We start from the raw sequence: 57671 nt of genomic DNA on the forward strand, positions 1-57671 counted from the left end.
TATTTCCCCCTGACACGTTCACCGTTCGCGGCAGTGACAGAGATAATCCGCTGTGCGGGTGAACGGAACATAGCCGGGCTTGTAGAGGTTATCTCTTCGGGTTACAGTCGTTTATGCCAATCTTGAGGGAGTTCCGTTCACGCACTATCCCGCAGCTTATGTAGCTCCCGGACCCGTGAACGTCTCAGGGGAGTCACCGTCACTCCCCTGAGAACCCGGACTCCCGGCGAGATAAATCGCCGCAAGCGGTAAACCTCCGTTTTATCTCCCAGCCCTGGGTCGGCTGCGATGAGTTCCCTACGCTCACAGCCTCCGCCCGCTCCCGGCGTCCGGACCCTGGTCAGTCGGAGAGAAAAAGGAGGCGATTTAAGCCGGAACAAGTGCCACGCTTTTGTCTCCGGCTCTCATTATCCCCCTCACCCCGTCCCTCTCCCCAAAGGGGCGAGGGGGCAAAAAATAGCGTTGTATCACCAGTGCCAGATCGCATTAGATTCCGCAGCCACGCCCTTGTCCCCGGCTCTCATCGTCCCCGGCTTTGACCCAACCCAGGCGGGGTGGAGCTGCCGGGAGCAGCCACCGAACCGGTGAACACCCCACAGGCGTCGCCGTCAGAACCCGGTATCCACCTCTCGCATATCCGGCAGCTTGTGGGCAATCCCTTTGTGGCAGTCAATGCAGGTTTTACCGTCCTTGACCGCCTGGTCATGCATTTTTGCCGCTACCGTTTTCTGAGCGGTGAAGTCCATATAATCGAAGTTGTGGCAGTTGCGGCACTCCTGCGAATTATTGTTCTTCATGCGCCGCCACTCATTTTGCGCCATCGCCAGACGATGGTCGTCAAACTTCTGCGGCGTGTCTATCAGGCCAAAAGCTTTAGCGTACAGCTCTTTGCTGGCCTGAATTTTACGCACCATTTTCGGCACCCACTCGTGGGGAACGTGGCAGTCCGGGCAGGTCGCACGCACGCCGCTGCGGTTGTTGTAATGCACGGTTCCCATGTACTCCTCGTACACGTTATTGCGCATTTCGTGGCAGCTGATGCAAAACTCCTCGCGGTTAGACATTTCCATACCGGTGTTAAAACCGCCCCAGAATATAATGCCTGCGCCAAAGCCAATAAGCAGCAGCGTCCCCAGCGCCAGGCGGCTCGGCCTACGCCACCAGTGCCAGAGACGTTTTAGTAGCCCAGGTGTACGGGTTGAGTTATCCATCGCTTATTCCCCAAACCCTTTAGACGGCGTGAAAGTATTTTCGACGATTGGCGCGGCATCGGTCTGCGGAACGTGACATTGCAGGCAGAAGTAGCGCCGGGGAGCTACGTTAGAAAGCACTTTCCCCTCAGCGTCCATAAAGTGGGTCGGGCTGACGCGCGGCGCGCCGGTGGTGCGGTAATGCTCAACGCCGTGACACTGCATGCAGCGGTTGTAGTTACTGTTAACCTGGTAGCCGTCCACGCTGTGCGGGATAAGCGGCGGCTGATTGACGTAGTTCAGCGCCATCTTTCCCTGCTGCTTCGGCATATGGACCGATCCCTTTTCCGTCGCCGACACTTCCGGGGATGAACTTAAATCCGCCCCGTTAGCCGCCCAGGTCACGCCGCTCACGGCCAGCAGCAGCCCGACAATCCACGGCATCACGCCGTTTTTCAGGAATTGTTTTTTCATGAATTTGCTCCCGGATTTGCTCAAATTATTCATCAGACCTTCGCCAGCTTGACGGCACACTTCTTGAAGTCCGCCTCTTTGGATAGCGGGTCGGTGGCATCCAGCGTCAGGTTATTTACCAGCTGCGCGGCGTCGAAGAACGGCATATAAACCAGCCCTCGCGGCGGCTTATTGCGGCCACGGGTTTCGACGATGGAAATGACTTCCCCGCGGCGAGAGATAAGCTTCACTTTGTCGCCACGGCGCAGCCCGCGCGCCTGAGCGTCCAGCGGATGAATAAACACGACCGCCTCCGGGAAGGCACGGTGCAGCTCGGGAACACGGCGCGTCATGGTGCCCGTGTGCCAGTGCTCAAGCACGCGGCCGGTAGAGAGCCACAGGTCATATTCTTCATCCGGCTCCTCGGCTGCCGGTTCGAACGGCAGAGCAAAAATCACCGCCTTTCCGTCCGGCTTACCGTAAAACCGGAACGCATCACCCGCTTTGACGTAAGGGTCGTGCTGCTCGCTGTAGCGCCACTGCGTCTCTTTCCCGTCAACCACCGGCCAGCGCAGACCGCGAGCTTTGTGGTAATCATCGAACGGGGCGAGATCGTGCCCGTGCCCGCGTCCGAAGGCCGCATACTCTTCGAACAGCCCTTTTTGCAGGTAGAACCCAAGCTCGTGGGATTCGTCATTAAGCTGCCCTTCCGCCAGCTCGCTCAGCGGGAATTTGCTGACGTTTGAGTTGGCAAACAGCACGTCGAACAACGTTTTGCCGCGATACTCCGGCTTAGCGTTGACAAGTTCAGCGGGCCAGACCTCTTCAACCTTGAAGCGTTTAGCGAACGCCACCAGCTGCCAGAGGTCAGATTTCGCTTCACCCGGAGCGCTCACCTGCTGCCGCCAGAACTGGGTACGGCGTTCGGCGTTACCGTAGGCACCCTCTTTTTCAACCCACATGGCCGTTGGCAGGATAAGATCTGCCGAAAGCGCGCTGATGGTCGGATACGGGTCAGAAACGATGATGAAATTGCGCGGGTCACGCCAGCCGGGCATACGCTCTTCGGTGATATTCGGCCCCGCCTGCATGTTGTTATTGCACATCACCCAGTAAACATTCAGCTTGCCGTCTTTCAGCGCCCTGTCCTGCGCCACCGCGTGCAAACCGACTTTGGCAGGCAGCGTACCCGCCGGGAGTTGCCACATTTTTTCGGTGATATCGCGGTGCTTATCATTCGTGACGACCATATCGGCAGGCAGGCGGTGCGAAAAGGTTCCCACTTCACGAGCCGTACCGCAGGCGGAAGGCTGGCCGGTAAGCGAGAACGGCCCGCAGCCGGGCTTAGAAATTTTGCCCGTCAGCAAGTGCAGGTTATAAACCAGGTTATTGGCCCATACGCCACGGGTATGCTGGTTAAAGCCCATCGTCCAGTAAGAGACCACTTTTTTGTTCGGATCGGCATACAGCTGCGCCAGCACTTCCAGCTGATCCTTCGGCACGCCGCTCATTTCTGAGGTCTTCTCAAGTGTGTATTCGGCCACGAACGCTTTGTACTCTTCAAAGCTCATCGGCTCTGAGGCATCTGACCCCGGGTTTTTAGCGGCTTTTTCCAGCGGATGAGTGGGGCGCAGCCCGTAACCAATATCCGTCGCGCCCCGCCGCAGGTTGACATGCTGCTTAAAGAAGCTCTCATTAATCGCATTATTTTCAATGATGTAGTTGGCGATGTAGTTGAGGATAGCCAGGTCACTTTGCGGCGTGAAAACCATTCCGTTATCCGCCAGCTCGAAGCTGCGGTGCTGATAGGTGGAAAGCACCGAAACGTTAACGTTTTCATCGGACAGGCGGCGATTGGTGATGCGCGTCCACAAAATCGGGTGCATCTCCGCCATGTTGGAGCCCCAAAGCACAAAAGCATCCGCCTGCTCGATATCGTCGTAGCAGCCCATCGGCTCGTCCATGCCGAAGGTACGCATAAAGCCGACAACCGCCGACGCCATGCAGTGGCGGGCATTCGGGTCGATGTTATTGGTACGGAACCCCGCTTTGAACAGCTTTGATGCGGCGTAGCCTTCCCATACCGTCCACTGCCCGGAGCCGAACATGCCGACGGAGTCCGGCCCCTTCTCCCTGAGGCTGGTTTTGAATTTCTCTTCCATCACGTCGAAGGCCTGCTCCCAGCTGACCGGCTGGAATTCACCTTCTTTGTGGTACTGCCCGTCCTTCATGCGAAGCAGAGGCTGAGTAAGCCTGTCTTTGCCGTACATGATTTTTGGCAGGAAGTAGCCTTTAATGCACAGCAGCCCGCGGTTAACCGCTGCTTCAGGGTCGCCCTGGCTTGCCACAACGCGGCCATTTTGCGTCCCAACCAGTACGCTACAGCCGGTGCCGCAGAAGCGACACGGCGCTTTATCCCATTTAATGGCATCTGACTTGCCCACTACCGCGCGCGCAACGCCCGGCACGCTGAGGCCCGCCGCCGCCGCGGCAGCGGCTACGGCGTTCGCTTTCATAAAGCTACGACGACTGAGTTTCATGGTGCTTCCTCACCTTGTTCATTCTGCTGGTGATAAACCAGCGACACCGCCAGCACGCCGGAGATATTGCGGGCCAGCTCTATTTGTTCGAGCAGCGTTTTGCCGTCAGTTGCCTCCATCACGACCGCCAGCTTGCCGGTTCCGGCGTCATCACCGGTCACTTCGCTTCCCGCAAGCTGATTAAGGGCGCTGCGCACGGCAGCAATATGTTCAGGTTTGGCCTGAACCACCAGGCCGCAAACGTGCCAGTCAGTGTGCATCTTGTGGCCTCAGGGTTATGGCTGACGCCGGGCAGCCCGCAACGCAGGCGCCGCAGCCATTACAGTCAGAAAGGGAGAGTTTTGGGCGAGAAACGCCCTGCATCGAAGGTAAAAAACGGATGGCCTGAGGCTCGCAGGCGTCTTCGCAGCTACGGCATTCCACCTGGTGCCAGGCAAGGCAAGTGTCGGCCAGCCGCAAAGAGAGTGACCAGGGCTGCGTCTCACGAGCAGCAAAAAGCTTCTGCGGGCAGGCTTCAGCGCAGGCGTAGCAAAAAGTACACTCGCCGCGCGTAAAGTCGATTTCGGGGTAGCCGCTCTGCCCGCGTCTCAGCACGCGTTCGCCGCAGGAGGTAATACAGAGATCGCAGCGGGTGCAGTCCAGCAAAAAATGAGATTCATCCCCGCTCCAGGGCGGGCGAATAGCAGGAGTGGCGTTGCGCCAGCCGCCGGTCAATAAGCCGCGGCGGGTCAGTTTAGCCATTGGCAGATCCTTGCTCAAAGTTCCCGACAGGCACGCTACCGGGCAGTCAATTTTTTGTTTTTATCCCCGTAATATTTACGGGCTTTTACCGAACCCTAAGGTATGTGACGAGGGATTACAAAAGCATCCCCCTAAAGGGGTAAATGCCGTTGTCGGATCAAAGAGCAGGCGTTAAATAAGGCCGCATTTTTCGCACTGCGGTGAAAAAGTCGTATCCAGGCGTTTGCGAGCCGGCCAGATTCTGGTACGTTTCGCCCACCATACGCTTTCAGGGGTTATTGCGTCGTGATTGTAAAACGCCCGGTCTCGAGTAGCCTCGCGCGCGCCTTCTTTTCGATTGTTTTGCTGTCGCTGCTCTCAACGGGCATTGCGATGCTGACGCTGGCAAGCAGCCTGAAAGATGCCGAAGCGGTGAATATCGCAGGCTCCCTGAGAATGCAGAGCTACCGCCTGGGCTATGATTTACAGGGCGATCGGGCGTCTCTCCCGGACCATCTGCGGCTCTACCAGCGGTCGCTCAACTCCCCCACGCTGCGGCAGCTCAATCGGTTTTGGGTGCCAGAAGAGGTGAAATCTCGCTATCTCTCTTTACAGCAGGACTGGCAGCAAATGCAGCAGCAAATACGCAGCGGCGATCTTGACTGGTATCGCCACAATATTGCGGCCTATGTCGGGCAAATAGACTTGTTTGTGCTGGCGCTCCAGCATTATGCCGAGCGAAAAATGATGCAGGTGGTTGCGGCCTCGGTGGTCGGTTTTATGGCGATTTTCACCCTGGTGTTCTTCACTCTGCGGCGTATTCGCCAGCAGGTTGTTGCCCCGTTAAACACCATGGTTGAGGCAAGCCGGGCGATTGAGCGCGGGGAATTTACCCTGCCGGATCTCAACCCTTCGCTGCCCAACGAACTGGGGCAACTGGCAAAAGCCTTTATCCGCATGACGGATGAATTGCAAAAGCTTTACCGTTCTCTGGAACAGCAGGTAGAGCAGAAAACCCTGCGCCTGCAGGAAGCCAACCGCATGCTCGAAGTGCTGTATAGCTGCTCGCAGGCGCTAAACGTCAGCACCATCGACAAACGCTGTTTTATGCAAATCCTGAAGATTATCCACCAGCATGAGTCCGTTAATGCCCTTGAAATGCGGGTGGGCGAAAACTGGCGTCTGGCAGAAGGCACGCCTCAGCCGGAAGGCGAATGGCAGTCCCTGCCGCTGGTTCAGCAGGACAGCGCCTACGGCTCGCTGCGCTGGCAGCCTGCGGGCGAAGCGCCTTCTCAGCAGTTGATGGCAAGTGTCGCCACCATGCTCGGGCGCGGGGTGTACTTTAACCAGGCACAAAAGCACTACCAGCAGCTACTGCTTATGGAAGAACGGGCCACCATTGCCAGGGAGCTGCACGACTCGCTGGCACAGGTACTCTCCTACCTGCGCATTCAGTTAACGTTGCTAAAGCGTGCCGTACCTGATGAAAACCAGGCCGCTCAGCGGATTGTGGGCGACTTCTCTCAGGCGCTAAACGACGCTTACCGCCAGCTACGTGAATTATTAACAACTTTTCGCCTGACGCTTCAGCAGGCGGACTTAACGGCCGCTTTACAGGAAATGCTCGGGCCACTGCGCGAGCAGACGCAGGCTGAAATCAGCCTGCAATGCAGTATGCCAAGCCAGGCGCTGGATGCCTCTCAGCAAATTCACCTGCTGCAAATCATCCGCGAGGCGGTGCTCAACGCCATTAAGCATTCGGCGGCCGGGCGTATTGAAGTTGTTTGCCGCTCGCAGGAGAACGGTGAACATTATGCATCGGTATTCGATAACGGCAGCGGGATTGCCAGCTTTGATGAGCCGGAAGGCCATTACGGACTGAATATTATGCATGAACGAGCCGGTCGCCTCGGCGGCGAGCTTACTATTTCCCGCCCTTTGGGGGGCGGAACGCGGGTCGAAGTGGTGTTTACCTCTCCGCTCCCGGCAAAACTATAATGATAAATAGCCTGATTCAGGAGTCAGCAATGTCCGAGAAAGCAGTTTGCCAGGTGTTAATCGTCGACGATCATCCGCTGATGAGGCGTGGAGTCCGCCAGCTTCTCGAGCTGGATAGCGCGTTTGAAGTTATTGGGGAAGCCAGCAGCGGTGCAGAAGCGGTTAGCCTGGCTAACCGCCTTGCGCCTGACCTTATCCTGCTCGACCTCAATATGAAGGGCCTTAGCGGGCTGGACACGTTAAACGCCCTGCGCCGGGACGGCGTAAGTGCCAGAGTAGTTATCCTTACCGTTTCCGACGCGCGCAGCGACATTTTCACGCTCATAGATGCCGGAGCCGACGGCTATCTGCTGAAAGACAGCGATCCTGAAGTGCTGTTGCAGGAGATCCATCAGTGTCTGGCGGGTGGAAAAGCCTTTAGCGAGCAGGTTCGTGAGTATTTACATAACCGGGGCAGCGAGCGGCAAAACAGCAATCCATTTGCTATTCTCACCGAGCGAGAGCTGGACGTCCTGTCGGAAGTGGCGCGCGGGCTTTCTAATAAACAAATCGCCAGCGGGCTGCATATTTCCGAAGAGACGGTAAAGGTGCATATTCGTAATCTGCTGCGCAAGCTGCAGGTGAGATCGCGCGTGGCTGCGACGGTGCTATTTCTGGAAAGTCGGGGTTAAAACGACCCAATAAAAGGTATGGTTACAAATCCTGCCAATTACCAAGCTAATTTACACGATCTCCTAAATTTCTCCACGTTTGATTAAGCGGTTAAAGCTACAGTGGTGCGGTTATTGATAACAATTAGAAGCTTTTAAGGGGTCCTGACCGCATGGCGAATTTTTTCATTTCTCGCCCCATTTTTGCCTGGGTGCTGGCAATATTGCTTTGCCTTACCGGCGCGCTGGCTATTTTTTCGCTCCCCGTCGAGCAATATCCTGACCTCGCGCCGCCAAACGTAAGAATCACCGCTAACTATCCCGGGGCTTCGGCGCAAACGCTGGAGAACACCGTTACCCAGGTTATCGAGCAAAGCATGACCGGGCTGGACAATATGATGTACATGTCCTCCCAGAGCAGCAGCGCCGGTCAGGCCACCATTACCCTGAGTTTTAAGGCCGGAACCGATCCTGACTCCGCGGTTCAGCAGGTACAAAACCAGCTGCAGTCGGCGGTGCGCAAGCTGCCGCAGGATGTGCAAACCCAGGGCGTGACGGTCAATAAAACCGGGGATACCAATATCCTGATGGTGGCCTTCGTCTCCACCGACGGCAGCATGGATAAGCAGGACATCGCCGACTACGTTGCCAGTAATGTGCAGGACCCGATGAGCCGCGTGAACGGCGTCGGCGGCGTGGATGCCTACGGCTCGCAATACTCCATGCGTATCTGGCTCGACCCAAACAAGCTCATCAACTACCAGATGACCACAGGGGATGTGCTCACCGCCATCAAATCCCAGAATGCGCAAATTGCAGTCGGCCAGCTTGGCGGCACGCCAGCGCTCGACAAGCAGGCGCTGAACGCCACCATCAACGCCCAGTCGCTGCTGCAAACTCCCCAGCAGTTTAAGGACATCACCCTGCGGGTGAATCAGGACGGTTCGCTGGTGACGCTGGGCGACGTCGCTCAGGTGGAGATGGGCGCGGAAAAATATGATTTCCTCAGCACCTATAACGGTCAGCCCGCCTCCGGGCTTGGCATCAAGCTGGCTTCCGGCGCTAACGAGATGGAAACCGACAAGCTGGCCCGCGCCAAAATAGAAGAGCTGTCGCAGTTTTTCCCGCACGGCCTCGAAGCGAAAATCGCCTATGAAACCTCGCCTTTCGTCAAGGCCTCTATAACCGACGTCGTGAAGACGCTGCTGGAAGCGATCCTGCTGGTCTTCCTGGTCATGTACCTGTTCTTGCAAAACTTCCGCGCAACGCTGATCCCGACGATTGCGGTGCCGGTGGTTCTGCTCGGCACCTTTGCCGTGCTTTACGTCTTCGGCTACAGCATTAACACCCTGACGATGTTCGCCACCGTTCTCGCCATCGGCCTGCTGGTGGATGACGCTATCGTGGTGGTGGAAAACGTCGAACGTATTATGAGCGAGGAAGGGCTCTCCCCAAGAGAGGCCACCCGCAAATCGATGGGGCAAATTCAGGGCGCGCTGGTGGGCATCGCGATGGTGCTCTCGGCGGTATTCGTGCCAATGGCGTTTTTTGGCGGCACCACCGGGGCTATTTATCGCCAGTTCTCCATCACTATTGTTGCCGCGATGGTGCTCTCGGTGCTGGTGGCGATGATCCTGACTCCGGCGCTGTGCGCCACCATTCTTAAGCCGCTGCACAAGGGCGAGCATCACGGCCAGAAAGGATTCTTCGGCTGGTTTAACCGCACCTTCAACCGCGGCGCTGAACGCTATGAAAACGGCGTTGCCCGGATCCTCGCCCGCAGCGCACGCTGGATGCTGATTTACGCTCTGCTGCTCGGCGGCATGGTGTTCCTGTTTATGAAGCTGCCAACCTCGTTCCTGCCGCAGGAAGACCGCGGTGTGTTTACCACCTCCGTGCAGCTCCCAAGCGGTGCCACGCAGCAGCAAACCACCAAAGTGGTTCAGCAGGTTGAGCAGTATTACCTGAGCAAAGAGAAAGACAACGTAGTCTCGGTCTTTTCAACCATCGGCGCGGGGCCCGGCGGTAACGGGCAAAACGTGGCGCGTATGTTTATCCGCCTGAAAGACTGGGAAGAGCGCAGCGCGGACGGAAGCTCGTTTGCAATCATCGAGCGGGCAACCAAAGCGTTTAACAAGATTAAAGAGGCGCGGGTTATCGCCAGCAGTCCTCCGGCGATTAACGGCCTCGGCAACGCCGCGGGCTTCGATATGGAGCTACAGGATCATGCCGGTGCCGGGCACGATGCGCTGATGCAGGCTCGTGACCAGCTTCTGGAAATGGCCGGAAGCAACCCGCAGCTGACGCGTGTACGCCACAACGGCCTCGACGACAGCCCGCAGCTGCAAATCGATATCGACCAGCGCAAGGCGCAGGCGCTTGGCGTCTCCATCGACGATATCAATAACACGCTGCAAACCGCCTGGGGCTCAAGCTATGTGAACGACTTTATAGATCGCGGGCGCGTGAAGAAGGTCTATGTTCAGGCCGCGGCTAAATACCGCATGTTGCCGGACGATATCAACAGCTGGTACGTGCGTAATAAAACCGGCAGCATGGTGCCGTTCTCCGCGTTTGCGACTTCGCGCTGGGAAACCGGCTCGCCGCGCCTTGAGCGCTATAACGGCTACTCCGCGCTGGAAATCGTTGGCGAGGCTGCACCCGGCCTAAGTACCGGTACGGCGATGGATATCATGGAGCAGCTGGTCAGCAAGCTGCCGAACGGATTCGGCCTGGAGTGGACGGGCATGTCCTACCAGGAACGCCTTTCCGGGGCGCAGGCTCCGGCGCTCTACGCTATTTCTCTGCTGGTGGTGTTCCTGTGCCTGGCGGCGCTGTATGAAAGCTGGTCTGTACCGTTCTCGGTGATGCTGGTGGTGCCGCTCGGGGTGATTGGTGCCCTGCTCGCCACCTGGATGCGTGGCCTGGAAAACGACGTGTACTTCCAGGTCGGCCTGCTGACGGTTATCGGCCTTTCGGCGAAAAACGCCATTTTGATCGTCGAGTTCGCTAACGATCTTAATGCCAAAGGCCAGGATCTGGTTTCCGCCACGCTCGAGGCCAGCCGCCAGCGCCTGCGCCCTATTCTGATGACTTCTCTGGCGTTTATCTTCGGGGTTCTGCCGATGGCGACCAGCACCGGGGCAGGCTCGGGCAGCCAGCACGCGGTAGGCACCGGCGTAATGGGCGGGATGATTTCAGCCACCGTGCTGGCTATCTTCTTTGTGCCGCTGTTCTTCGTCCTGGTGCGCAGGCGGTTCCCGCTGAAAGAGCACCCTGAACACTAAGCAACAAAAAGGCGGCCTTCACAGGTCGCCTTTTTAGTGATGTTCGCAGAGTATTCAGAACCAGAATATCGCGCCGTTGCTTTTTATGCCGGAACGCTTATTTGCGCAACATATCTTCGATGAAGTCTTTCCACTGCCCTAACTCGTGCTCAATCATAACCGCCTCTCTTGATGTTGGCGCAATTATACGCGGATATATTCTCCCGTTGAACCTTTTTTGAGCGGGCAACTGTTGAGCAAACTCACAAATATATTGTTAGCAGAATAACGATTTAGCGGGCAATCGCGGCTCGATAATTGCCCTCAGCTGCGGCAAAATGACCGACCAGACCATCTAAACAAGAGTGACCGCCCCATGATTACCCTGTACGGCATTAAAAACTGCGACACCATTAAAAAGGCCCGCCGCTTTCTGGAAGCCAACGGCGTGGATTATCAGTTCCACGATTACCGTGTTGACGGGCTGGACGCGCCGCTGCTGGAGAGTTTTATTGCCGAACTGGGATGGGAGCCGCTGCTGAATACCCGCGGCACCACCTGGCGTAAGCTGGATGAAGCCCGCCGCGCCTCCATTAACGATGCTAAAAGCGCGGCGGTATTAATGCTGGAGATGCCGGCAATCATCAAACGCCCATTGCTCTGCGCGCCGGGTAAGCCTATGCTGCTGGGTTTCACCGAAACCAATTATCAGCAGTTTATCAACGAGGTATAGTCTTATGTCCTGCCCGGTTATTGAGCTGACGCAACAGCTTATTCGTCGTCCTTCCCTGAGCCCCGATGATGCCGGTTGCCAGGCGCTGCTGATTGAGCGCCTGCGTGCGATTGGTTTTACCGTCGAACATATGGATTTTGGCGATACCCAGAACTTCTGGGCCTGGCGTGGACAGGGTGAAACGCTGGCGTTTGCCGGGCACACCGACGTAGTGCCAACGGGCGATGCTGACCGCTGGATCAATCCGCCTTTCGAACCGACCATTCGTGACGGCATGCTGTTTGGCCGCGGCGCGGCGGATATGAAAGGTTCGCTGGCGGCAATGGTGGTCGCTGCGGAACGTTTTGTCGCTCAGCATCCCAACCATAAAGGCCGCCTGGCGTTTCTGATAACTTCCGATGAAGAAGCCAGCGCGAAAAACGGCACCGTGAAAGTCGTCGAAGCGCTGATGGAGCGCCGCGAACGCCTGGATTATTGCCTGGTGGGCGAGCCTTCAAGCACCGAAGTCGTCGGCGACGTGGTGAAAAACGGCCGCCGTGGCTCTCTGACCTGCAACCTGACCATTCACGGCGTGCAGGGCCACGTTGCCTATCCACACCTTGCGGATAACCCGGTACACCGTGCCGCGCCGATGCTGAACGAGCTGGTGGGTATTGAGTGGGACCGGGGTAACGAATTCTTCCCCGCCACCAGCATGCAGGTAGCCAACGTACAGGCGGGGACCGGCAGCAACAACGTGATCCCCGGTGATATGTTCGTGCAGTTTAACTTCCGCTTCAGCACCGAGCTGACCGACGAAGATATTAAACAGCGCGTGATAGCCCTGCTGGAGAAGCACCAGCTGCGCTACACCGTTGAATGGTGGCTCTCCGGCCAGCCGTTCCTGACCGCGCGCGGTAAGCTGGTGGATGCGGTAGTGAACGCCATTGAGCACTATAATGAGATTAAACCGCAGCTGTTAACCACAGGCGGTACATCCGATGGGCGCTTTATTGCCCGTATGGGCGCTCAGGTTGTGGAACTGGGGCCGGTGAACGCCACCATTCATAAAATCAATGAATGCGTCAACGCCGCCGACCTGCAGATGCTGGCCCGGATGTATCAACGCATTATGGAACAGCTTGTCGCCTGACGGGCAGTCAACTGAACGAGGTATCAGCATGGAATGGCTATCGCATTACTGGTGGATTATCGTCCTGGTGTTATTGCTGGGGATGTTTATTAACGTGATTAAAGACCTGAGCCGCATCGACCCCAAGAAGTATATGGCCAACAAGCCGGAGCTTCCGCCGCATCGTGATTTTAACGATAAATGGGATAAAGACGACGACTGGCCAGAGAAGAAGAAGTAATGCTGTACTCCTCCCTTCCAGCCGGAGGGAGGAGTGAAGTCCTGCCTGGTTACAGCAGCTCAATCAAATCGTCATTCTTCGGCGCTCCGCCGCCTAAAGCCTCGTCAAAATAGTGCTTCGGCACGGTATAACGCAGATGATCCAGCGCCGCCTTCATGCTGCGGTCGTCGATGGCGTGCCCCAAATCATCAATTAAATCCAATGTCACGTCGCCGCCAAGCTCCAGCAATTTTTCGGCCGCATCCACCGCGTGCGTAGCGTGGATAACCTTGTCGTTATCGCCGTGGATCAGGTGGATAGTGGTGCTGGTTGATGCCTGCTGCGGTAGACCGGCATAACGGCCGCTAAATGCAATCACGCGCCCCACAAGGCCCGGCTCGGCTTTAAGACTTTCCAGCGCCATTATCGCCCCCTGAGAGAAACCAATCAGCGCCGTCGCCGCCGCGCTCACGCCGCTTTGTTGCTGCCAGTAGCGCACGGTTTCAATAAAGCCCGGCATCGCGGTATCAACCCGCTGCTGGCGGTTTTCTTCGGTTACGCCAGCAACGGAGAACCATTCACGCCCGCCGCCGAAGCCGCTCTGCGCAGGGCCGCCAATGCTGACGATCAGGGCATCCGGAAACTCAGGAGCAAACCAGCTGCCAATCTCGCCCATCGCTTTTGCGGTGTCGCCGACGCCGTGGAACAGCAGCAGCAATTGGCTTGCGGGAGCCGACGGACTCTGGACAACAAAATGGTCGTGTTTCATGGTTTTCTCCTCGGTTAATAGCGCTAACTATACGCCGCTGCCCGGGGATGACCATGCCGTTTCATTGAACGACTTAGCGAAATTTTTGCAATTGCAAAACGCCCGTTCGCAGGGAATCGCTGCGGCTGCGATTGAGATTTTCCAGCGCCAGTACGGCCTCCTGCCGCATCGCTGCCAACAGCCCTTTTTTCCCGGAAAGACCAAGTTGCTGGCTAAGTACCGCAGCGCTTTCGTACCGCTGGAGGCGGCCTCGCAGCGCGGGCAGCGGCAAATCACAGGCCAGCAGCAGGCGATTTAGCGACCCGATGCAGGCTTCCAGCGGACGATGGGCGAAGGCAAAACCGGACAAATCCAGCCAGTCCTCGTCCAGCAATTGTGCTGGCCGCGTGGAAGCCAGCGGCAGGTTTAATTCAATCCATTCCCTGAACCACGGCCAGTCTCTTGCCAGCCTTTGTCGCTCTTCGCGAACGAGCGTCTGCCCTTGCACCGTTAGCGGCAGCAGCGCCATCGCGCTATAACAGCCGCTGCTGGCCTCTTTGTGGCTTCCGACACGCACCAGCTCAAACCCGCAGCGCTGCCAGAAACGCCACAGCTCATCGGTGTAACCGAAGCTGACCGAAAGATAGTCATATTGCCCCCCGGCCAGCCCACGCGCACGTTCAACCATGCTGGCGCCAATATGTTCCCGCTGCCGCCTGGGGTGTACGGCGATCCTGCTGACGCGCAGCCCTTTCAGCGTAGCGGCCAGCGGGCTGCCGCCGTGAGCGGCCAGTGATTGCGCAACAAGATTCCCGCGCGGACGGCGGAACCCGGCCCACACGCAGCGGCTTAAGGTTTCGTCCAGCCCGCCCTCTTCCACCAGCCATAAAGCCCCGACACATTCATCTCCTGCGTTTGCAGCGATAAAATGCTGGCCTGGCGCATCCAGCATGCGCCGCAAGTCGAGGGGAGATGTCCGGTAATGCGCGCCCGACAGCAGGCGGTACATCTGCTTTAACTGCCCGGCATTGTGCTGCCAGTCTGCCTGCCCGACGGCCGCAAGTACCGGTTCCCCCTGTACAGGCCGCTCCATTTCCGGCTCGTCAAACAGCATGATCTCGTCGATCGCCTGCTCCAGCGGATCGTTCTGTGCCCAGCGGATCGGCGCGCTAAGCGTGAACCGCCGCAAAGACGGAAGAGAGGCACAGAATTTCAGCAAAAATCCCCGCCCCGTGCCTTCGTAACCCTGAACCGTGGTGGTAAGCAACACGCGGGGGAAACAAGCAATTACCTGTCGCAGCAGCGGAGCCGGAATAGCGGCAGCTTCATCAACAATCAACCAGCTAAATCCCGCAGGCATGTTTTCTGCCGCCAGCGCATCCGGGGGCATAAACTGAAAACGCTCACCCGCATAGCTCGCCAGAACGTCGGTTGCGGCTTTAGTCGGGGCGGTAACCAGGCTCATTCCAGGACTGATGTTGACCAGCATTCCCGCCAGGGCCGACTTACCTCTGCCCCTGGCGGCGGTAACCACGGCAACGCCGGAGTCCATTTTTGAAAGCCCGGCCAGAATTTCCGCCTGCTCTTTCTCCGGCGCGCCGCTGGCGGGGAGCCAGTCTGGCCGGGGAGCAAAATCAGGCAGGATTAACCCAGGCTGCTGGCGCCACAGCACCGAACCGGCATTGTGGCTCAGGCAGGTTTGCAGATGGGAGATAAAATTCGGCGTGGCAATGGGCTGCGGAGCGTCGCTCCAGCGGGCGGAGTCTTCATCCGGTTGTTCGGGCCAGCTTTCCCAGTCAGGCACCAGCAGAAGCAGCCAGCTTCCCGCCCTGAGCGTCCCGGAAAGGGCGGCCAGCGCCGCGGCGTCCAGCCCGCTTCGTGCGTCGAAAACCGCGTGCTGAAATTCTCGCCCCAGCAAAGTTCGCAGCGCCGTCGGGGCGCAGCTAAGCGGCAGTTCAGGCGAGCCGCCGACCCAAAGCCAGTCCCCCGGCAAATGGGCCGCCAGGGCTTGCACCTGCTGGCTGCTCCAGCCGCTCTCTCCGGCCAGCACCATCAGGCGTCGAATACCCTGGCACCGCATACTCTCCGTGACCTGGCGGAGCCGCGCTATCATCCCTGCCTTCATAGGTTAACGAAGCGAGTTGCCGAAGGTGTTGCACTGCGCCGGGTCGCCGCTGTCAAAGCCGCGCTTAAGCCAGGTGTAACGCTGCTCGGAAGTGCCGTGGGTAAAGCTGTCCGGCACCACGCGCCCCTGCCCTTTTTGCTGAAGCCTGTCGTCGCCGATGGCCTCGGCGGCGTTAAGCGCCTCCTGCAAATCTCCCGCATCCAGCACCTGCTGCTTCTCCATGTTGTGGCCCCAGACGCCTGCAAAACAGTCCGCCTGTAGCTCCATTTTCACCGACAGGCGGTTGGCTTCTGCCGGTGAAGCATTTTGCTGTAGCTGGCGAACTTTAGGCTCAATGCCCAGCAGTTTCTGCACATGGTGGCCAACTTCATGAGCAATGACGTAGCCCTGGGCAAAATCACCGCCCGCGCCAAGCTTGCTTTGCATGTCATCGTAGAAGGAGAGATCGATATACACCGTGCTGTCAGCCGGGCAATAGAATGGCCCCATAACCGACTGGCCGGTGCCGCACCCGGTGCGGGTCGCGCCGCGATACATCACCAGTTTCGGCTGCTGATAGCTGCGGCCCATTTTCTGGAAGATTTCACCCCAGGTATCTTCGGTGGTCGCCAGAATAACCGAGGTAAACTTTGCCGCCTCGTCGTCTTTCGGGCTAATGGAACGCTGCTGAGAGGATTGCTGGGGCACCGGCTGGCCGCCGGACAGGAAGGAAGTCAAATCGACGCCGTAGTAGCTGGCAACAATCACCACTACCAGCAGCACCAGCCCGCCCTTACCGCGTGGAATACGGAACCCGCCGCCGCCCATGCTCATGCCGGGGCCGGAGGAATCACTGCGCCTGTCCTCTACATTGTCGCTTTCGCGACGTCCTTGCCAACGCATACTTTCTACCTCATTCACAACTTGTAATGGTTAGATCGTAGGTGGTTAACGGCAGGATTACCATAAGAACAGACGGCGAAAAAACAGGGTGCGCAAAAACGCACCCCATTGCGCAACGTAAACGATTGCGTGGTTAGTCTAATTTTACGCCAAGACGGTGGGCAACTTCCTCATACGCTTCAATCAGGCCACCCAGGCTCTGGCGGAAACGATCTTTATCCATCTTATCAAGCGTCTGTTTGTCCCACAGGCGGCTGCCGTCCGGGGAGAATTCGTCACCCAGCACCACTTCGCCTTTGAACAGGCCGAACTCCAGCTTGAAGTCGACGAGGATAAGCCCGGCGTCATCAAACAGCTTGCTCAGCACGTCGTTTGCCTTGTAGCTCAGCTCACGCATGCGGGCCAGATTCTCTTTGCTCACCCAGCCAAAGGTTTCGCAGTAAGATTCGTTGACCATAGGGTCATGCATGGCGTCGTTTTTCAGGAACAGGTCAAACAGCGGTGGATTCAGCTCAATGCCTTCTTCGATGCCGAGGCGTTTTACCAGAGATCCTGCGGCACGGTTACGAATGACGCATTCAACCGGCACCATATCGAGCTTTTTAACCAGCACTTCGTTGTCGGACAGAAGCGCTTCCATCTGGGTCGGGATACCCGCTTCTTCCAGTTTGGCCATAATGAAATGGTTAAACTTGTTGTTTACCATCCCTTTGCGGTCGAACTGCTCAATGCGCGCACCGTCACCTGCTGACGTATCATTGCGGAACTCGAGTACCAACAGGTCCGGGTTCTCCGTACTGTAGACGGTCTTCGCTTTGCCACGATACAACTCAGCTTGCTTTTGCATCTTTCTTACTCCAGGTATAGCGATCGCTTGCGCAATCGGAGGGGTTTACCCGTCATACTTCAAGCTGCATGTGCGTTGGTTGCGCCTGCTCACTCCGGCCACATAGTTCGCTATGCTCCCGGAGATTTCCAGTCTTACCGCCTTCCTGCAGCTCGAATTATTCAGGGTATCTACATAGGCTTAAATAACAAGGGCCGGAATTATCCGGCCCCTGAGTATTACTTGCTGAATGCTGCCTGGAAGACGGCTACCAGAGCATCATTCTGAGACTGCGTTAGCGTGTGCCCTTTCGGGTCGATGAACTGCAGGCTACTGCGGTTATCGAGGTCGCCGACCTGCAGCTTATAGTCGCCGCTCACGAGGCCCGGGTCTTTTGCACCCAGCTCGCTCCACGCACTGTCGGAAAGCGGTTTGTAGGTCACCGCGATATTGCCCTGAGAACGGGTAGTATCGGTGGCTTTCATGCCCACTTTTTCCAACGCGGCCGGCAGACGGTTCCACACGACGTTAAACGGCGCACGAACCACCAGCATTGGCAGGCCGGTATCATCCGCGGCGCTCTGCACGTCGAGCTGTGCGGAGCTGCGATTGTCCTGCGTGTTCTGGCGAGCCGTTTCCGACTTGTCGAGGCCCGCGCTGATGACGTTCAGCATCTGCGCGCTGTAGCGCTGCATGGATGCGGCATCGGCAATTGGCTTATCGCCCTGCTCCAGATTCAGCAGCTTAACCACAACCGCCTGCTGGTAGTTCTGAGGCTGCACGGTAATCTGGTAGCGGCCACGATACTGCACGTCTTCGTCAGCACGGTTCCACTGTACCCAGTCGGTAGTCAGGGTCTGGCCAGCGTCGTCGCGCTTCGCAATCGTGTAGTTCTGAGACTGAATAATGCTGACAACCTGGTTCCACAGGCCGCTGGCTTTATTCCCTTCAACCAGCAGAGACGCGGTATCGCCGGTAAACTGAGTACGCGCCCCGTTGACCAGAGCCAGAGCCTGAGCCGGTGGGCGAATATCCAGCTGCTTACCTACAGCACCGCTGCCGTTAGTGACCGGAATGTTGTAGTCGCCATTCTGTATCGGCAGGATCATCCCGGCCGGAGAGTGGATTTCCGCAAGTGGGGTTGCATCCAGGTAGGACTCATCGCCGCTAACCTGACGCTTGTAACGCTGATCGGAACTGCACGCCGCTAACAACATGGCGAGCGAAACAACAGCAACTTTTGCCACCGTCGACTTCTGTACTGAGTAAGCCATCAAATCTCCCTAAGCTTTACAGCAAACCGGCATGCTTAAGCGCGCTGATAATCACCGGGCGACTTTCGTCGGTCAGCGGCGTCATCGGCAGACGTAAGGTATCGGTTGCCACAAGACCCAACTCCCTGGCGGCCCATTTCACCGGGATAGGGTTGGGTTCTACAAATAATTTATGGTGCAGCGGCATCAGACGCTGGTTAATTTCGCGAGCCTGTGCAAATTGCCCTGAGGTAGCCAGTTTACACATTTCCGCCATCTCACGCGCGGCTACGTTTGCGGTAACCGAAATTACCCCGTGGCCGCCGAGCTGAATGAAGTCCAGCGCGCTGGCGTCATCGCCGCTCACCAGGATGAAGTCATCTTCAACCAGCTCTTTGATCTGGTTTACGCGACTTAAGTTCCCGGTGGCTTCTTTGATACCGATAATATTTTTAATTTTCGCCAGGCGGCCAACGGTTTCCGGCAGCATGTCGCAGCCGGTGCGCGACGGCACGTTGTAAAGCATCTGCGGCAGGTCGGTGCTTTCAGCAATCGCTTTGAAGTGCTGGTACAGGCCTTCCTGGGTAGGACGATTGTAATAAGGGGTGACCGTCAGGCAGCCAACAATTCCACTGTTGTGGAGGTGTTTGGTCAGGGAAATAGCTTCAGAGGTGGCGTTCGCTCCGGTGCCGGCAATAATCGGGATACGCCCGTCAGCCAGTTCCACCGTGAGCTTCACTACGTCGACGTGCTCGTCGTGGCTTAAGGTAGCCGATTCACCGGTAGTTCCTACCGATACAATCGCCGACGTTCCGCTGGCGACATGGTAATCAATCAGTTTTTTCAGGCTGGACCGGCAGACACTACCTTTCTCATCCATCGGCGTAATTAGCGCGACAACACTTCCCGTAAACATTAGCCACCCTCTTTGCAAACATGTTCTCCAATGTTACGTTTGGTGCCATAGCAAAAGCAAGCCGCCAGAAGGTGCTAAGCGGTTGGCAGCATACTTTTTTTATGCTTTCCTAATGTCAATCTCACCGATTCACAGGAAGAACGCGCTTGGCACCCTCATCACGTCATTATTTGGTTATCACAGCCCTGGGGGCGGACCGCCCTGGTATCGTCAATACCATTACCCGCCACGTCAGCAGCTGCGGCTGTAATATCGAAGACAGCCGCCTCGCGATGCTGGGTGAAGAGTTCACCTTCATTATGCTGCTCTCCGGCAGTTGGAACGCGATAACCCTGATTGAGTCCACCCTGCCGCTTAAGGGCGCGGAGCTTGATCTGTTAATTGTGATGAAGCGCACAACGGCTCAGGAAAGACCGGCGATGCCCGCCACCGTCTGGGTGCAGGTTGAAGTCGCCGACTCTCCACATCTGATTGAGCGTTTTACCCACCTGTTCGATACCCATCAGATGAACATTGCAGAGCTGGTTTCCCGCACGAAACCCGCAGAAAATGACGTTGGGCCGCGGCTGTATATTCAAATAACCGCCCACAGCCCAGGCTCCCAGGATGCAACAATTATTGAGCAAGCTTTTAAAGCCCTATGTACAGAATTGAAAGCAGAAGGCACTATTAGCGTGGTTAACCCACAGCAAGACGATTAAAGACGGAGAGTAGCGATGAGCCCACTGAAAGCCGGTGATATTGCACCGAAATTTAGCTTGCCCGATCAGGACGGCGAACAAGTAAATTTAACCGACTTCCAGGGACAGCGAGTTCTGGTTTATTTCTATCCTAAAGCGATGACACCAGGCTGCACCGTGCAGGCATGTGGTTTGCGCGACAACATGGATGAGTTGAAAAAGCGCGGCGTGGAAGTGCTGGGAATCAGCACCGACAAGCCGGAAAAACTTTCCCGTTTTGCCGAGAAAGAGCTGCTTAACTTCACCCTGCTTTCTGATGAAGACCACCAGGTCTGCGACCAGTTTGGCGTGTGGGGCGAGAAATCCTTTATGGGCAAAACCTATGACGGCATTCACCGCATTAGCTTCCTGCTGGACGGCGAAGGCAAGGTTGAGAAGGTGTTTGACGATTTCAAAACCAGCAACCACCACGACATCGTGCTGGGCTGGGTGAACGAAAACGCCTGACCCGAGAATAAATAAAAAAGCCGACTTAACCGTCGGCTTTTTTGTGGCTGTTATTTATCTCCGACGCCGTCGTCGATAAGCGTCGCATCCGGCCAGGCATGTACCACAGCCTTAATCAGCGTTGCCAGCGGGATGGCGAAAAACACGCCCCAGAACCCCCACAGCCCGCCGAAGATAACCACCGAGAGAATAATCACCAGCGGGTGAAGGTTCACCGCCTCGGAGAACAACACCGGCACCAGCAGGTTACCGTCCAGCGCCTGAATAATCAGGTACACGCCGAACAGCGTCCAAAATTCGGTGCCGAGGCCAAACTGGAACAGCGCCACACAAACCACCGGGATAGTGACCACAAATGCGCCGATATACGGAATAAGCACCGAAAGGCCGACAAGCACCGCCAGCAGCAGCGAATAGTTAAGTCCGAAGACGATAAATCCGATATAGGTCGCCACGCCAACCACGATCATTTCCAGCACTTTGCCGCGAATATAGTTGGTGATTTGCTGGTTCATTTCCAGCCAGACCTGCCCGGCGAGGCCACGATTACGCGGCAAAATGCGGCGCACGGCATTCAGCATTTGCTCTTTGTCCTTCACCAGGAAGAACACCATCAGCGGCACCAGGATTAAATAAATGGCGAGGGTCAGCAGCCCAACCAGCGACGCCAGCGAGAATTTCACCACCTGGTCGCCCATGCCGGACAGACGCCCACGCATGTTCTCCGCCATGGCATCAATAATGCCCGCATCCACCAGCGCCGGGTAACGCTTAGGAAGCGTGGCGGCAAAGTCGGACAGCTTATTGAGCATGCCCGGCATGTCGCGAATCAGGTAGATGCCCTGCTGCCAGGCTACGGGAGCAACCACCAGCACCATCAGCAGCAGAATGCCGACAAATAGCACCAGCACGATAGTTGTTGCCCAGGTGCGAGAGCAGCCCACCCGCTCAAGGCGAACGGTCGGCCACTCCAGCAGGTAGGCCAGCACGATGGCGACCAGCAGAGGCGCCAGCAGGCCGTGAAGGAAGAACAGGATGCAAAAACCCGCCACCAGAATAACCAGCAGGGCAATAGCCTCCGGATCGCTGAAACGACGGCGATACCACTGCAACAACATGTCGAGCATACATCCCTTCCGTGAAACTTTTGTACGAGGCCGAATTGTATCTAAATGTCACCGCAAAGACTTCGCTTTTTACGGCGCATTACAAACTGCTTATTCACTAAATAAAATGTTCGCAGCTTCAACGCCCTACAGTACACTTCTTTATGCGAACAAACTGGTATTCATCGTGTCAAAATCTGGACGACGACTAAACGGGACAGTAGTTATGGTTAGGCAGTTGAAAAAGACCCTGATTGCAACACTTATGGCGGCGCTGCTGGCAGGCGGCTCGCTTCCGGCACGGGCGGATGTTACCGATCAACTGCCCGATATGGGGACGTCGGCAGGCAGCACGCTGTCCATCGGCCAGGAGATGCAGATGGGCGATTTCTACGTCCGTCAGCTGCGCGGCAGCGCACCGTTAATTAACGATCCCTTGCTGACCCAATATATTAATTCCCTCGGCATGCGGCTGGTTAGCCATGCCGACTCGGTAAAAACTCCGTTCCACTTCTTTTTAATCAATAACGACGAGATTAACGCCTTCGCCTTCTTCGGCGGAAACGTGGTCCTGCACTCGGCGCTGTTCCGCTATGCCGATACCGAAAGCCAGCTGGCTTCAGTTATGGCGCACGAAATTTCCCACGTTACCCAGCGCCACCTCGCGCGCGCGATGGAAGACCAGAAGAAAAACGCTCCGCTGACCTGGGTTGGCGCTCTGGGCTCTATTCTGCTGGCGATGGCCAGCCCGCAGGCCGGGATGGCGGCGCTTTCCGGCACGCTGGCTGGCTCGCAGCAGGGGATGATCAGTTTCACCCAGCAAAACGAGCAGGAAGCAGACCGCATCGGGATCCAGGTGCTTCAACGTTCTGGTTTTGATCCACAGGCGATGCCCGGCTTCCTGGAAAAATTACTCGACCAGGCTCGTTATTCTTCTCGCCCGCCGGAAATTCTGCTGACCCACCCGCTGCCGGAAAGCCGCCTTGCGGACGCCCGCAACCGCGCCAACCAAATGCGCCCGGTTGTTGTGCAGTCCTCAGAAAATTTCTACATGGCAAAAGCCCGCGCGCTGGGGATGTATAACTCCGGGCGCAACCAGCTCTCCACCGATATGCTGGATACCTGGTCAAAAGGCAACGTGCGTGAGCAAAGCGCAGCCCAGTACGGTCGAGCGCTGCTGGCCCTACAGGCCAGTAAGTACGATGAGGCGAGGAAGGCTCTACAGCCGCTGCTTAGCGCCCAGCCGACTAATCCGTGGTATCTCGATCTCGCTACCGATATCGACCTCGGCCAGCACAAGGCCAACGATGCCATTAACCGCCTGAAAAACGCGCCGGATCTGAAAAATAACCCGGTGCTACAGCTCAACCTGTCCAACGCTTACCTTGAAGGCGGCCAGCCTGCCGCCGCGGTAACCCTGCTCAACCGCTATACCTTCGCTCATGCCGACGATACCAACGGCTGGGATCTGCTGGCTCAGGCTCAGGGAGCGCTGGGTAATCGCGACCAGGAGCTGGCCGCCAGGGCGGAAGTCATGGCATTAAACGGGCGGCTCGATCAGGCTATTTCCCTGCTCAGCAGCGCCAGTTCGCAGGTCAAGCTGGGCAGCCTGCAACAGGCGCGTTATGACGCCCGCATCGATCAGCTGCGCCAGCTACAGCAGCGTTTTAAACCTTATATGAAGATGTAAACAGGAGTCTCTATGTCCACGAAGGTCGAAATCTACCACAACCCGCGCTGTTCCAAGAGCCGCGAAACGCTGAACCTGCTGAAGGAAAATGGCGTTGAGCCGGAAATGGTGCTTTACCTGGAAACCCCGCCGGATGCAGCAACCGTCAAGTCGCTGCTGGCAAAATTAGGCTTCACCAGCGCGCGTGAACTAATGCGCCGCAAAGAAGATCTCTACAAAGAACTGAAGCTTGATGACCAGAGCCTCGGGGAAGATGCGCTAATAAACGCCATGATTGAGCACCCGAAGCTTATCGAACGCCCTATCGTGCTGGCCAACGGAAAAGCTCGCATTGGCCGCCCGCCCGAGCAGGTTCTGGAAATCCTCTGACCTGCCCGCCCGTTCTCTTCCCGGGGAGCGGGATTATTCACTTATCGGCACAATCTTCAATTCAGCCAGCCCCACCCCGAGCTTGCGCGGCTCATGGCCAAGAATATTTCCCTCGTTCGACAACTGCGGCTTCGGCGGCTCAATCGTTAGCACGTTGCTGCCTTCGGGGTTTTCAAAACGCAGCGTGACGGTAGAAAGCTGATCCCCAAATGTGATCGTCTGTTCCTGTTCTCCGACTTTGATCGATACCGGCTCACCCACGTTCGGGCCAAAAGCTTTGGCGATCAGCACCAGATCAAACTTCTCTGGCAGCGGTTCAAGGTAGTCAATTTTCACCTGCGGTGCGGTATTGGCGTTCGACCAGCGCCCCCAGGCCTCCGGGCGGGAAACTCCGCTGAACTGCTTCACGGTTTGCGGCGCTCCGGCCACGTTGAAAATAAAGCTATCGGCCTGGTAACGGATGTCTTTTTCATCGGCTTTCAGCTGTGAGACGTTGCGTTTAAACCGCGCGTTATCGAGCTTTTGTTCGGCAAACTGCACGTTATATTCATCAAGCGGATTTCCCGCCAGCCGCACCGTCGGCTCGCCGCCGAGCTGCCCCTGCGCCACGCAAAGCTCATTTGAAAGCGCAAGCTCCGGCGCCCACAGGCGAGCCATTTTGTAGCAGCGGTCGGCCCAGATAAACCGGTCATCGCTTTTAAAATCAGCCAGCTGGTAGCGCAGAGGCGCAGAATATTCACTCTCCGGCAGCGGCTCGATTTTGCCCTTACCAATTTTCAGCAGCAGCGGCAGCTTAAAGTGCGCCCCGGAATAGCTGAAGGTATTTTTCTTCTGGTCTATGCCGTAGCGGCTGATGGTTTTGGGGAAATTCCACAGGTCGATAACGTCCGGCTTCCACTCAACAACCTTCTCTTTAAGGTTAGTGAAAACCATCGACAGCGACTCACCAGACAGGCTGCTGCGGCCCAGCCCGATATAGTTTCCGCCACCGAGGATATCCAGCACGGTCGCGCCGTTATCCATGGTGTTGCGTTTCACCGCCTTAAGCCCGGCCTGCGGCCGATCGCCGCGGATCACAAAGAACAGGTTCTGCCTGTCCTGCTTTGTCAGGTATTTATAAGCGGTGTTGTTCATCGCAAGGTGGTCAGAAGAAACCACAATCACCGTATTGCGGAAATAAGGCGAGGCTTTGATTTTTTCAATCAGCGCGGCAATGTGCTGCTGGCTACACGCCACCGCGCCAAATGAGCGATTGTCTTTGCCTTCGTAGATATAGTCGCGCCGGGTACAGGTTTTCGATATAAATCCGTCCGGGTGATGGGTGTCTACCGTCAGGGTAAACAGGGAGAAACGCTTGCCGGCCTTCGACAGCTCGATGAACTTTTCATAAGCCTCTTCCAGCACGGTATCATCGTAAAAGCCCCAGTTATTACGATAGTTCGGGTCGGCCACCATTCCCTTCAGTTCCTGAGCGCCATACATATGCTCAAAGCCGTGAGATTGCAGGAAGATGTCTTTACCGGCAAAGCGCAGGTCAGCCCCCTGAATAAAGTAGTTTTGGTAGCCGGAGGCTTTCAGGATATCGCCAAGACAGATGTTCTTCGGGAAGAAGCTCGACATTGAAGCCGACGAGTTACCTTCAAACGGGGCAAACAGCGGGATCCCGCACTGCGAAGCGACAATCCCGGCGATGGTGTAATCCATGCCCGGCATCTGGCCGGTATGGCTGAAATCCAGTGAATCGCTTTTCAGAGCATTTAGCTCCGGCGCAAGCCCCGGAAACTGCTGCTCGTCAAAATAAGTACGCTCAAGGCTTTCGCCGTAGATATAAACCAGGTTCAGCTTCGGATTTTTGATGTTGCCTTCCGGCACTTTGTACCACGCGGCAAAATCGGAATCCCCGCTGCGGGTCTGGGATTTAATCAGCGAAACTACCTGCTGGTAAGCCGGTGTGGTTTTAATCGAGAGTAGAGCCAGTACGAGCGCCAGCACGCTATAGCCGAGATGATGAGGCCGATTTTTACGCCGCAGAACCCACGTCAGGCCACCAAACATCGCCACCAGCGCGGCGGCAATGCCAAGCCCGGGCAGAACATATTTGCCAACGCCTGCCCCGGTCATGCTGCTGGTCAGGGTATAGAGCACCGCATCGTTAATGCCTTCGCCGGTAAAATAGTTACTCGCCAGCAGCGTAACGTTAAGCACGATAAACAGACCGAGCATCACCAGAATGGCCGTCAGCCACCAGATGTTTCGCCCAGCCTTCGCCGCGTACACGGCAATCGCCGCTATAAATAGCCCAACAGAAAGCAATTCCGACAACGCCAGTACCTCAAAAACCCCGCCGTGCGGCGCGGTTTCATGACTCAGGAAGATAAGAACCCGCCAATTTAGCGTCGTTGCAACGCCGCTGCAATTCCCCCGTAATCAAATTGTGCATCGCTTTGGATTTCTCGCCACTTATGTGCATTTTAAGACAAAAACCCTTTAATAGTTTCCAGCTATTACAATCATCGCCACTACAACGGAGCGGGGAATTGACCTGTTTAGCCGTTAGATGCTGTAATTTCACCGCTGTTATAATTTTTTAAAGTGGAATTGTAACGCGCAACGTCGGCCCCCTTCCCGCAACGAAGGGGGCCAATAAAAAACCATCTCGCCCTATCAATTACAACATCCAGAAGTTATTGCTCAATAATCACCAAAAATAACAATTCATTGAAATCATTTTCTTCTTCAACTCTTCGCTAGTTATCATTAAGCGTTTCCTGCAAGAAAGACTCGTCCCATACAAATAATCTGCTGACCTCTGAAATAAAAAATAAATTTATCTTCAGGGCAACTCATTCATTATTTTCGGGAATATAGTCATGCCAAATATATCAATCCCTTATCAACAGCATCGCCGGGCTACGGGAAGCCACACCATGCAACAAGATAAATACCAGCCTACTCAACAGTCTCAGGATGAAAGAATCAAAAAACAGGCGTACCGGCCAGGTTTACATTCGGGTAATCACAACAGACAAAATACTGCTCATGCGATGGTTAATCTTCTTGCGGTACTGAGTACGGTGCGAAATCATCATATTGGGCCAGCCGTAACACCTGCGAGGGCGGAAGATATTTCGAGAGAAAACCGTACGCGCCAAGCCAATTCTCCCCAAACCCGACCAGAAGTGAACAAGGTGTTTTTGGTGCCAGAAAATAAGGTTAACCCGCCAGCCTCCATAAACTACTCCCCCCCACAAAAACCACCCCTGGACATCCCTTCCCGGCCTCCGGGAATATGGAATAAAATGACCAATGGAATACAACAGATAACCGATTATATTGCCCCCTACGATATTTTAAAATTCCCGATGGCTAACGCAGACTCTGTTACCCCATCAGCTGCCCAGCAAAGTCTACCTGATCTATTTGACAATATAACCGAAAACATTATCAACATTCATGACGATTTCATCAGCAGTGGGGATAAAAAAATATCTCAATACTATGAAGATACATCATCGACAAAAAACAGAATCAAAAATCTTGTTTCAAAACACATAAAAAAAACAATCCCTAAATTTAAAAACATAAATATAGATCCAACGACAACTTACCTGCTGTGCCTCAACGGGGACTATATACTTGTAGAGGATAAATTATTTCCGCGAAGGTCTTTCCTGGATAAGATAGCGGATCAACATATCGTTAAATTATCTCCTGCCAAAATAAATACAACCCTTACCAACTGGCTACTTAACTCAAAAGACAACCCATTTGACTGGAAAGAATCTCGTATAGATATAGATTGTGGAATTTATAATATTAGTAAAATAAACCAGAAACATTTCATTAAGAAAGACGAATTAAATATCCTGGCATCCGATGTCGTCACTATTTTTTCTGACTTTGATATCTCATCTTTTGCCCAGGATCAGCTGCTCCCTTCATTAGAAAACAAAGAGGCATTTATCAAAAGACGTTTCATTGACTTTGTTGTTGGTCTGGAAAATAGCATGATCGATAACAATTTTGTTAAAGATGCATTACAGGGAATAGGCAAGCTACCGGGAAAAGATGTGACCCTATCACCATTCGCCATCAACAGTTATGAAGCTTCAAATGCTTTTATATTCAAGAATCATAAAAATGGCCGTATAACACTTTACTTCCCTAACAATATCGTTAAATTTATCGGTCTACCGAACGACTCGGCAATGAAGCGCTGGGTAATGAATTTTTGCAAAACAAGAAACGGAAGGGAGCAATTAGCATCACATTTCAGCTTAATCATCCGCCAGGATGGTAAATTTTATTATGGCATTGACAGCTGGCTTATATATTTTGGAAAAAACAATGATTACGGCAATGCAATTGCAAGAGGAAAACCAATTAACAAGAATAAATTCTTCCATGAATATCACAATAGAATATTAAAGAAAATAAAATCAGATCTTCATATAATAGATTTATCACCAAGTGTGTATAAGACAGGATTATGGGAAAATTTACTCTATGATTTAAATTTGATCCCCAACCCTGTCACACCATTTATTTCATTTTCTTTTAACCTTGTACGCGCTCTGAATGCCGACAGTTACCAGGAGAAAATATCCGAATACAAAAAACTGCGTGATAATGCTATTAACATATTATGCATGAGTTTGCTCAGCGAAATGCTGGAGGCAGAAGAACTCCTGGGTTACGCATTCATTAACCGGGTACGACTTTTTCTGGCTGATGACGATGAACTCTTAGCAACAGTCAGCCTGAAAGAATCAGAAAAAACTTTATTCCGGGAGACGAACGCTCTTTCTTCTCCTCTTTCCGATCCATTGACCAGTAAAAATATTAACTTCTATAGTTTTCATAAAACCAGAATACCTAACTTTAATGAGAATTATTTTATTGAGGATGAAGCATATCAATATCTGATCAAAAATGGAAAACCCAGCCAATCCCACCCCAAAATTAATGTAGGGCAAGGAGTTTTCATTGATAATAACTTTAATATGATATTCTCTACAGGTGATAATAATTTCAACATCCTACACATTGATAGTGAGGGAACGGTTGAAATAGAGAATCTTAAAAAGAGTGAAAAGTCCGTAACAAAACTCTACCCTCACAATGACAAATACCTGCTAATTAGAGAAAAGAATAACGATGAATTCCTCACCACTATTCCGCTAACTGTATGTGCCGAGAAAAAATCACCAACACAAAAATCAAGATGCAGTCAATTAAAGATAACGTCATCTCTTGACCAGCTATTAAAAAAAGAAATCAAAAACAGAAATACCAGCAGCAAAACCATATTAACTAAAGACATGCATCCTCTTCCTGATGAGAAGTACCCAAACATCTATCGCAACCAGAAAAATGGAAAATATTACTTCCTTCATGAAGGGCATTTCTTTAATGCTGAATGGATAGCTGCCGCAAATAAAAAAAACCCAACAAATAAAGAAGCCCTTAAACTTTATAAAAGTCCATTACTTTCTGGAAAAAAAGATAAACTAGCCATCGTGACATTGATAGAGAAAAAAAATGACAAAGATACCGAGATCATCCTTAGCCTTCCTGAGGAGTATCTGGCAAGCACCGTAAATGTTCCTCGGGCATCGATAGACAACTATTTCGAAAATGAAGATCTTGTTTCACTCGGCCATGCAAATAAAATTCATACTGCTGTCGAAGCTGTTTTAAAATCTGGCGTATATAACATCCCCGATATAGAACTCCGTATTACACCCAAGATAAGTCTTTCACCGGATATTATCAGAGCAGAGCTATATCCAAAAAGATATTCAAAAGCAACGGAAAATATTATCCAATCAATTTCGCTCTCAGAAATAAATGAGGATTCTTTTTCATATCTTTACGCTGCAAAATGGAAAGTATCAAGTATCATTAACCATATTAAAAACAACGTGTTTGAACTCGTTATAAACAGGCTTGAGACGTCTGACAAGAAAGTAACCGATTATATCTCCAGCACATTCAAAACAGACAGCACATTGTTTATTCATAGCTTCTCCGCAGCCCTCGCCCAGCGCATTGAATTTATCAGAGAGAATTTAAAATCAGACAAAATAATTTTATCCTATATCAATAAAACCCCATCAAAAACCTTTAAACAGCTCTCACTCAAAGAGGATCCATATGGGCCGCCGATATTAGATTATACAGATTGTTTAACCGGTACGGTTGCATTCACGCCTACCGATGGCAGCAGAAACTTTGTCATAAACTCCGACAAACTGCATTATATGAACGGGGACCATGGAATTTATCATTATGTTGAAGAGGGCAAGCACGCTCCTGATTTGGTTAACATCCTTGTGCATGAAGCTTCGCACTTTGGCGGAATGGCACTTGATATAGCCTACAACCCGTTGCATCAAGGGCAGTATTTAGAAGCATCGAAATCAATCAGCCACATGATAGATAAAATAAAAAATGGAGAGATAAAGAGAGACGAAAGGCTTAATTTTGAGAAATTAAATCTTAACTACTTTAAAAGTATCGCAGTTTATAAGCCTTTAATGCAGGAACTGGCCGACAACCAGGCGCTGGATTATCTTCTCAGAAACGATCCGGGTTATTTAGCTACAGTTATGCTCAATAACGCTGATAGCATTGCTCTTTTAGTGCGTGACATTTACGCGCTGTTCACCAAAAAAACCTCCGCCGCGGGCTAATACCGCACACTTGATATCACACTCTCCTGTACCAGCCGGTACAGGAGAGTGGTTCGGGAATTCCTCGTCAATTCACCTGCACAATATCATCTTGTTAGGTAATGCCTCTTGATTCGATAAAACCTACCCATTAGAGCCTGAACCAAAACTTCGTTACCTTAGCCCCATCGCAAAACGGAGGAAGTTCAGATGTCTTTAATCAATACTAAAATTAAACCTTTCAAAAACCAGGCTTTTAAAAACGGCGAATTCGTAGAAGTCACGGAAAAAGACACCGAAGGACGCTGGAGCGTGTTCTTCTTCTACCCGGCTGATTTTACCTTTGTATGCCCTACCGAACTGGGCGACGTGGCTGACCATTACGAAGAACTGCAGAAACTGGGCGTGGACGTTTATTCCGTCTCTACCGACACCCATTTCACCCACAAAGCGTGGCACGGCAGCTCTGAAACCATCGCTAAAATCAAATACGCGATGATCGGCGACCCAACCGGCGCGCTGACCCGTAACTTCGAAAACATGCGTGAAGACGAAGGTCTGGCAGACCGCGCAACCTTCGTTGTTGACCCACAGGGCATCATCCAGGCTATCGAAGTGACCGCAGAAGGCATCGGCCGTGACGCTTCTGACCTGCTGCGTAAAGTGAAAGCCGCTCAGTATGTTGCTTCTCACCCAGGTGAAGTTTGCCCGGCTAAATGGAAAGAAGGCGAAGCGACTCTGGCTCCATCTCTGGACCTGGTCGGCAAAATCTAAGTTTTACCCGCGTTACCCTCTTTTATTTTACGGCTACTCCTTTTGGTAGCCGTTTTTTCTCGCCACCAGGGAGACTTATCATGCTCGACACAAATATGAAAACCCAACTCAAAGCCTACCTTGAGAAACTAACTAAGCCTGTTGAGTTGATTGCCACGCTGGACGACGGCGCAAAATCTTCAGAAATAAAAGAGCTGCTGGCAGAGATAGCTGACTTATCTGACAAAGTTACTTTCACCATTAATAACGACCTGCCGGTGCGCAAACCGTCATTTTTGATTACCAACCCAGGCTCGAATCAGGGTCCGCGCTTTGCCGGTTCCCCACTGGGTCACGAATTTACCTCTCTGGTGCTGGCGCTGCTCCAGACCGGCGGTCACCCGTCCAAAGAGTCTCAGGATCTGCTGGCGCAAATCCGCGAGATAGACGGTGACTTCCACTTTGAAACCTATTATTCCCTCTCCTGCCACAACTGCCCGGACGTTGTGCAGGCGCTGAACCTGATGAGCGTGCTCAACCCGCGCATCAGCCATACTGCGATTGACGGCGGCGTTTACCAGAATGAGATTCAGGAACGCAACGTGATGGGCGTTCCGGCGGTATTCCTTAACGGCAAAGAGTTCGGCCAGGGCCGCATGACGCTTGCCGAAATCGTCGGCAAAATTGACACCGGCGCGGAAAAACGCGCGGCAGAAGCGCTAAATAAACGTGATGCTTACGACGTGCTGATTGTCGGCAGCGGCCCTGCGGGTGCGGCGGCGGCGGTGTATGCGGCACGTAAAGGCATTCGTACCGGCCTGATGGGCGAACGTTTCGGCGGCCAGGTACTGGATACCGTTGATATCGAAAACTACATTTCGGTGCCGAAAACCGAAGGCCAGAAGCTGGCCGGGGCGCTCAAAGTCCACGTCGATGATTACGACGTGGACGTTATTGATACCCAAAGCGCCAGCAAGCTTATCCCGGCAAAAGCGGAAGGCGGACTGCACCAGATTGAAACGGCTTCCGGCGCAACCCTGAAGGCCCGCAGCATTATCATCGCGACCGGCGCGAAGTGGCGCAATATGAACGTGCCTGGCGAAGATCAGTACCGCACCAGGGGCGTGACCTACTGCCCGCACTGCGACGGCCCGCTGTTTAAAGGCAAGCGCGTAGCGGTTATCGGCGGCGGTAACTCCGGCGTGGAAGCGGCTATCGACCTGGCAGGCATCGTCGAACACGTCACCCTGCTGGAATTTGCCCCGGAAATGAAAGCTGACCAGGTTCTGCAAAATAAAGTTCGCAGCCTCAAGAACGTAGATATCATTCTGAATGCGCAAACCCTGGAAGTGAAAGGCGACGGCAGCAAAGTGACAGGTCTGCAATATAAAGACCGCGTAACCGAAAGCGTCCACGACGTTGTCCTGTCCGGCATTTTCGTGCAAATCGGCCTGCTGCCGAACACTACCTGGCTGGAAGGCAGCGTGGAGCGCAACCGCATGGGTGAAATTATCATCGACGCGAAATGCGAAACCACCGTGAAGGGCGTATTCGCCGCGGGCGACTGCACCACCGTGCCTTATAAGCAAATAATCATCGCCACCGGCGAAGGCGCTAAAGCCTCCCTGAGCGCGTTTGATTACCTGATTCGCACCTCAGCGCCAGAATAAAGCACCTGCAAATAAGGCCGCGCCACAGCGGCCAGGCATAAAAAAAGCGGCTCATTGAGCCGCTTTTTCACATTTGAAAACTTACTTACGACGCCACGTTGTCCCACCCGCGCCGTCTTCCAGCACGATGCCCATCTCATTCAGACGGTCACGCGCCTGGTCCGCCAGCGCCCAGTCCTTAGACTTACGTGCATCATTACGCTGTTTGATAAGCGCTTCGATTTCCGCCACTTCGCCATCGTCCGCCTGAGCGCCACCTTGCAGGAACTGCTCCGGATCCTGCTCCAGCAGTCCCAGAATGGCAGACAGCTTGCGCAGCGCCGCTGCCAGGCCGTTAGCCGCATGAATGTCTTCGGTTTTCAGGCGGTTCACTTCACGCGCCATATCAAACAGCACGGAATAGGCTTCCGGGGTGTTGAAGTCATCATTCATCGCCTCACGGAAGCGGGCTTCAAAGGCTTCCCCCCCTGCCGGCGCAACGCTGCTGTCGGTGCCGCGCAGCGAGGTATACAGGCGCTCCAGGGCGCTGCGAGCCTGTTTCAGGTTCTCTTCGCTGTAGTTAAGCTGGCTGCGGTAGTGGCCGGACATCAGGAAATAACGCACGGTTTCGGCGTCATAATATTTCAGCACGTCGCGCACAGTGAAGAAGTTGCCCAACGATTTGGACATTTTCTCGCGGTCGACCATCACCATCCCGGAGTGCATCCAGGTGTTGACGTACTCGCCGTCATGGGCACAGGTAGACTGCGCGATTTCGTTTTCGTGATGCGGGAACATCAGGTCGGAACCGCCGCCGTGGATATCAAAATGGTTGCCCAGCTCTTTGCAGTTCATTGCCGAACATTCGATATGCCAGCCCGGGCGACCTTCGCCCCACGGAGAAGTCCAGCTCGGCTCGCCCGGCTTGGACATTTTCCACAGCACGAAGTCCATCGGGTTGCGCTTCACGTCAACCACGTCAACGCGCGCGCCGGCCTGGAGCTGATCCAGGTCCTGGCGAGACAGCAAACCGTAATTCGGGTCAGTCACCACAGAGAACATCACGTCGCCGTTCTCAGCCACATAGGCGTGATCGCGCGCCAGAAGCTGTTCAACAATTTCGATGATTTCCGGAATATGCTGGGTGGCTCGCGGCTCGCTGTTCGGGCGGGATATGTTCAATGCATCAAAGTCTTTGTGCATTTCAACCACCATGCGGTCAACCAGGGCGACAAAATCTTCGCCGTTTTCCTGCGCGCGCTTGATGATTTTATCGTCGATGTCGGTGATGTTACGCACGTAGTTCAGCTCATAGCCGAGAGAACGCAGGTAGCGGGCAACCACGTCAAACGCGACAAAAGTACGGCCATGGCCGATATGACACAAATCGTAAACGGTGATACCACACACGTACATGCCTACCTTTCCGGCATGAATAGGTTTGAATTCCTCTTTTTGGCGAGTCAGGGTATTAAATATTTTTAACATCAGGGGATTCCATGTAAGCGTGTGGAAGAATACTCCGGTTATCTTACCCGATAATTTTCCCCGGCGGCAGTCTGCTTTGCATTACTGACTATGATGTAGCGTTATGCTATAACAGCGTGCTGGTACGGCAGCACCGTTTGCCGTCGTACTCTCTGACACTCATAGGATGCAAGCATGGTTACTTTTCACACTAATCACGGCGATATCGTCATCAAAACTTTTGATGATAAAGCGCCGATTACCGTTAAAAACTTCCTGGATTACTGCCGCGAAGGCTTCTACAACAACACCATTTTCCACCGTGTGATCAACGGCTTTATGATCCAGGGCGGCGGTTTCGAACCGGGTATGAAGCAGAAAGCGACCAAAGACACTATTCAGAACGAAGCGAATAACGGCCTGAAAAACACCCGCGGTACGCTGGCGATGGCTCGTACCCAGGCTCCGCACTCTGCAACCGCACAGTTCTTCATTAACGTTGCCGACAACGACTTCCTGAACTTCAGCGGCGAAAGCATGCAGGGTTGGGGCTACTGCGTATTCGCAGAAGTGGTTGAAGGAATGGACGTTGTTGAGAAAATCAAAGGCGTTTCCACCGGCCGCAGCGGTATGCACCAGGATGTACCGAAAGAAGACGTTATTATCGAAAGCGTAACCGTAGCCGAATAATGTCGACGCTGTTTATTGCAGATTTACACCTCTGCTCAGAAGAACCGGCGATTACCGCCGGTTTTCTGCGTTTTTTAGCCGGTGAAGCGCGTAAAGCCGACTCGCTCTACATCCTGGGCGACCTGTTCGAAGCCTGGATTGGCGATGACGACCCGGAACCGCTGCACGGGCAAATCGCCGCCGCCATTAAAGCGCTGGTTGATTCAGGCGTGCCCTGCTACTTCATTCACGGCAATCGTGACTTCCTGGTCGGCAAGCGCTTTGCCAAAGCCAGCGCCATGACCCTGCTGCCGGAAGAAAAGCTGCTCGATCTTTATGGCCGTAAAGTGCTAATCATGCACGGCGACACGCTCTGTACCGACGATGAAGGCTACCAGGCATTTCGTCGTAAAGTGCATCAACCCTGGCTGCAAACGCTGTTTCTGGCGCTGCCGTTGTTTATCCGCAAACGCATTGCCTCACGCATGCGCGCGGGCAGCAAAGCGGCCAACAGCAGCAAGTCGATGGATATCATGGACGTTAATCCGCAGGCGGTTATCGATACCCTCACCCGGCAACAGGTGCAGTGGCTGATTCACGGCCATACCCACCGCCCCGCCATTCACGAGCTGAGCGCCAACGGGAAACCCGCGTTTCGCTGCGTATTAGGCGCGTGGCACGAGGAAGGTTCGATGGTGAAAGTCACGCCGGAAAACGTCGAGCTGATTCGCTTCCCGTTCTGATCCTGAAACCGTTTTTTTGCCGCATTGTTAACCACGCAACCGTTTTCCTTGCCTCAGGATCGTGCTATTCTCTCAGCCCTTCTGACCGAGCGCACGACGCTCGACGATGTCTGCACACCCACAGGAGTTTTGAGACGCATGTCTTCTGAGCACACCCCGGCGCGTATCGCCATTGTTATGGGTTCCAAAAGTGACTGGGCCACCATGCAGTTCGCCGCTGAAATCCTTACCGCCCTGAATGTCCCTCACCATGTCGAAGTCGTCTCCGCACACCGCACGCCGGATAAACTGTTCAGCTTTGCCGAGCAGGCCGAAGCCAATGGCTACCAGGTGATCATTGCCGGGGCCGGTGGTGCAGCGCATCTGCCGGGCATGCTGGCCGCGAAAACTCTGGTGCCAGTACTGGGTGTGCCGGTACAAAGCGCCGCATTGAGCGGCGTGGACAGCCTTTACTCTATCGTCCAGATGCCGCGCGGTATTCCGGTTGGCACTCTGGCGATTGGCAAAGCGGGAGCCGCTAACGCCGCCCTGCTGGCCGCCCAGATCCTTGCCTTACACGATGCCGAACTGAGCCAGCGCCTGGCCATATGGCGCCAGAGCCAGACCGACGAAGTGCTGGATAACCCGGACCCACGGGGTGAGGCATGAAGCAGGTTTGCGTATTAGGCAACGGCCAGCTGGGCCGTATGCTACGCCAGGCAGGTGAACCGCTGGGCATCGCCGTTTACCCCGTAGGGCTGGACGCCGAACCGGAAGCCGTTCCCTTTGCTCAGAGCGTTATTACCGCAGAAATTGAACGCTGGCCGGAGACCGCGCTAACCCGCGAACTCGCTCGCCATAATGCCTTCGTGAACCGCGATGTCTTCCCGATAATCGCCGACCGCCTGACGCAGAAACAGCTGTTCGACAAGCTCGGGCTGGCAACAGCGCCGTGGCAGCTACTTTCAGGTAGCGACGAGTGGAACGACGTATTCGGTAAGCTTGGTTCACTCGCCATTGTAAAACGCCGCGTCGGCGGTTATGACGGCCGCGGCCAGTGGCGCTTACGTGCCGATGAAACCGACCAGTTGCCGGAAGAGTGCTACGGGGAATGCATCGTCGAGCAGGGCATCAACTTCTCCGGCGAAGTTTCTCTGGTTGGCGCGCGCGGGCACGACGGCAACACGGTGTTCTATCCGCTGACCCATAACCTGCACCAGGACGGCATTCTGCGCACCAGCGTTGCTTTCCCTCATGCTAACGCGGAGCAGCAGCGCCAGGCAGAAACCATGCTTAGCGCCATCATGCACGAGCTGAAATACGTTGGCGTGATGGCGATGGAATGCTTTATTACTCCGTCCGGCCTGCTGATTAACGAACTTGCCCCGCGCGTACATAACAGCGGCCACTGGACGCAAAACGGCGCATCCATCAGCCAGTTTGAGTTGCATCTGCGCGCCATTGTTGATTTGCCGCTGCCGCAGCCGGTGGTCAATGCGCCTTCGGTGATGGTTAACCTGATTGGCACCGACCTGAATTATGACTGGCTGAAGCTGCCGCTGGTGCACCTGCACTGGTACGACAAAGAAGTGCGCCCCGGCCGTAAAGTGGGCCACCTCAACCTGAACGACAGCGACACCGACCGCCTGAGCGCCTCGCTCGAAGCGATAGTGCCGCTTCTGCCGCCTGAGTACGCCAGCGGAATTGCCTGGGCTCAGAGCAAGCTGGTGAAGTAAAACCGCACCTCTTCTGACCCTCTAATTTCTGTGGAGGGTCAGACCAATTTCCGACCCTGCCCTTTCCTTTGCCCGACCAGAAGCGCACAATCCCCAACGTTTCGCCGCTTCAGACTAAGGTTATGCCATGGAAAAACGCCCCAACGCGCAGGACTACGACCGCCTGCTGCTCAACGACATCCCGCTTATCGACGTGCGCGCCCCGGTAGAATTCGCTCAGGGAGCCATGCCCGCTGCGCATAATTTACCGCTGATGCTGGACGATGAACGTGCCCAGGTCGGGACATGCTATAAGCAGCAGGGCCAGCAGGCCGCTGTCGAACTGGGGCACCGGCTGGTCAGCGGGGAGTTAAAAGCCAGCCGAATCGCACGCTGGCTGGAAAGCTGCCGCCAGCAACCGGAAGGTTATTTGTGCTGCGCCCGTGGCGGAATGCGCAGCCATATCGTGCAGCAGTGGCTGCGGGAAAATGGCCTGGAGTATCCGCTGGTCACCGGTGGCTACAAAGCCCTGCGCCAGCATGCTATGCAAGTAACAGAAACCCGTTCTCAATGGCCGATGATTATCGTCAGCGGCAACACCGGCTGCGGCAAAACCATCCTTATCCGCTCGCAGCCAACGGGCGTTGACCTTGAAGGCCTGGCGCACCATCGCGGCTCGTCGTTTGGCCGCACGATTGTGGCGCAGCCTTCTCAGGCCAGCTTCGAAAACAACCTCGCCGTCACCCTGCTCAAAATCAGCCCTGTCGAGCCCACAACGCTGGTTGTGGAAGATGAAGGCCGGATGATTGGTTCCCGTCATATCCCCGAAGCCTTCAGAGATCAGATGCTGCGCTCGTCGATTGTGGCCATCGACGATCCGTTTGAACTGCGGCTGGAGCGCCTCAAAAACGAATACTTCCGGCAGATGATCGAGGCGTTTTTATCCGTCAGCGATGAAGAAAGCGCGTGGCGCAATTACGCCGAGTACCTGCACCACGGCTTGTTTGCCATCCGCCGCCGTCTGGGCATGGAGCGCTTCCAGCAGTTCACCGCCAGGCTAGACGAAGCGCTGCTCACCCAGCGGAAAACGGGTTCCTGCGAAGGCCACCTCGCCTGGCTGTCGCCGCTGCTGAAAGAGTATTACGACCCGATGTACCGCTATCAGCTCAGCCAGAAAGCCGACCAGATCGTCTTCCGTGGGGATTACCAGCAGGTTGAATCCTGGCTGCGCAGCATTAACGATTAGCCGGTTTATCCCCTGCCGTGAGCGCAAGCCCTAACCCGGTCACCGCCAGCCCGACCAGAGGAATGCCAACCGCCCACGGCAGCGTAAACGAAAGCGCGAACAGTGCCGTGCCGGTAGCTGGCCCCACCGATCCCTGTAGATCGCTGACTACCGAAAGCGCCGCCATGTAGGTCGCTCGTAACCGCGCCGGGGCTAACTTATTCACCGCCGTCGGGATCAGCGGGCCGGTCATCATCTGGGACAGCGAATAGAGGCAGACCGCCATCACCAGCGTCACGACGTGAGGATAAGCCAGCAGCAAAACAAAGGCGGTGATAAGCGAGGAGCCTGCGCTGAGGGTGATAAATAACGGCGAGCGTCGGGCAAACAGCTTCGTTAAGGCGAGTTGGCCAAGCGTGTTAATCCCCGCGCCAAACGCGAACAGATAGCCGATACTGGCGGCACTCATTCCCATCTGATTGCTGGCATACAGCGGCATGACGGCCTCCACCCAGCTCCCGGCCACGCCCAGCAGCAGCACCCACATTAGCAGCACGGCCAGGCGGCTATCCCGGAACGCGGGCAGCAGCGCGCTAAACCCTTCTTCATCATCATCCTCATCGCCCTCATCAGCGGCTAACGAACGTGTTTCCGACAGGCAAATCGCCAGCATCAGACCGCCCGCAACCATCACCGAACCTCCGGCCAGAAAAACGTAACCCAGCCCCTCTTGCACCAGCACCGTACCCAGCAGCGGCCCGGCTATAGCGCCCGCGCCTGAGCACACTCGCATCACGCTAAACTGGCGGCGATGCTCCGCAGCTGGCGTGGCGTCCGCCACAACGGTGTAAATGGTCGGATGCAGCACCGACTCAAACAGGCCGATGACGATTAACACTGCTGCGGCGGCAAAGACGCCGTGGGCAAAGAACAGCGCGATAAAGCCCGCCCCGACGCCGGTCGCCGAAATAATCAAAACGGGCCTTCTGCCCACGCGATCGGCAATGCCGCCGATAAACGGCGCGGCCAGCAGCTCACCCCCGGCATAACAGCCGAAAAGCAGGCCAATAAACTCCACCGGAATAGCGGCAGACTGCTGCGCCCACAGCGGGAAAAAGGGAACAATCGCCCCGTCGACCAGGCCGACAATGAAATAGAGGATAAAGCCCAGAACGTGGGGCTTGCGGTACGAAATAAGGGGGGATGTAAAAAGTGCCATGATATTACCCAAGTACAATTACCCCGAATGCTGGGGAGAATATGTACGTTGGATAACGTTAACGTTTACGACTTACTGGAAGCTGCAAGGATATTAGCTAATCGTTGGGGAAAGGGCAACTGTGAGATTTGGGGGCTGGTGGCGGATGGGTGATTGGGGGTAGTTTTTTCTGTCTGCTTAGTGCCAGTAGCGGAAGTAACTCAAACATATGTTTCTGCAAGTGGCTATCTGTTAACATAATTTTGTATGATATTATCTATACAATGAACCTGTCGAATAAAACCTATTGCATAAAAATTACACTAACACACTGATTGTAAATGAATATATGGAAAAAACACATTTAATCTTGAGCGCTATTAAGGAAATGTTAATTCGAGTGTGGCATTGGAAACGACGCGACAATGTTTCGTTGCCTAAAATAAATGAACACATCTCAAATAAACTTAATATAAACAAACTTGACTCTAATGAGATAGAGTTATCACAGATTGATTTTCCTGATACAATCACAAACGAAAAAGAACGAAGGGTCAAGAATATAACTTTCAATAAATGCATCTTTTCTCAATCAAGAATTAATGGCTATACATTTATAGGATGCTCTTTTATAAGTTGTTCATTTAATGGGAGTGAAGTTTCTGACTGTGAATTCCATAAATGCTCCTTCTCAGAGTGTAGCTTTTATAAAACAAAATTCATAACAACTTATATCGATCCGATTTCTTTCAAATTTTCATGGATGTGGCACTGGCATTGGGCAAATGTTAATGCTTGGCTTTTCCAATCTCTTTATAAAAACTCAAAGGATATGCATCAAGAAAAATTTGCAATGCAAGCTGATAGAAAATTTCAATTTTATAGGCGATATGAATTTTTACGCGGGCAAAAACGACAATTAAAGAAGTTTTTTACAAGTCTTTTGTATGACTACATACTAGGTTATGGTTACGGAATTAAAAATGCATTAATTATAACTTTAATGATGATCAGTAGCTTTGCATACATCATCGATGGACATCTTAAAACACATGAGAAAAGTTTCTTTAAGGCCCTGTATTTTTCGGTTGTTTCATTTACAACTGTTGGATATGGTGATGTTGGGCCTGAATTCGAAACCATACCTATGGTAATTACAATAATTTTCCTCCTTATCTCAATGATATGGTTTGCTGTTGTTACGGCAATAATTGTCAAAAGGATTGTAAGATAATGTCTTATTTAATCCTTGAGTGTGGCTCTGCTGCCCGTGGTGATACAAATATTCATAGTGACAGGGATTTGGTATGCATTTGGTCAGGAAGCCCACCAGATTATTCGATTTTAAAGGAAGTGCATGGTGAGATAATGTACTACTCTTTAGATACCATAAAAAAGATGAGTAAGAAAGGCTCACTTTTTCTAACACATCTGGATATTGATTCAAAATATTTAGATGGCGACCAAAAAATTTTTAGTTCTTTTAGAGGATATCGTCCAAAAAAAGAAAAAATTGAAGAGTCCCTCATAAATACCGCTAATGTCATTAAGGAGATAGTTTGGTACCCGGATACATTAGTTGGTAAATTGTGGTTGTATGATGTTCTTTATGTTTCTCTTAGAAACTTCATTTACTGTAAAAATGCGTTAAGTGATATTTATTCATTTGGTTACGAGGATGCCATTGAAAAATTACACATAACACAAAATGATAGTGATAAAATGTTATTGCTCCGTGAGGGTAAATATTCGTATAGGCGTAATGATATAAAAAACATAGAGAATATAAGCATCAAGGACATTGAAAATGTATGCCAGTCAATACTAGGCAAAACAGTAAAATTCCTCAATGGAGGAAATACAAACTGGGAACAAATGTACAGAAAAGACTATTGGGCTGAGAGGTTTATTGAAAGAGCTATACTTAATGGTGAATACAACGATAGCAGCTTTCTAGATAAAATTAGATTTCATAACTATAATAAACACTGCATCAAATCTGATGTGGCCAGAATAATAGACGTTAAAACCAATAGACATGTAATAAAGGTAAATGCATAGTGATATCTTTTCAAAAAAAGAATCATTAGAAGAGTTGGTGAGTCTTCGTTGCTACTAATGGAAAATCTTTACAGGGCAGTTCAGAGAAAACGTCTGCTCCTTGCTCACAGCGGACCATCAATTCAGTTAGCTTGTCAGCTGTGTGCCAAAAGTAGACATTGCAAACGTTATAACATGCTGGTAGTTCTTTATGAAAGTTTTAATGATATAGTTCAAATCATCAGTAGTTAAAGTAATAATAGATTGCAGCAATCAAATATTGATTTTTAATCTTTTTTTGTCATCAGCAAAAATGATTCATAGCGTAATAATATAGTATGGGAATCAAATGAAAATAAATGGAAAGTTTAAGTTTCATATTTTGTGTGGGGTTTTGTTGGTTTCTTACCCTGTATATATTTACCATGGTGTTATTTGGAAGTTCATGGATAAAATCGGAGCGCTGGCTACAGGGCTTGCTCTTTTCGCAGCTATGTATCAAGGTTATGTTGCCTGGAAAGCCGCAAACCTTACAAGAGAAGCAAACTCACAAAACTTGTTTCAACAGAAATTTAATCTCGTTTTAGAGCAACATAATGATTCTTTGGCTAGGGTCAGAGATTGGTTGAAATCTAATAATTATTCAGACAAAATAATTACTACAGAGTGGCTTATCAGTGAGATAAGAGGTCATGAGCAACTAAGTCCATACATGCGAATTCTGTATCACACGCTTAAAAGTATTAAAGAAGAATTACCGGTAACTGATGAATTCGACGAAAAAGAAGTGATTAAAACTCAAAAAAGATATACATCTCTCGTTAGATCTTTTATCCCAAACGATATTTTATTTCTTGTGGCCTGCAATGCATCTGTTATTGATAGAAAAATATTTGAAATAAATGATAGTGAAAGTTACTCGTATTATAACTTAATGCTCAAGAATTTTGATTTTTTTGAACATTTGAAAACCCAAGCTGATAAAAAAATTAGTTTAGAAGATTTAACTAAAGAGGTTGCTTACAATACATACGAAAGCTGTTATCTTTATTATTTTAGGCGTGATTTCATGGAGGGTGTAGATAGCGAGAATAACCCTCATATAATTAAGCTAAAAGAATTTTTATTGAACCCCGATTTTTTCATATGTTTAGAATACAATTTAAAGAACAAGGCGATTGATACAAGTAGTTTCCCAGATGAATCATTGAGCGTAAATGAAATGCTTATCCTTTCTCTAAATGAACACATTAGAAAACTTAATGAAGAAGATCTGAATTCTTATATTTCCTTTAAAACAAATGAGTTCTACAGAGAAAGGGTTGAGCAAATCGTTCAGAGAGAAAATAATATTTACACCAATGTATCATATTTATCTTCATCGTCAATAAAAGGATTGTACTACGATGCGAAACTCATTGAGTATTTCACTTCTTTCATGCGTTACGATATATCAATGAAAGACCTTTTGATTTTCCGAGATGATTTCCATTCAACATTAAAATCTTTTATCTTGAACACCTCTTCGCTTCATAAAAACCAGGATTGGTATCAATATAGCGTTGACGCGAGCTACATAGGAATTATCAAAAAAATATCGCCTCTTATAGATGAATTAATCGCATTTAGAAATAGTATTAATTATACTAAGTTACCATCGGAAGTTTTAAAAAATAAAAAAGAAGAACTACAACGGTATATCGCGAGTCTTTCTAATCAGCTCTGACGGTCTTTAAATATTTGTGGCCTGTTCCCCATTGACTGCTACGTCCTGAGGTCAGGTGACGCTTCCATCTATTGCACACAAACACTTGTGAATGTCCATTCTTCGCTAAAAGCTGCCTGTCGATATCTGGTACACAGTTCATTACAGGCGGCTTTGTGCCATTATCTGACGTTGTATTTTTTTATGCTAATACCATTGATATTGTATATACCTGTTCGCTTAATCCGCTTGCCCTTTTTGTCCGTAATAGTGGCTGTAAGCGTGCTGCAGCGAATGGAATGATGTTCATCAATCACCAAACGAATTGCTTCTGAAGAATCCTCCACCTCTACGAGATCATCAGTCTTATCCAGGCCGAATGGTACAAGGTGGAATGCGGTTTTTCCCGATGATTTTCTGGTTACCTTTACAGGGTAAAGCACATCACCACTTTTATGGATCAATTCAAGGCGTTCAGTGTAAATCATGGCAATTCTCCTTAGTTTGTCTGCATGAATGTACAAACTGAAGATAGGAGATACAACAAAAAAGACAGGTAAAGATAAAATAGCCTAACTCGCCCCATAATTTATTGAATTAAATATCTTTTTTTGCAAGGTGCAGGTAAAAACTGAAATATTGATTAACCTTAGAGCCAGTTAAAGTGATCTTCTCCCTATAACTCAAGACACTCTGATTTAAATATGAATTCCGAACTTCCGCTCTTCGCTCAAAACAGCCCTCCCCCCACCAGGGGGAAGGCGATTTTCACAATACAACTTTAAATCAATGAACCAAATTCAAAACCCCGCCCGGAATCATCTCCAAACCACCATCCAACGAACGAACAAACCTCGGGGCTTTTAAATCCTCGGCCAGCACGGTGAGTAGCTCATACAGCAGCCCGGTCATTTGTTGCCTTTGCTCGGGGGATTCTTGCTGATTCAGCAGGACGATGGTTAATGCCGTGCAGTATTCGCGGAGCGGTTCGGAGTCAGTGGCTAGTGGGTTGTAGCAGATGCGGGCCTCGCTCTCTTTGAGCGTCAGCTTCTCTATCAGGTGGTCCGGCAGCGGGGCTTTGAGCGTGCTTTTTAAGACTTCCAGCCCGGCGAGCAGGCGGCCGCAGAGCGCCATGCGTTCCGTTTGATTTTTGTTTTCAAGCAAATGCTCTGCGTACTGCTCGCAAATATCGAGCACCTGGAAGAGATCCATCGCTGCGCCCTGCGGCTTTTCTAGCAGGGTTGCGATATCGCCCGCAAATGCCGGGTCGTGTGGGGTGATTTCAGGGCGAGCCTGTGTGTTACTATCAGCGTTAGCCATAGCTGTTACTCCGTATAACGGTTGTGGTCAGCCCCCGTCTGGTGTTCCACCACCATTCGGGGGCGCTTCTTTTTCCGGCTTTGACCGGGTTTATCTCTTGCTCATCCCTCCGATCATACTGGATGGTTGCACAGTAACCCAGATGAAAAACCAGGCAGATTGGCAAACTTCGAGGCGGCTCGCAGGAATGATGAAACGCTTTGGGGAATTGCAGATTGGGGGCTTATCAGGAAGAAAACAGGCCGAACAGACGTCCGGCCAGAAAGCAAATTAATGTCTGTCGCGTTTATCCGCGCGTTTGGCGAGGTAGTCGCCAAACATTTGCACGATCTGCACCAGCACAATCAGCGCCACGACCGTGACCACCATGACCTGGGTTTCGTAGCGGTAATAGCCGAAGCGGATAGCCAGGTCGCCCACGCCGCCGCCGCCCACAATCCCTGCCATTGCCGAGTAGCCAATCAGGCTGACGAGGGTGACGGTTAACCCGCGCAGCAGCCCGGCGCTGGCTTCCGGCAGCAGAACGGTGCAGATGATGCGCATTGGGCTTGCCCCGAACGCCTCTGCGGCTTCAATAATGCCCTTATCAACCTCCCGCAGCGCGCCGTCCACCAGGCGGGCATAAAACGCAATTGCCGCGACGGATAAAGGCACGGAAGCCGCAATCGGCCCGATGGTGTTGCCGAGCAGGAACTGCGTGAGCGGCAGCAAAAGCACCAGCAGGATCACGAACGGCACCGAACGCACGATGTTTACCACCACCGAGCTGATGATATTGAGACCGCGGTTTTGCCAGAACAGATTGCGGTCGGTAACAAAGATCAGGAAGCCCAGCGGCAGGCCGCCGATAATTGCCAGCAGCGTGGAAATACCCAGCATCTGGAAGGTTTCGCCGAAGGCGAGCGTCAGGTCAGCGACTAAATCATCCATTCAGCACCTCCACGTAGGCCGTATTTTTACGGATATGGTCGATAGCATCGCCTACCGCCGCCGGGTTGCCGGGTGCGGTAATCGCCACCACCAGAATGCCCAGAGCGCGATCGCTGATGTACTCAATTTTGCCGTGCAGGATATTCACCGCCACCCCGTATTTTACCGCCGCGAAGGAGAGCACCGGCTGCTCCGCCGAGTCACCGATAAACATGATTTTCAGCAGCGCGCCGCGCATATTGTCCAGCAGGCGCACCGGCAGCGTTAAATTCAGCGTATGGGAAACCAGCTGCTGCGTGAACTCGTGCTGCGGATGAGCAAAGATGTCGAACACCTCGCCGGACTCCACCACTTCCCCGCCGGACATCACCGCCACGCGGTCGCAGATAGATTTGATCACGTTCATCTCATGGGTGATCAGCACGATGGTGATCCCCAACTGCTGGTTGATCTTTTTCAGCAGCGCCAGGATGGTGGCTGAGGTTTCGAGATCCAGCGCCGAAGTCGGCTCATCGCACAGCAAAACGTCCGGGTGGTTGGCAATGGCGCGGGCGATGCCGACACGCTGCTTCTGCCCGCCGCTCAGCTGCACCGGGTAACGATTGGCTTTATCCGCCAGCCCCACAAGCTCAAGAATTTCCGCCACGCGAGGCCCAATTTTACTGCGTTCCCAGCCCGCGGCCTTAAGGCTGAAAGCGACGTTTTGCCTGACGGTGCGGGTATGCATCAGGTTGAAGTGCTGGAAGATCATGCCTATGCGCTGGCGAGCTTTACGCAGCGCCGTGCCCTGCAATGCGGTGATTTCCGTCCCGGCGATTTTTACGCTGCCCTCGCTCGGGCGCTGGAGCGCGTTCAGGGTTCGCAGTAATGTGCTTTTCCCCGCGCCGCTGGTGCCGACGATGCCAAAAACCTCGCCCGCCCCTATATGCAGCGTGACGTTATTCACCGCGCGGCTTGTCTGGCTGCGCCCGGCGGCAAAGTCCACGCAGACTTTTTCTATCTCAATCATGAAAACCTCAAATCAGCGACAAAGAGCAGGCATCCCGCCTGCCCTGCTCAGACAGTTACTTTTTCTCTGCGGCAACCATCCAGTCCGGCTTCTGGAAGGCATTAAAGACATTTTGCGGGTCGTCGATGGCTTTTTCATAGGCCGGGGATTTCACCGTTTCGACGATATCCTTCGCAAAAGGCTTATCGGCATCTTCGGCGCGTACCGCAATGATATTTTTGAGGTTTTCATCAAGGTGCTCTTGCTTAAGCGCGGTAGAGAGCTTCAACCCGGCGGCAATAGCAAAATTGCCGTTCACCAGCGCGGCGCTGGCGCTGTCGAGCGTGCGCGGCAGCTGGGCGGCTTCCAGCGCTTTAAATACCAGCCCTTTTGGATTGGTCGCGATATCGCGCTCGGAGGCCTTAGTCGGGTCGATATTCTCTTTGATGGTAATCAATTCCATCGACTGCAAGAAGCGCAGGCCGCGAGCGAGGTTGGTCGGGTCGTTAGAGAGCGTGACGATATCGCCCTTTTTCAGTTCGTCCAGGCTCTTCACTTTATGGGAATAGATGCCCATTCCGGCGGTTGGCACGGCGATCAGCTTCGCCAGCTTGAGGTTTTTGTCAGCGGTGAATTTATCGAAGTAAAGCGAGTGCTGGAACAGGTTGGCGTCGATGCTGCCGTTCGCCAGCGCCATGTTCGGCTGCACGTAGTCGCTAAACTCGCGCACCACGACTTTATAGCCTTTCTCTTTCAGCGACGGCGCAATGGCCTGTTTTACCATGTCGCCGTACGGCCCCGGCGCTACGCCGAAGACGATAGTGTGCGGGTCGCTGTTTGCCTGGGCAGCGTTCAGGCCGCAGGCCAGAAGTAAAGCGCCGGTCGCAACACGCCAGCTGAGACGATTTCCCATGAGTATTCTCCCTAACAGAATGATGTGTGATGCCTGGCGGCGAGCCTCTTTGACGGGCCGCTCACTAAGTAATTGATCCAACAGGACAGAGTAAGATTGCACATTCTGTTAACAGAGGTAATTGAAAATATTTCATCTTGCGCACGGGAGAAGGCGCGGAGGGCGAAAACGGGGCTTTTGCGAATAACAAAAAAGCAAAGCGGATTTTCCGCTTTGCTTATTAAAAGAACGCTGACTTAGAAATCGTAGCGCAGACGAACCAGGTTCATGTCGCCCAGGTTGTCGGTGCTGGAGGTGAATACGTGCTCGTAATCCACCTGGAAGCCGTAATCCAGCTTGAAGCTTACGCCCACGCCGTTGTCGATGCGCTGGTAGCTACGGCCGGTAACGTACTGCAAACGGTCACCCATGAAGTATGGCTGCACGGATTTAAGCGCGTACTGACCAACCGGGATGGTGTAACCGGCAAAGTACTCGATGCCCCACGCGTCGCCGGAGAAGTAGTTGTTTACGTCTTTCAGTTTGGTGGTCAGGAAGTTCTGATACCAGCCGCCGCCGAAGCTGAAGGTCCAGTTGTCCGGTTTCCAGCTCAGCGCGGTACCGTAGATATTCTGGTTGTAAGACTTGCTATCGCCGTCGTTCGGGTTACGCATATCGGCACGGGTGTAGTTCCATGCGGTACCCCAGGTCAGGTCTTTGGTGATGTGGTAATCCACGCCCAGAGAGCCGCCGCCTTTACGCTTGTAACGCATGCCGGTGGTCGCACGGATGTCGTTATCTTCAAACAGGTAGGAAGCGTAAACGTCCGCATCGCCGAAGGTGTTTTTGTACTTCAGCATGTTACGGGAACGGTAAGATCCGTCGTAGTCGCCGTTGATGCCGTTACCCGGAGCCTGGCCGATCATGTCGTAGTCCCAGATATCGGTTTTCGCGCCAACCACATCATAGTAAACGCTGTTCTGCTGGCCGTAGGTCAACTGACCCCAGGTTTTGCTTTTCAGGCCGGTATACAACATGCGGCGGGTGGTGTTATTTGCGCCTTCGGCATAGTGGTTATCCCACTCGAATACCGCAGGGATATTCACGCCCAGCTCGTAATAGCTTACCCAACTGATATCATCGAACAGATAATAATCAGCCGCAAAGCGGAAACGGGTGCCACCATCAAAGCCATTACGTTTGTAAGAGCCTTTGTCGCCGTCGCCGGACATCATGTTGAACTGCGGACGAATACTGCCGCCCACGGTGAAGTTAAGGCGGCTAAGAGGGTTACCGGCCTGCGGATCTTGCTTCAGGACGGTGATTTCTGCGTTAGCAGCGAAAGACGCCATACCTGCAAGCAGGCCAGCCCCAATCAGTAATGGTAAAGCGCGCAATTTTGCTGTCATTTTGAATCCTTAGTAACCGTATTTATTATAAGCGCGGGCATACTAACGCTTATTAATTTCGATTTCTTAGGAATTTTTAATGATTCGTGCGGTTAACGGGGGCCATTTGTTTAATAGATATTAAATAAACAAATAAATTTGCCTTAAATATGTTCTGACGCAAAAAACATCGAAATATAAATCATTTTATAACGATGCCGGGCGTCCCTGCCCGGCACTTATCAGGCGACAAACTGGCGGAACAGCGCTTTCCCTTTCAGCAGGCGAACGCCCAGCCAGCCGCCGCAAAGCGACAGCAATACCGCCCCGGTAAGCGGCAGCACGACCCACAGCCGCCAGTCAGGCTGCCACGGGAAATCGAATACCCGGGTTTGCAGCATGCCAAGCGCCGTTTCCGCGCCAATGGCTGCAACCAGGCCGGAAACCAGCCCCAGCACAGCAAACTCACACCACAAAGTGGTTCGCAGCAGCTTTTTACCGGCGCCAAGCGTGCGGTAAACCACCAGTTCCTGGTGGCGCTGGCGCATACCAACCTGAACCTGAGCCAGCAACAGCAGCAGGCCGCAGGCGGTCACCAGCACCACCATCACCTCCAGCGCCCGGCTTACCTGCTCCAGCACCTGGCCGACCTGCTTCAGAATAGCGCCTATGTCCAGCAGGCTGATGGTCGGAAACTCTCGGTTCAACTGGGTCAGCAGGCCGTTATTGCCTTCCCAGCGGAAGCTGGTGAGCCAGCTTTGCGGCTGGGCATCCAGCGCGCCCGGCGGGAAGATGAAATAGAAGTTCGGCCGCAGGCTTTCCCAGTCCACTTTGCGCAGGCTGGTGACTTTGGCGCTGAAGTCCTGGGTGTCCCCCATAAAGGTGACGCTGTCCCCCAGTTGAATGTTCAACCGCTTCGCCACGCCTTCATCCATCGATACTTCGCCCGCTTTCGGCGGCCAGGCGCCTGCCAGAATCGGGTTATGATCCGGCTTCTGGCTTTGCCAGGTGAGGTTCAGCTCGCGGTTGAGAGCTTCATCCGGGTTGCCCTCGGTGGCCTTGCCGTTAATCGCCGTCATGCGCGCCCGCACGATGGGGTAAAACGACTCGGGGATCACCTGATGATCGGCGAGGAAGGTTTTCACCGGCTGAACCTGTTCGGGCGCGATATTAACCAGGAAATAGTTCGGACTTTCCGGCGGCAGCTGTTGCTGCCATCTTTCCAGCAGGTCGCCGCGCAGTACCAGCAGCAGGGCAAGCAACATAAAGGAAAGCGAGAAAGCGGCCAGCTGGCTGAGCGTTGCCCACGGCTGGCGCAGCAGGCGGTTAACCGCCAGGCGCAGGGCAAGATTTTTCAGCGTGAGCTTTTTCAGCAGCTTCAGTACGCCCCATCCCACAATGCCGCACAGCGCGGCCAGCACCAGCGTACCGGCCAGCACCGCCCACAGTAGCGAGCTTCCGCCCATCAACAGCGCGAGAAGCGCAACCACCACACAGCTAATCACCGGGAGATAAATTTTTAGCGGCCAGACATTCGCCACCGCGTCTCGCCGCAGTACCCGCAAAGGTTGAGTTGCCAGCAGCAGACGATAAGGCCGCAGCCCTACCAGCAGCGAAATCGTTACCATCGAGCCTATCGCCCACAGCCACGGCCAGAGGCTGGCAGGCGGCAGCGCGGCGGGCAGCACCGGTTTCAGCAGTTGCAGCAGCGCGGCTTCAAACACCAGCCCCGCAGCGCCCCCGGCTATGGCCGCCAGCAGCAGCACCATCAGCCACTGGCCGATGATTAACTTGCGCAGCGCCGCCCTGCCCGCGCCCAGCGTTTTCAGGATAGCCACCAGGTCATAGCGGCTGCGGCAGTAGTGACTCATCGCCACGGCGACGGCAGCAACCGCCAGCAGCAGCGTCAGCAGGGCGGAAAGCAGAAGAAATTGCTGAGAACGTTCCAGCGATTTGCCAAGCGCCCCTTCATCCTGCTCCATGCCAATCCAGCGCTGTTCCGGCTTCAGCTTCGGTAGCAGGTAGTTCTCATAACTCTGTAGCTGCTGCGCGGCTCCGCCAAACTTGTAGCGCCAGCTAATGCGGCTTCCGGGCTGTACTGCCCCGGTTTTCTCAACATCGGCAAGGTTCATCATCAGGCGGGGCGCAATCTGGAACGGGTTAAACCCGGCGTCCGGCTCCTGAATAACCTGCCCGGCAATACGCAGCGTGGCGTCGCCGACGTCAATATTGTCGCCTACCTTCAGGTTAAGCAGGGCCAGCAGGCGCGGCGCAAGTAAAGCCGTCCCGGGTTCTGGCTTCAGGCCCGGCGGGTCCGTTTCCAGCTCGCCGTACATCGGGTAAACGCCGTCTACCGCTTTCACATCCGCCAGTTGCGGCGTGTCACCGGCAAAAGTCATGGTGGCAAAGCTTAGCTGTTCGCCCACCTTAAGGCCGTCTGCCTTAGCCTGCTCCAGCCACTCAGCCGGCACGGCACGGGCGGCCCGCAGCGTGCGGTCACCGGCCATATATTCGCGGCTCTGCTGGCTCAGCCCTTTTTCCATTCTGTCGCTGATGCTGCCGAGCGCCAGCACGCACGCCACCGCGAGGCTAAGCGCCAGCCAGACAATCAGCAGCGAGGGAGAGCGCCACTCGCGCCAGAACCAGCGGGCTATCATGCTTCCTCCCACAGCTTGCCTTCACGCAGCCGCAGGCGGCGGTCACAGCGAGCCGCAAGCTGTTCATCGTGAGTGACGAGGATCAGAGTGGTGGAGAAATCGCGGTTGAGGGAAAACAGAAGATCGGCAATGCGGTAACCGGTTTGCCTGTCGAGATTGCCGGTTGGCTCATCGGCAAACAGCACACCTGGCCGCCCGTTGAAGGCGCGAGCCAGGGCTACACGCTGTTGCTCGCCGCCGGAAAGCTGGGCGGGAAGATGGTCGAGACGCTTGCCCAGCCCAAGCTGCTCCAGCAGCGCTTTGGCCTGGGTCCGGCTGGCCGAGCTATTTTCACCACGCAGCAGCGAGGGAAGCTCAACGTTTTCGAGAGCATTAAGGGTGGGCACCAGCATAAAGGACTGGAACACAAAGCCGACGTTTTTTGCCCGCAGCGCCGCCCTGGCTTCTTCATCCATGCTGTGCAGCGGCTGGCCGCAAAGGTGGACCTCGCCGCTCGAGCCATCGTCCAGCCCGGCGAGAATAGCCAGCAGCGTGGACTTCCCCGAGCCGGACTCGCCAATCAGGGCGATGGTTTCGGCCGGTTTGACAACCAGCTCAACTCCGGTAAGGATGGAAAGCTCGTGTTCACCCTGACCCACGGACTTACTAAGATGATGAACTTCAACAATGTTTTCCGCTGGCATTTGCCCTTCCTGTTTCTGGCTTTGATGACCTTCCGCGCCGCGGCGGCGGACACGTTATTGATATTAGGCGATAGCCTGAGCGCCGGTTATCGCATGGCGGCCAACGGTGCCTGGCCCGCCCTGCTGGATGCGAAATGGCAGCAGCAGGGAACAAAAGTGGTTAATGCGAGCATCAGCGGCGATACTGCGGCTCAGGGCCTGGCTCGCCTGCCCGCTCTGCTAAAACAGCATCAGCCGCGCTGGGTGCTGGTCGAACTCGGCGGCAATGACGGCCTGCGCGGGTTCCAGCCTCAGGCGGTAGAAAAAACGCTGCGCCAGGCCATCACCGACGTTAAGGCGGCGAACGCTGAGCCCATGCTGATGCAAATTCGCCTGCCCGCCAACTACGGACGCCGTTATAATGAGGCGTTTAGCGCTATTTATCCGCAGCTTGCCAAAGAGTTTGATATTCCTCTGCTCCCGTTCTTTATGGAGGAGGTGTATCTGAAACCGCAATGGATGCAGGATGACGGCATTCACCCAAACCGTGATGCTCAGCCGTTTATCGCCGACTGGATGGCGACCCGGCTGGCTCCATTACTCTCTAAATAACTGGCGCAGCAGCGCCAGGCATGACGAGATAGTTAAACACGACTGATAAATAATCGGGGCACCCTTCGGGTAAAGTTATGCAAAAATCCGTTTTAATTACAGGCTGCTCCAGCGGGATTGGCTTAGCCAGCGCGCAGGAGTTACAGAAGCTTGGCTACAACATTCTCGCCGCCTGCCGTAAACCGGAAGACGTAGAGCGCATGAATCAGCTCGGTTTTACCGGCATTCAGCTCGATCTTGATGACCCGGAAAGCGTCAAACGTGCCGCCGCCGAAGTGATTGAAATCACCGGTAATCGCCTTTACGGCCTGTTTAATAACGGCGGTTATGGCGTTTATGGCCCACTGAACGCCATTTCCCGCGAACAGCTGGAGCAGCAGTTTTCCACCAACTTCTTCGGCACGCACCAGCTAACCATGCTGCTGCTGCCCGCGATGCAGCCTCATCATGAGGGCCGCATCGTGATGACCAGCTCGGTAATGGGGCTGATCTCCACCCCGGGGCGCGGGGCTTATGCCGCCAGTAAATACGCGCTTGAGGCCTGGTCCGACGCGCTGCGTATGGAGCTTCGCCACAGCGGAATTAAGGTTAGCCTGATAGAGCCGGGCCCAATCCGCACCCGCTTTACCGATAACGTTAACCAGACCCAGTCCGACAAGCCGGTTGAAAACCCGGGAATTGCCGCGCGCTTTACCCTCGGCCCGGAAGCCGTAGTGGCAAAAGTGCGCCATGCGTTTGAAAGCCCAAGGCCAAAATTACGCTACCCGGTGACCGTGGTAACGCACGTTGTTTCCGTACTGCGCCGCCTGCTTCCGGCCTGCGCGATGGACAAAATTTTACGCAGCTGAGTTGAAGTCCCGGCCTCAGCCCCCATGTAAAAAACAAATGCTTAACTGAGAATCGCCCATGTCCGCAGAAAATATTATTAACATTACCGAAGCGAACCTGCACCAGACGCTGGAACAGTCCATGGCTAAGCCGGTGCTGTTCTATTTCTGGTCTGCCCGCAGCCAGCATTGTGAACAGTTAACGCCGGTTCTGGACAGGCTTGCAGCCCAATACAACGGTCAGTTTATTCTCGCTAAAGTTGACTGCGACGCCGAGCAGATGGTGGCTTCGCAGTTTGGTCTGCGCTCTATTCCGACGGTTTATCTGTTCCAGAACGGCCAGCCGGTTGACGGCTTCCAGGGGCCGCAGCCGGAAGAAGCGATTCGCGCCCTGCTCGACAAAGTGCTGCCGCGTGAAGAAGAGCTGAAGGCTCAGCAGGCGGTTGAGCTGATGCAGGAAGGGAAACACGCCGAAGCGTTGCCGCTGCTAAAAGATGCGTGGCAGCTTTCCGGCCAGAACAGCGAAATTGGCCTGCTGCTGGCGGAAGTGCAAATTGCCCTGCACCGCAGCGAAGATGCCGAAGCGGTGCTGAAAACCATCCCGCTGCAGGACCAGGATACTCGCTACCAGGCGCTGGTCTCGCAAATCGAACTGCTGAAGCAGGCGGCCGATACCCCGGAAATTCAGCAGCTACAGCAGCAGGTGCAAAACGAGCCGGAAAACGCCCAGCTTGCCGGGCAGCTGGCATTGCAGCTGCATCAGGTCGGGCGTAACGAAGAAGCGCTTGAGCTGCTTTACACCCATCTGAAAAAAGACCTCGGCGCCGCCGACGGTCAGGCGCGTAAAATGATGATGGAAATTCTGGCCGCGCTGGGAACGGGCGATGCTCTGGCCTCCAAATATCGCCGCCAGATTTATGCCCTGATGTATTAATCCGTTCAAAACGAAAAAGGCCGGTTTCCCGGCCTTTTCTTTCTCTGTTTATCTGTTTATCTGTAAACGCGGATCCCGCCGTCTACGCCGCTCGGGCTTAACAGCACCTGCCAAAGCTGAATATTACGCGCACGGAATGCACCGGCGCAGGCATTCAAATAATAGCTGAACATACGTTTGAAACGCCTATCGTAATTGCGTTCGATATTCGGCCAGCAGCGTAAAAAGTTATCGTACCAGGCCATTAAGGTTTTATCGTAGTCCGAGCCGATATTGTGCCAGTCTTCCATTACAAAATGCTTTTCACTGGCGGCGGCAATGTGGCTAACCGAAGGCAGGCAGCCGTTGGGGAAAATATATTTATTGATCCAGGGATCAACGTTTAAATCAGTTTCGTTAGAACCAATGGTGTGTAGCAGAAACAGACCGTCATCTTTTATATTACGGGCCGCAACTTCAAAATATGTGTTGTAGTTTTTTGGGCCGACGTGCTCAAACATGCCGACCGAAACAATGCGGTCAAATTTACTGTTCAGGTCACGGTAATCCTGTAGCAGAATATCGACATCCAGGCCCCGACAGCGATCCTGAGCCATTTTTTGCTGCTCTGCGGAAATCGTCACGCCAACCACGCTGACGCCATACTCCTGGGCCGCGTACTGCGCCAGGCCGCCCCATCCGCAGCCGATATCCAGCAGCTTCATACCCGGTTTAAGCTGGAGTTTCTCGCAGATCATATGCAGTTTGTTGCGCTGCGCGGAAGCAAGATCCGTAGCCTCTTTCCAGTAGCCGCAGGAGTATTGCATATACGGATCCAGCATCGCCGCAAACAGATCGTTGCCGATATCGTAATGCTCTTTGCCGACTATCCATGCGCGCTTGCGGGACTGCAAATTAAACAGCCGTGCACCTGCAATACGCATTAAGTCAGAAAAATGTTTTGGTATCTGGCTATCAAGGCCGTGACGCAAAATGCGGGTAAAAAGAATATCCAGTCGGTCGCACTCCCACCAGCCATCCATGTAGCTTTCGCCCAGCCCCAGGGAGCCTTCCTGCAATATTCGTTTAAAGAACTCTGGGTTATTAACCCGAATATCCGCCGGACCGCTACCGTTAATATCAATAGCCAGCGGGGAAATTAACTCTTCAACTATTTTTTGCCAGCGGCTGTTATTCGTCTGTTGCTGTTCAGCTATTATCGTTCCCATTGCTTCCTCTACCGGATAAAACTCCCTCGTCTAAGGCGTCCCATACAGCGCAGCTGGTCTGCCGAATGATTCGATATTACGCCTACACACCACATGTAAAAAATGAACTTAACTCATCAACTTCATTCCAATTTGGCATAGTTACGGTCAGAGACCGGGATTGCCTACACTTAATTGGCGGCCGTTGCCAGGATGTTGCTGAATGTTTCAACTTAAGCGGGTAGACTGGCGGCAAAACAAACAGGAGGTTTTTAAATGCTTATCGTGATCCCCGTATTAATCCTTGTTGCGCTGGTGATTGTCGCTGCCGGGGTAAAAATTGTGCCTCAGGGCTTCCAATGGACCGTAGAGCGCTTTGGCCGCTATACCAAAACTCTGATGCCGGGGCTCAACCTTGTGGTGCCGTTTATGGACCGCGTAGGCCGCAAAATCAATATGATGGAGCAAGTGCTCGACATCCCTTCCCAGGAAGTTATCTCCAAGGATAACGCCAACGTTTCCATCGATGCCGTATGCTTTATTCAGGTGGTCGACGCGCCGCGTGCCGCCTATGAAGTCAGCAACCTTGAGCTGGCCATCATCAACCTGACGATGACCAACATTCGTACCGTGCTTGGCTCAATGGAGCTGGACGAAATGCTCTCCCAGCGCGACAACATCAATACCCGCCTGCTGCACATCGTCGATGAAGCCACCAACCCGTGGGGCATTAAAATTACCCGTATTGAAATTCGCGACGTCCGCCCGCCGGCGGAGCTTATCGACGCGATGAACGCCCAGATGAAAGCCGAGCGTACCAAACGAGCGTACATTCTTGAGGCGGAAGGTATTCGCCAGGCCGAAATCGTAAAAGCCGAAGGTGAGAAACAGTCGAAGATCCTGAAAGCCGAAGGCGAGCGCCAGTCGGCCTTCCTTGAAGCAGAAGCCCGCGAACGTAGCGCCGAAGCCGAAGCCCGCGCCACGCAGATGGTTTCTGAAGCGATTGCCAAAGGCGATATCCAGGCGGTGAACTACTTCGTCGCCCAGAAATACACCGACGCGCTACAGACAATCGGTTCGGCCAATAACAGCAAAGTAGTGCTGATGCCGCTGGATGCCACAAGCCTGATGGGCTCCATCGCCGGGATCAGCGAACTTATCGCCCAGAGCGGCAGCGAGCGTAAAAAATGATAGACAGTATTCTCGCGCATCCGCACGTCTTCTGGCTTGCGCTGGGCGGACTGCTGCTGGCGGCGGAGATGCTGGGCGCCAGCGGCTATCTGCTGTGGAGCGGCGTGGCGGCGGTGATAACCGGCCTGCTGGTCTGGGCTCTGCCGCTGGGCTGGGAGCTACAGGGCGTTTGCTTTGCGCTACTGACGCTGGTTGCCGCCTTCCTCTGGTGGCGCTGGCTTTCCGGGCGCAAACAGCAGGTCCCGGGTGAAGTGCTGAATCAGCGCGGCCAGCAGCTGGTTGG

Annotated in this window: 51 protein-coding genes (1 of these 51 only partly in view); 26 read left to right on the plus strand and 25 right to left on the minus strand. The window is 53.6% G+C overall.

Annotated elements, in window-relative coordinates:
• Window positions 1-608: 608 nt before the first annotated feature.
• The 5 genes from napC to napF are packed head-to-tail and all read right to left on the minus strand — an operon-like array spanning window position 609 to window position 4924.
• Window positions 609-1211, minus strand: coding sequence for a cytochrome c-type protein NapC (gene napC, locus HMPREF0201_RS15000; protein WP_016537584.1), 603 nt, complete (start codon window positions 1209-1211; stop codon window positions 609-611).
• Window positions 1212-1214: 3 nt separating this feature from the next.
• On the minus strand, window positions 1215-1664 hold the full coding sequence (gene napB / locus HMPREF0201_RS15005) for a nitrate reductase cytochrome c-type subunit (protein WP_039899382.1): 450 nt from the start codon (window positions 1662-1664) through the stop codon (window positions 1215-1217).
• Window positions 1665-1696: 32 nt separating this feature from the next.
• Entirely contained in the window at window positions 1697-4183 is a 2487-nt protein-coding gene (gene napA / locus HMPREF0201_RS15010) for a nitrate reductase catalytic subunit NapA (RefSeq protein ID WP_016537586.1), read from the minus strand.
• Complete coding sequence (gene napD, locus HMPREF0201_RS15015) at window positions 4180-4443, minus strand: chaperone NapD (RefSeq protein WP_016537587.1); 264 nt, start codon at window positions 4441-4443, stop codon at window positions 4180-4182. The genes napA and napD overlap by 4 nt, the downstream gene beginning before the upstream one ends.
• Window positions 4433-4924 carry a ferredoxin-type protein NapF gene (gene napF / locus HMPREF0201_RS15020; protein ID WP_016537588.1) on the minus strand — a complete coding sequence of 164 codons (492 nt, stop codon included), beginning with the start codon at window positions 4922-4924 and terminating at the stop codon, window positions 4433-4435. Before napF ends, napD begins: the two co-directional genes overlap by 11 nt.
• A 285-nt stretch (window positions 4925-5209) precedes the next feature.
• Here napF and narQ point away from each other — a divergent pair, with 285 nt between their 5' ends.
• The 3 genes from narQ (at window position 5210) to acrD (ending at window position 10838) form a co-directional block, all read left to right on the plus strand.
• The gene (narQ, locus tag HMPREF0201_RS15025; protein WP_039898547.1) at window positions 5210-6901 is read left to right on the plus strand and encodes a nitrate/nitrite two-component system sensor histidine kinase NarQ; all 1692 of its coding nucleotides are present in this window, start codon (window positions 5210-5212) and stop codon (window positions 6899-6901) included.
• Between the two features lie 29 nt (window positions 6902-6930).
• The gene (gene narP / locus HMPREF0201_RS15030; protein ID WP_039898549.1) at window positions 6931-7572 is read left to right on the plus strand and encodes a nitrate/nitrite response regulator protein NarP; all 642 of its coding nucleotides are present in this window, start codon (window positions 6931-6933) and stop codon (window positions 7570-7572) included.
• A 152-nt stretch (window positions 7573-7724) separates the two neighbouring features.
• The gene (gene acrD, locus HMPREF0201_RS15035) at window positions 7725-10838 is read left to right on the plus strand and encodes a multidrug efflux RND transporter permease AcrD (protein ID WP_016537591.1); all 3114 of its coding nucleotides are present in this window, start codon (window positions 7725-7727) and stop codon (window positions 10836-10838) included.
• Window positions 10839-10935: 97 nt separating this feature from the next.
• Here the strand turns inward: acrD and ypfM are convergent, their stop codons facing one another.
• Window positions 10936-10995 (minus strand): protein YpfM, encoded by a 60-nt coding sequence (gene ypfM, locus HMPREF0201_RS23100; RefSeq protein WP_115586383.1) that lies wholly within the window; start codon window positions 10993-10995, stop codon window positions 10936-10938.
• 198 nt (window positions 10996-11193) lie between these two features.
• Here ypfM and HMPREF0201_RS15040 point away from each other — a divergent pair, with 198 nt between their 5' ends.
• From HMPREF0201_RS15040 to HMPREF0201_RS15050, 3 genes are read left to right on the plus strand one after another with little or no spacing between them, the layout of a single operon-like run.
• Window positions 11194-11550, plus strand: coding sequence for an ArsC family reductase (locus HMPREF0201_RS15040; RefSeq protein ID WP_016537593.1), 357 nt, complete (start codon window positions 11194-11196; stop codon window positions 11548-11550).
• 4 nt (window positions 11551-11554) lie between these two features.
• A complete protein-coding gene (dapE, locus tag HMPREF0201_RS15045; RefSeq protein WP_016537594.1) occupies window positions 11555-12682 on the plus strand; it encodes a succinyl-diaminopimelate desuccinylase in 1128 nt (375 codons plus the stop codon).
• Window positions 12683-12710: 28 nt separating this feature from the next.
• Window positions 12711-12902, plus strand: a complete 192-nt coding sequence (locus HMPREF0201_RS15050; RefSeq protein ID WP_016537595.1) for a YpfN family protein — start codon at window positions 12711-12713, stop codon at window positions 12900-12902.
• Between the two features lie 49 nt (window positions 12903-12951).
• On the opposite strand, the gene ypfH is transcribed toward HMPREF0201_RS15050, so the two are convergent.
• From ypfH to dapA, 6 genes are all read right to left on the minus strand, one after another.
• Entirely contained in the window at window positions 12952-13650 is a 699-nt protein-coding gene (ypfH, locus tag HMPREF0201_RS15055; protein ID WP_016537596.1) for an esterase, read from the minus strand.
• Window positions 13651-13723: 73 nt separating this feature from the next.
• Entirely contained in the window at window positions 13724-15742 is a 2019-nt protein-coding gene (locus HMPREF0201_RS15060) for a tRNA(Met) cytidine acetyltransferase TmcA (protein WP_039898552.1), read from the minus strand.
• A gap of 15 nt (window positions 15743-15757) precedes the next feature.
• Window positions 15758-16636: a KPN_02809 family neutral zinc metallopeptidase gene (gene ypfJ / locus HMPREF0201_RS15065; RefSeq protein ID WP_039898554.1), complete on the minus strand. Its 879-nt coding sequence runs from the start codon at window positions 16634-16636 to the stop codon at window positions 15758-15760.
• 133 nt (window positions 16637-16769) lie between these two features.
• Window positions 16770-17483 carry a phosphoribosylaminoimidazolesuccinocarboxamide synthase gene (gene purC, locus HMPREF0201_RS15070; protein ID WP_008460193.1) on the minus strand — a complete coding sequence of 238 codons (714 nt, stop codon included), beginning with the start codon at window positions 17481-17483 and terminating at the stop codon, window positions 16770-16772.
• 218 nt (window positions 17484-17701) lie between these two features.
• On the minus strand, window positions 17702-18736 hold the full coding sequence (bamC, locus tag HMPREF0201_RS15075; RefSeq protein ID WP_016537599.1) for an outer membrane protein assembly factor BamC: 1035 nt from the start codon (window positions 18734-18736) through the stop codon (window positions 17702-17704).
• A gap of 16 nt (window positions 18737-18752) precedes the next feature.
• The gene (gene dapA / locus HMPREF0201_RS15080; RefSeq protein ID WP_016537600.1) at window positions 18753-19631 is read right to left on the minus strand and encodes a 4-hydroxy-tetrahydrodipicolinate synthase; all 879 of its coding nucleotides are present in this window, start codon (window positions 19629-19631) and stop codon (window positions 18753-18755) included.
• A 146-nt stretch (window positions 19632-19777) separates the two neighbouring features.
• Between dapA and HMPREF0201_RS15085 the strand changes: the two genes are divergently transcribed.
• A complete protein-coding gene (locus HMPREF0201_RS15085; RefSeq protein ID WP_039898557.1) occupies window positions 19778-20332 on the plus strand; it encodes a glycine cleavage system transcriptional repressor in 555 nt (184 codons plus the stop codon).
• A 15-nt stretch (window positions 20333-20347) separates the two neighbouring features.
• A complete protein-coding gene (bcp, locus tag HMPREF0201_RS15090; RefSeq protein ID WP_016537602.1) occupies window positions 20348-20818 on the plus strand; it encodes a thioredoxin-dependent thiol peroxidase in 471 nt (156 codons plus the stop codon).
• A gap of 50 nt (window positions 20819-20868) precedes the next feature.
• Here the strand turns inward: bcp and HMPREF0201_RS15095 are convergent, their stop codons facing one another.
• Window positions 20869-21945 (minus strand): AI-2E family transporter, encoded by a 1077-nt coding sequence (locus HMPREF0201_RS15095; RefSeq protein ID WP_016537603.1) that lies wholly within the window; start codon window positions 21943-21945, stop codon window positions 20869-20871.
• A 205-nt stretch (window positions 21946-22150) separates the two neighbouring features.
• Here HMPREF0201_RS15095 and bepA point away from each other — a divergent pair, with 205 nt between their 5' ends.
• Window positions 22151-23614, plus strand: coding sequence for a beta-barrel assembly-enhancing protease (gene bepA, locus HMPREF0201_RS15100; protein WP_016537604.1), 1464 nt, complete (start codon window positions 22151-22153; stop codon window positions 23612-23614).
• Window positions 23615-23626: 12 nt separating this feature from the next.
• The gene (arsC, locus tag HMPREF0201_RS15105) at window positions 23627-23983 is read left to right on the plus strand and encodes an arsenate reductase (glutaredoxin) (protein ID WP_016537605.1); all 357 of its coding nucleotides are present in this window, start codon (window positions 23627-23629) and stop codon (window positions 23981-23983) included.
• Window positions 23984-24016: 33 nt separating this feature from the next.
• On the opposite strand, the gene opgB is transcribed toward arsC, so the two are convergent.
• Window positions 24017-26305 (minus strand): phosphatidylglycerol--membrane-oligosaccharide glycerophosphotransferase, encoded by a 2289-nt coding sequence (gene opgB, locus HMPREF0201_RS15110; protein ID WP_016537606.1) that lies wholly within the window; start codon window positions 26303-26305, stop codon window positions 24017-24019.
• A 548-nt stretch (window positions 26306-26853) separates the two neighbouring features.
• On the opposite strand from opgB, the gene HMPREF0201_RS15115 reads away from it, so the two are divergent.
• The 3 genes from HMPREF0201_RS15115 to ahpF all read left to right on the plus strand — a co-directional run bounded on the left by HMPREF0201_RS15115 (window position 26854) and on the right by ahpF (window position 33080).
• Complete coding sequence (locus tag HMPREF0201_RS15115; protein ID WP_147293945.1) at window positions 26854-30678, plus strand: dermonecrotic toxin domain-containing protein; 3825 nt, start codon at window positions 26854-26856, stop codon at window positions 30676-30678.
• Window positions 30679-30867: 189 nt separating this feature from the next.
• Window positions 30868-31431, plus strand: a complete 564-nt coding sequence (ahpC, locus tag HMPREF0201_RS15120) for an alkyl hydroperoxide reductase subunit C (RefSeq protein ID WP_008460202.1) — start codon at window positions 30868-30870, stop codon at window positions 31429-31431.
• A gap of 80 nt (window positions 31432-31511) precedes the next feature.
• Window positions 31512-33080, plus strand: a complete 1569-nt coding sequence (ahpF, locus tag HMPREF0201_RS15125) for an alkyl hydroperoxide reductase subunit F (protein ID WP_016537608.1) — start codon at window positions 31512-31514, stop codon at window positions 33078-33080.
• Between the two features lie 81 nt (window positions 33081-33161).
• Here the strand turns inward: ahpF and cysS are convergent, their stop codons facing one another.
• Window positions 33162-34547, minus strand: coding sequence for a cysteine--tRNA ligase (cysS, locus tag HMPREF0201_RS15130; RefSeq protein ID WP_016537609.1), 1386 nt, complete (start codon window positions 34545-34547; stop codon window positions 33162-33164).
• A gap of 174 nt (window positions 34548-34721) precedes the next feature.
• On the opposite strand from cysS, the gene ppiB reads away from it, so the two are divergent.
• From ppiB to mnmH, 5 genes are all read left to right on the plus strand, one after another.
• Window positions 34722-35216 carry a peptidylprolyl isomerase B gene (ppiB, locus tag HMPREF0201_RS15135; protein WP_016537610.1) on the plus strand — a complete coding sequence of 165 codons (495 nt, stop codon included), beginning with the start codon at window positions 34722-34724 and terminating at the stop codon, window positions 35214-35216.
• Complete coding sequence (gene lpxH, locus HMPREF0201_RS15140; RefSeq protein ID WP_016537611.1) at window positions 35216-35938, plus strand: UDP-2,3-diacylglucosamine diphosphatase; 723 nt, start codon at window positions 35216-35218, stop codon at window positions 35936-35938. Before ppiB ends, lpxH begins: the two co-directional genes overlap by 1 nt.
• A gap of 138 nt (window positions 35939-36076) precedes the next feature.
• Window positions 36077-36586, plus strand: coding sequence for a 5-(carboxyamino)imidazole ribonucleotide mutase (gene purE, locus HMPREF0201_RS15145; protein WP_016537612.1), 510 nt, complete (start codon window positions 36077-36079; stop codon window positions 36584-36586).
• Window positions 36583-37653, plus strand: coding sequence for a 5-(carboxyamino)imidazole ribonucleotide synthase (gene purK / locus HMPREF0201_RS15150; RefSeq protein WP_016537613.1), 1071 nt, complete (start codon window positions 36583-36585; stop codon window positions 37651-37653). Before purE ends, purK begins: the two co-directional genes overlap by 4 nt.
• A gap of 127 nt (window positions 37654-37780) precedes the next feature.
• Window positions 37781-38878, plus strand: a complete 1098-nt coding sequence (gene mnmH / locus HMPREF0201_RS15155) for a tRNA 2-selenouridine(34) synthase MnmH (RefSeq protein ID WP_016537614.1) — start codon at window positions 37781-37783, stop codon at window positions 38876-38878.
• Here mnmH and HMPREF0201_RS15160 read toward each other — a convergent pair.
• Window positions 38868-40076, minus strand: coding sequence for an MFS transporter (locus tag HMPREF0201_RS15160; RefSeq protein WP_016537615.1), 1209 nt, complete (start codon window positions 40074-40076; stop codon window positions 38868-38870). The genes mnmH and HMPREF0201_RS15160 overlap by 11 nt on opposite strands.
• 328 nt (window positions 40077-40404) lie before the next feature.
• On the opposite strand from HMPREF0201_RS15160, the gene HMPREF0201_RS15165 reads away from it, so the two are divergent.
• The 3 genes from HMPREF0201_RS15165 (at window position 40405) to HMPREF0201_RS15175 (ending at window position 43821) form a co-directional block, all read left to right on the plus strand.
• Window positions 40405-41289: an ion channel gene (locus HMPREF0201_RS15165; RefSeq protein ID WP_016537616.1), complete on the plus strand. Its 885-nt coding sequence runs from the start codon at window positions 40405-40407 to the stop codon at window positions 41287-41289.
• Window positions 41289-42116: a hypothetical protein gene (locus tag HMPREF0201_RS15170; protein ID WP_016537617.1), complete on the plus strand. Its 828-nt coding sequence runs from the start codon at window positions 41289-41291 to the stop codon at window positions 42114-42116. The genes HMPREF0201_RS15165 and HMPREF0201_RS15170 overlap by 1 nt, the downstream gene beginning before the upstream one ends.
• 328 nt (window positions 42117-42444) lie before the next feature.
• Window positions 42445-43821, plus strand: a complete 1377-nt coding sequence (locus HMPREF0201_RS15175; protein WP_016537618.1) for a putative phage abortive infection protein — start codon at window positions 42445-42447, stop codon at window positions 43819-43821.
• A gap of 161 nt (window positions 43822-43982) precedes the next feature.
• On the opposite strand, the gene HMPREF0201_RS15180 is transcribed toward HMPREF0201_RS15175, so the two are convergent.
• The 8 genes from HMPREF0201_RS15180 to ybbA form a co-directional block, all read right to left on the minus strand.
• Complete coding sequence (locus HMPREF0201_RS15180; RefSeq protein ID WP_016537619.1) at window positions 43983-44288, minus strand: hypothetical protein; 306 nt, start codon at window positions 44286-44288, stop codon at window positions 43983-43985.
• Window positions 44289-44586: 298 nt separating this feature from the next.
• Window positions 44587-45120 carry a hypothetical protein gene (locus HMPREF0201_RS15185; protein WP_016537620.1) on the minus strand — a complete coding sequence of 178 codons (534 nt, stop codon included), beginning with the start codon at window positions 45118-45120 and terminating at the stop codon, window positions 44587-44589.
• 270 nt (window positions 45121-45390) lie between these two features.
• The gene (locus tag HMPREF0201_RS15190) at window positions 45391-46050 is read right to left on the minus strand and encodes a methionine ABC transporter permease (RefSeq protein WP_016537622.1); all 660 of its coding nucleotides are present in this window, start codon (window positions 46048-46050) and stop codon (window positions 45391-45393) included.
• A complete protein-coding gene (sfbB, locus tag HMPREF0201_RS15195; protein WP_016537623.1) occupies window positions 46043-47059 on the minus strand; it encodes a virulence-associated ABC transporter ATP-binding protein SfbB in 1017 nt (338 codons plus the stop codon). The genes HMPREF0201_RS15190 and sfbB overlap by 8 nt, the downstream gene beginning before the upstream one ends.
• Window positions 47060-47114: 55 nt before the next feature.
• Entirely contained in the window at window positions 47115-47951 is an 837-nt protein-coding gene (locus HMPREF0201_RS15200; protein ID WP_039898564.1) for a MetQ/NlpA family ABC transporter substrate-binding protein, read from the minus strand.
• A 236-nt stretch (window positions 47952-48187) separates the two neighbouring features.
• A complete protein-coding gene (locus HMPREF0201_RS15205; RefSeq protein ID WP_016537626.1) occupies window positions 48188-49339 on the minus strand; it encodes a porin in 1152 nt (383 codons plus the stop codon).
• A gap of 221 nt (window positions 49340-49560) precedes the next feature.
• Window positions 49561-51975 carry a putative ABC transporter permease subunit YbbP gene (gene ybbP / locus HMPREF0201_RS15210; protein ID WP_016537627.1) on the minus strand — a complete coding sequence of 805 codons (2415 nt, stop codon included), beginning with the start codon at window positions 51973-51975 and terminating at the stop codon, window positions 49561-49563.
• Window positions 51972-52658, minus strand: coding sequence for a putative ABC transporter ATP-binding protein YbbA (gene ybbA / locus HMPREF0201_RS15215; protein WP_039899384.1), 687 nt, complete (start codon window positions 52656-52658; stop codon window positions 51972-51974). Before ybbA ends, ybbP begins: the two co-directional genes overlap by 4 nt.
• Between ybbA and tesA the strand changes: the two genes are divergently transcribed.
• The 3 genes from tesA (at window position 52626) to HMPREF0201_RS15230 (ending at window position 55010) form a co-directional block, all read left to right on the plus strand.
• Complete coding sequence (gene tesA / locus HMPREF0201_RS15220; RefSeq protein ID WP_039899385.1) at window positions 52626-53249, plus strand: multifunctional acyl-CoA thioesterase I/protease I/lysophospholipase L1; 624 nt, start codon at window positions 52626-52628, stop codon at window positions 53247-53249. The genes ybbA and tesA overlap by 33 nt on opposite strands.
• Window positions 53250-53326: 77 nt before the next feature.
• On the plus strand, window positions 53327-54097 hold the full coding sequence (locus tag HMPREF0201_RS15225) for an SDR family oxidoreductase (protein WP_016537629.1): 771 nt from the start codon (window positions 53327-53329) through the stop codon (window positions 54095-54097).
• A 58-nt stretch (window positions 54098-54155) separates the two neighbouring features.
• Window positions 54156-55010, plus strand: a complete 855-nt coding sequence (locus HMPREF0201_RS15230; protein ID WP_016537630.1) for a co-chaperone YbbN — start codon at window positions 54156-54158, stop codon at window positions 55008-55010.
• Window positions 55011-55066: 56 nt separating this feature from the next.
• On the opposite strand, the gene cfa is transcribed toward HMPREF0201_RS15230, so the two are convergent.
• Complete coding sequence (gene cfa / locus HMPREF0201_RS15235) at window positions 55067-56218, minus strand: cyclopropane fatty acyl phospholipid synthase (protein WP_016537631.1); 1152 nt, start codon at window positions 56216-56218, stop codon at window positions 55067-55069.
• Between the two features lie 255 nt (window positions 56219-56473).
• Here cfa and HMPREF0201_RS15240 point away from each other — a divergent pair, with 255 nt between their 5' ends.
• Entirely contained in the window at window positions 56474-57388 is a 915-nt protein-coding gene (locus HMPREF0201_RS15240; protein WP_016537632.1) for an SPFH domain-containing protein, read from the plus strand.
• Window positions 57385-57671: the 5' portion of an NfeD family protein gene (locus HMPREF0201_RS15245; RefSeq protein WP_016537633.1), read on the plus strand. 160 nt of this gene lie beyond the right edge of the window; 287 of the gene's 447 nt are visible here — the first part of the coding sequence; the start codon lies at window positions 57385-57387; the stop codon falls past the right edge of the window. Before HMPREF0201_RS15240 ends, HMPREF0201_RS15245 begins: the two co-directional genes overlap by 4 nt.

The organism is Cedecea davisae DSM 4568, assembly GCF_000412335.2.
GTDB classification, from domain to species: domain Bacteria; phylum Pseudomonadota; class Gammaproteobacteria; order Enterobacterales; family Enterobacteriaceae; genus Cedecea; species Cedecea davisae.

Coding starts and splice junctions, on each gene's coding strand:
- HMPREF0201_RS15185 (WP_016537620.1), bottom strand. CDS start 45,120: ATGGCTAACGCTGATAGTAACACACAGGCTCGCCCTGAAATCACCCCA.
- HMPREF0201_RS15095 (WP_016537603.1), bottom strand. CDS start 21,945: ATGCTCGACATGTTGTTGCAGTGGTATCGCCGTCGTTTCAGCGATCCG.
- napB (WP_039899382.1), bottom strand. CDS start 1,664: ATGAAAAAACAATTCCTGAAAAACGGCGTGATGCCGTGGATTGTCGGG.
- HMPREF0201_RS15240 (WP_016537632.1), top strand. CDS start 56,474: ATGCTTATCGTGATCCCCGTATTAATCCTTGTTGCGCTGGTGATTGTC.
- purC (WP_008460193.1), bottom strand. CDS start 17,483: ATGCAAAAGCAAGCTGAGTTGTATCGTGGCAAAGCGAAGACCGTCTAC.
- dapE (WP_016537594.1), top strand. CDS start 11,555: ATGTCCTGCCCGGTTATTGAGCTGACGCAACAGCTTATTCGTCGTCCT.
- cysS (WP_016537609.1), bottom strand. CDS start 34,547: ATGTTAAAAATATTTAATACCCTGACTCGCCAAAAAGAGGAATTCAAA.
- ybbA (WP_039899384.1), bottom strand. CDS start 52,658: ATGCCAGCGGAAAACATTGTTGAAGTTCATCATCTTAGTAAGTCCGTG.
- HMPREF0201_RS15175 (WP_016537618.1), top strand. CDS start 42,445: ATGAAAATAAATGGAAAGTTTAAGTTTCATATTTTGTGTGGGGTTTTG.
- ahpC (WP_008460202.1), top strand. CDS start 30,868: ATGTCTTTAATCAATACTAAAATTAAACCTTTCAAAAACCAGGCTTTT.
- mnmH (WP_016537614.1), top strand. CDS start 37,781: ATGGAAAAACGCCCCAACGCGCAGGACTACGACCGCCTGCTGCTCAAC.
- narP (WP_039898549.1), top strand. CDS start 6,931: ATGTCCGAGAAAGCAGTTTGCCAGGTGTTAATCGTCGACGATCATCCG.
- HMPREF0201_RS15205 (WP_016537626.1), bottom strand. CDS start 49,339: ATGACAGCAAAATTGCGCGCTTTACCATTACTGATTGGGGCTGGCCTG.
- ypfJ (WP_039898554.1), bottom strand. CDS start 16,636: ATGCGTTGGCAAGGACGTCGCGAAAGCGACAATGTAGAGGACAGGCGC.
- lpxH (WP_016537611.1), top strand. CDS start 35,216: ATGTCGACGCTGTTTATTGCAGATTTACACCTCTGCTCAGAAGAACCG.
- napC (WP_016537584.1), bottom strand. CDS start 1,211: ATGGATAACTCAACCCGTACACCTGGGCTACTAAAACGTCTCTGGCAC.
- purE (WP_016537612.1), top strand. CDS start 36,077: ATGTCTTCTGAGCACACCCCGGCGCGTATCGCCATTGTTATGGGTTCC.
- purK (WP_016537613.1), top strand. CDS start 36,583: ATGAAGCAGGTTTGCGTATTAGGCAACGGCCAGCTGGGCCGTATGCTA.
- acrD (WP_016537591.1), top strand. CDS start 7,725: ATGGCGAATTTTTTCATTTCTCGCCCCATTTTTGCCTGGGTGCTGGCA.
- HMPREF0201_RS15040 (WP_016537593.1), top strand. CDS start 11,194: ATGATTACCCTGTACGGCATTAAAAACTGCGACACCATTAAAAAGGCC.
- HMPREF0201_RS15165 (WP_016537616.1), top strand. CDS start 40,405: ATGGAAAAAACACATTTAATCTTGAGCGCTATTAAGGAAATGTTAATT.
- napF (WP_016537588.1), bottom strand. CDS start 4,924: ATGGCTAAACTGACCCGCCGCGGCTTATTGACCGGCGGCTGGCGCAAC.
- napD (WP_016537587.1), bottom strand. CDS start 4,443: ATGCACACTGACTGGCACGTTTGCGGCCTGGTGGTTCAGGCCAAACCT.
- HMPREF0201_RS15050 (WP_016537595.1), top strand. CDS start 12,711: ATGGAATGGCTATCGCATTACTGGTGGATTATCGTCCTGGTGTTATTG.
- ybbP (WP_016537627.1), bottom strand. CDS start 51,975: ATGATAGCCCGCTGGTTCTGGCGCGAGTGGCGCTCTCCCTCGCTGCTG.
- HMPREF0201_RS15190 (WP_016537622.1), bottom strand. CDS start 46,050: ATGGATGATTTAGTCGCTGACCTGACGCTCGCCTTCGGCGAAACCTTC.
- cfa (WP_016537631.1), bottom strand. CDS start 56,218: ATGGGAACGATAATAGCTGAACAGCAACAGACGAATAACAGCCGCTGG.
- tesA (WP_039899385.1), top strand. CDS start 52,626: ATGATGAACTTCAACAATGTTTTCCGCTGGCATTTGCCCTTCCTGTTT.
- HMPREF0201_RS15060 (WP_039898552.1), bottom strand. CDS start 15,742: ATGATAGCGCGGCTCCGCCAGGTCACGGAGAGTATGCGGTGCCAGGGT.
- ppiB (WP_016537610.1), top strand. CDS start 34,722: ATGGTTACTTTTCACACTAATCACGGCGATATCGTCATCAAAACTTTT.
- bcp (WP_016537602.1), top strand. CDS start 20,348: ATGAGCCCACTGAAAGCCGGTGATATTGCACCGAAATTTAGCTTGCCC.
- napA (WP_016537586.1), bottom strand. CDS start 4,183: ATGAAACTCAGTCGTCGTAGCTTTATGAAAGCGAACGCCGTAGCCGCT.
- HMPREF0201_RS15230 (WP_016537630.1), top strand. CDS start 54,156: ATGTCCGCAGAAAATATTATTAACATTACCGAAGCGAACCTGCACCAG.
- ahpF (WP_016537608.1), top strand. CDS start 31,512: ATGCTCGACACAAATATGAAAACCCAACTCAAAGCCTACCTTGAGAAA.
- bamC (WP_016537599.1), bottom strand. CDS start 18,736: ATGGCTTACTCAGTACAGAAGTCGACGGTGGCAAAAGTTGCTGTTGTT.
- HMPREF0201_RS15200 (WP_039898564.1), bottom strand. CDS start 47,951: ATGGGAAATCGTCTCAGCTGGCGTGTTGCGACCGGCGCTTTACTTCTG.
- HMPREF0201_RS15170 (WP_016537617.1), top strand. CDS start 41,289: ATGTCTTATTTAATCCTTGAGTGTGGCTCTGCTGCCCGTGGTGATACA.
- HMPREF0201_RS15180 (WP_016537619.1), bottom strand. CDS start 44,288: ATGATTTACACTGAACGCCTTGAATTGATCCATAAAAGTGGTGATGTG.
- HMPREF0201_RS15225 (WP_016537629.1), top strand. CDS start 53,327: ATGCAAAAATCCGTTTTAATTACAGGCTGCTCCAGCGGGATTGGCTTA.
- dapA (WP_016537600.1), bottom strand. CDS start 19,631: ATGTTTACGGGAAGTGTTGTCGCGCTAATTACGCCGATGGATGAGAAA.
- bepA (WP_016537604.1), top strand. CDS start 22,151: ATGGTTAGGCAGTTGAAAAAGACCCTGATTGCAACACTTATGGCGGCG.
- HMPREF0201_RS15115 (WP_147293945.1), top strand. CDS start 26,854: ATGCCAAATATATCAATCCCTTATCAACAGCATCGCCGGGCTACGGGA.
- HMPREF0201_RS15160 (WP_016537615.1), bottom strand. CDS start 40,076: ATGGCACTTTTTACATCCCCCCTTATTTCGTACCGCAAGCCCCACGTT.
- sfbB (WP_016537623.1), bottom strand. CDS start 47,059: ATGATTGAGATAGAAAAAGTCTGCGTGGACTTTGCCGCCGGGCGCAGC.
- arsC (WP_016537605.1), top strand. CDS start 23,627: ATGTCCACGAAGGTCGAAATCTACCACAACCCGCGCTGTTCCAAGAGC.
- ypfH (WP_016537596.1), bottom strand. CDS start 13,650: ATGAAACACGACCATTTTGTTGTCCAGAGTCCGTCGGCTCCCGCAAGC.